This is a genomic window from Simplicispira piscis (genome assembly GCF_054783455.1).
The window spans coordinates 485,310-536,570 of the sequence record NZ_BAAGQN010000007.1 but is presented as its reverse complement, the minus strand read 5'-3'; the positions used below and the strand labels follow the sequence as shown (position 1 = coordinate 536,570).

The following is a 51,261-nucleotide window of genomic DNA, read 5'->3' as shown; positions in this document are numbered from 1 at the left end:
CCAGTCAGACTGCCATGATGGTGGCCTGACTTAAACCAACTGGCCTCCACGAAAGCCGGGGCGATTCAATGTTGGGAGGAGGCTCTGGCGCATCAAGCCGAGCCAATACGTTGAGAACGTGCTCGGTGCTGAGCGCGCCCGATTCGATCACCAACTCCACCGCCACCAGCACCGCTTCCAGTCCGTGGCTGGACACGCAGTTGAGCACCTGCGCCATGGTCTTTTCACCGCCCTCATGGCGCATCAAGCCTTGTCGCAATCGCTGCAAAGGCGTCGGCATGTCTGCAAAGGGCGCGCCATTTCTCAGGGCACCAGACTTGCGCTGAATCAGCGCAATGTAGTGCTGCCAGTCGTAGCAGATGTGGCCCCGGTTGGGCAGCCTCTCGTGCCGTGCCACGATCATTTCGTCGCTGGCGATCTCCACCCGGCCGGGGTACAGCCGGGTGCTCACGCGCTGGCCTGCCAATTCGCACGGCACCGAGTAGCGGTTGCGCGCCACCGCCACCAGGCAAGTGCTCGACACCTTGGCTGAGCGCTCCACATAGCCATCAAAGGCTGTCGGCATGGGCATCAGTTCCGCGCGCTCCTGCTCCAGCATCTCGGCCACGCTGAACGCCTTGTACTCTGGGTGGCGCACCTCCTCCCACAGACTGCGGCAGCGTGCGCCCAGCCAAACATTGAGCTCGGCAAAGCTGCCAAACTTCTGCTGCTGCGCCTCCAGCCAGATGCGCCTGCGGCTGTCCTGCACGTTCTTCTCCACCACGCCTTTCTCCCAGCCGCTGGCTACGTTGCAGAAGTCGGCATCGAATAGGTAATGTGCGCACATCACGGCAAAGCGTGCGTTGACGATGCGGCCCTTGCCACCTTGTCCGCCTTTGCCGCGCGGGACCTTGTCCACGGCCGTCTTCATGTTGTCGTAAATACCCCGGCGAGCCACGCCACCGAGCGCCGCAAAGGAACGGGTGTGGGCGTCAAACAGCATCTCGTGACCCTGGCTGGGGTAGGCCACCAGCCAGAATGCGCGGCTGGCGCACAGCTTCATGTGCGACACCTGCATGCGGTGGTAGATACCGCCCACCACCAAGCCCTCTTCGCTCCAGTCGAACTGGAACGCCTCGCCCATCTCGAACTTCAGTGGCACGAACGCCCGGGCGTCCTTGCCAGCGTCGACGCGCCAGGCCCGGATAAAGTCCGTGACGCGGGTGTACCCACCCTCATATCCGCTGGTCTTGATTTGCGCAAACAAGGCGCGTGCCGTGCGACGGTTCTGCTTGGGTCGATGCGCATCGGCCTTGAGCGACTGCTCCAGTTCGGCCACATACGCATTGAGCTTGTTGAAGCCCGCCGTGCGGCTGTAGACGGGCTCCTTCACCTCCTCTGGCTTCCTCAGCCAGCTTCGCACCGTGTTGCGCGATAGGCCCGTGCGCTTGGCTATCTCATGCAACGACACCTTGTCGCGCATGTACATCCGTCGAATTCTTCCCAACATTTCCATGGTGATCACCTTGCATTTTCCCTGCCCAATATTTAGGCAAGGCAAGTAAAACACCTGGGTCAGTTTTGAAGCGGCACATGCCCTCTAAGTGGGTCAGTTTTCAGTCGGCGGCAACACCGTATGTATTGACCGCTGTCTGACGCATTTGCGCCACTGAAAACTTCCAAATTGGACGTCAGGCTTACAGTCTCGACATGACGGACAGAAGCTCAAGTCAGAAGACCGGTTCACAGGGGCAGAAGTGGCTCCATGCCCACGTCGAGGATCATCCGCATTGGCTGTCGCGAGAGCTCAGCGAAGACTTCGGCATCGACGCCGAGTTTGAGATAACTGACCCCAGCGTTTCCGGTGACATCCTGAAGGTCCAAGTCAAATCATCTGAGCAGGTAGAACGGCGGGACGGGGCGATCAAGTTCACCATCGAGCGAAAGTATCTTGAGTATGCGGATGCGTGTCGATATCCGCTCATCTTGGTTCGCGTTGACACAACTTCCAAAGAGGCTTGGTATCTGTGGCTACAAGACTGGTTGCTTGCCCAACGCGTGACCGGCAGTCCCTTGCTGACAGAACAAGTGTCCTGGACGGCGTGGGTGCCCGAGACTCACACTGTCGCCGCTGGACTTGACGGTGAACTGAAGAAGATTGCGCGCTGGGAGGGTAGCTCGCAGCTAGCGCTCAGCCTACGCGATGCCCTGCATGCCGCAGTCGCGATTGGGGACAGGCACATGGTGCTTGTGCTGGCCGATGCTTTGGCATCATGCGCCGATGGTCTTGGGCGAGCAGGTCTCAACGCCGTGATCGACGAGGCCATCAAGCTCGGTGATCGCATGCGCGGGACCTGCGAAGGAAACGTAGTCGCCGATAAGCTATTCGCAATGGTTCGCCGACGCGGAGCAGTTGTAGATGCTGAGACCATCGATCGGCTTGTCTTGCGAGGCGACTCCTACTCACGTGCAGGCCTCACGTCGCTTGCCATCATGTATGACGACCATTTCCAGCACATCCGTTCGCTGGGTCTTCCACATCGCTACACTGGCATGGAACCTCGGGTCGCCTACTACTGTGCCTTTCGCGAGGCACATCCCGAGCACAATTCCGGGGACGTAACAGTGGATCCGTCTGCATTCACGTTCGCTGGCCTTCGGTATCGTCAGCCAGACATGTTCTGGGACAAGTACGCAAACCGCGGCCCGTCGGCGTTACTGGACTATCTGGAGTTAATCGAGACGGATGCTGGCCCGCCAGACGTGGCCTGAGTGCTTGCGAGCGCGTACGTGCCGAGGACACCTGCGTGTAAGTTATCCGACAACCTGCCGGAGGCACGCCTCGAACTCTTCGGGGCTCGGTGACTCAAGCGACAACAGGGGGACCCGAAGCGAAGCGGCGACTGCCGAGCCGTGATCCAACTCCGCGGCGCTGAACGCTATAACTTCATCCTCTGTCCAGCTGTGATCTCCGCGTCCGCCTAGGCGAGCCAGCACAACAGAGGCCGGCGCTTGAAGAAGGACGACCGCTGCGCACTTCAGGTCTGCGAATACATCAAGAGGAATCTGCTGGTGCCGCCCCGACGCCGTGCGGATGACGAAGTGCCCGTCAAGCACAAGCGTGATTCCTCCTTCATGGATACGTCGGGCCGCGGAGACTAGAGCCTGCTGATTCAAGTTTACGTCCGAGACGACCTTGTCGGTTCCCCATGAAGCGAGGCCGCGCTCAGTACGAATGAGTTGACTTGCGCTCGCATACACAAGCTTCAGCCGTTCCGCCGCCGGCTTTGCGAGATGAGTCTTACCCACGCCATGCATACCGCCAATGAAGATCGTCATCAGGCTTCTTCCTGCAAGCCGAATTTCTTGCCCACGCGACGCAACTCGGCGTTGCTTAGGTATCGGAAAGACTGCGGCGCACGAAAACCTTTGAAGACGGATTTCGGTGCGATCGGTTGTGGCGGCTTGGTGACTTCGCCGAGCAAAATGCCGTGGGCTTCAGACTTGCCTTCGAAGTAGCTCAACAGTTCCTTGCGCGCTAAGCCTGGCCCTCGGCTGGCGCACGCGGCCCAAACTTTTGCCGGAGAACCTATGACCGTGCCATCGACGTCGACAAGGCCGACGAGTCGCTGTATCGGTGAGCTTGAATAGATCAACAATAGTCCAACGGGCTGCTTGGCCCAGGACCGGCGGAACTCCACGCGCTTGGTGCCTGCCATGATCTGGTCGGCGAATCGGGGCTTAACCGACAACAAGACCGCCTTAGCGCCCTGCGGCTCTAAGCACTGTAGAAAACGCGACATCGGAAATTTTGGTTATTGATTGAATGTTGCCAGTGACTACGCCGTCATCCTGGAGACGTTGAAAGGACACAGGGTTCGGCAGATGCTCGACGAGCCGGAAGAGAACGACCTTGGTGGGCTCCACGGCCATCTCTTCGATTTGTTTGATGCTGTACACAGTCCGCCGACGCACAAGGCTCGCAATTTTCGCTGCATCGTCGAGGACCTCGAATCGTTCGACCACGCCGAGAGATGTCACGCACTGTTCGTCACCGGATCTATAGAAAAGCAGCAGGTCCCCGGCGCGAATTTCCTTGGTCGCCGCGTGGCACAGGTAGGCCAGCTTGATCGCGTTGCCTATGTTGCCGCCGGACGGGAACAGGAGCGTCTGGAACCCCTGGTAGTCCGAAAACAGGATTCGATGGAAGCCGCTTTGGATGGGAACCAGGAACTTCCGCACCTCGGAGCCAGACTGGTAGTGCGGAAAGAAACGCTGCACATACTCGAAAGGGGACCAGCCAGATTCCGGCGGAGCCGATCTGGGGTGAACCTTCACGAACATCTGATCACGACCGAATGTGCCGCGATCCTCGAATCCGAAGTCCACAAGGAGGTTGACGAGATAGCCATGCTTCTCAATGTCCGCATGGATGAAGACATGCTCGCACGCATTATCGGTCGCGTACCGAAAGGCGGCCTTCAGAAAGAGCTCGCCGATCTTCCGGCCCCGTACTGCCTCACCGACCTTGAAGGTGCAGAGCTTTAAGGCTCGGCCGGCCAACCGTTGTCCGTCGTCGGTGATCCGTTCCTCCGTCTGTATGGCATACACGCAGATTGCGCTTAGCGAACGGTCGTCGTCGCGGTAAACCCATGCCTTTCTGCCTTCTCGTGCCTTGTCTCGGAACCATTCGTCGAACGGTGGATAGCCTTCTCGAAGGCTCCCGAAGAAGGCGCCCGAAAGGTCGGGCGTCAGGCTGTGCAGAGGGACGTCCTGGATGTTGGGCAAGGAGACGTCGTGCGGCTGATGTAGCCGACGAAGCCAATCCTCTGCGGTCTGGATCGTATATGTTCGATCTGCAAGCCCACGCGCGCGAGCTTTGGCCAAGAGACCTCTGTCTTCGGTAACCAGCGCATGGGCGGCATCGCATTGAAGCGCATACAGTATCTCGTTGTCGCAAACATCATTCTGGCCGGTGGTTGCCGTGTTCCACGGGCATTTCGCTGGGCTTTCCAGCGCAGGATACCGGCGCACGTGCTGCAAGTTCCGGGCGCGCCTGTCGGCGTCCGAATCCCGCTCAAAGTCGGCAAGACTTGCCGGGTGGTAAACCAGTTGGTGACCGCCCACTAAGGCGAGGCGATGAAAGCTAGCCAAGCTGTCGCTCAATGCCAAGAACGAGTCCTGAAGCGGAATAAGGACGTTGGTGTCCAACAAAAGCGTCAGTTGCTTCGTCACTAGTTTCCTCCCCTGCGTTTTGCGAGCGTAGCCACTATTGAGTGGCCCTTGTACCGCGAGCATGGCCGTGCGCGGCCTAATCGCTCAGGACGGGTTCAACGCCCCGATGTTCGTTCAGGCCGAGTAAGGCCACCTGCCGACGACCGTGCGATCTTCAGTCTCGATCACGGTCGGCGGCATACCTTCCCGAGCAGTAGTAGCAGCGGTACTCAACGCCGTGGCCATCGTCGGCCCAGGTTTCAAGGTCGCCGGCTGTCATCCGAGCTCCACAACACGTGCAGCTCGCTGGCAGATCGTCCCCCTCCTCGTTCTCGCAAAAATTGCAGCGGTAGCCCGATGAGGACTTCTCGTTGAGGACCATCGTGAAGTTGCCGCACTTCTCGCAGTCGAGGCGTACGGGATCAGCATCGGGGTCCATCGCCGCGCCAGGGTGTGCTTCCTCAACCGCGTCCGCCGCTTTCAGCGCATCGTGCAGCTTGAACTGGTACTCGTCAGATAGCATCTGAAAGATAGCTTTAGTCCCTTCGGGGATTCGCGCCTCCACGTCTACCGCACCGTACGACTCTAGGAACTCAATGACCGAACGGAACAAGCGGCCGATGGTCACACGTGCGGTCGGCACATCCATCTCGAACTTGTGATGCTCTATGTCGTTACGCAGCCGCTTAAGCCAGTCCAAGTCCTTCTTGAAGTCCCCGGAGACGGCATCCTTGTCCTCGTTGTTGATGAAGTTGACGGCCTCCCAAAGACCAATCGTCTTAGCGGTAGCGGGCTTCAGGTTCTCAACGAACGGGTTGGCGTAGATCAGCAGCGGGTGCTTCTCAGTGATGTGGTGCTTGAAGATCAGCTCGATGAAGTGCGCCATATGCAGGACGCAGAACTTGTAGGCCTTCAGATCGCCCTCGTCGCCCTCCTCGAACTTTTTCAGCGCCTCTTCCAGGCTGTCCATCGCGTTGTCTAGCAGGTCTAGCTTATGGCTCATATCTCGCCCGTTCCAGCCTTAGCCGTAGATTGCAGGATCGAAATGCGGGTGATCTAGGTCAAATCCGTGCTCTTTGCAGATGACCTTCATTTTCTCGCGGTCGTCGTCCAAAAGCGCTAACTCGTCGTAGCTGCGGTAGTAGAGAGCTTTGGCGATGGCCAGCACGATGTCCCTGCGACTGTGCGGGCGTTCATGAACGTAGATCGGGAAAGCGCTGTCGGGGAACGTGGCAGCGTGAAAGACGTTGAACGCGCCACCACCACGGTTATTCACGTACAGCTCACCACGCCCCTGAAGGAATCGCCACTGCGGGTTCTCATACGAGGGATCGACGCCAACCACCGGGCACCCCCGATAGACCACACGGGAAATCTTCTCGGCGATGCTGCTCGCGCCCTCCTTGGTTTGCAGAGCAATGATCCCAGACAGCCCGGGATTCCATCCGTCCAGTTGTGCCTTCGTAATGCCGTGCCAGAGAGGAAAGAGTTTCTTGTCATGCTCGATGTGCTGGCGGTGGAGCACATCAAGCTCGTAGCTGGTCCATTTCTTCTCGATGTAGGCGGGCGACAGGAGCAGCAGCCCGTACTGTGAAGCAGCCAAGCCGGCATTGATCGAGTCCAGCAGCTTGCCGCCGACTTCCAAGGTGACGGGCGCGAACCAAACGGATAGGCCGAGCCACTTCAGTGACTTCGACAACTCGTTGGCGAATTCCTCGTCTTCTGTCGCATACGAAATGAAGACGTGATATGGCTTCTTCATGCTGATCCTCCCCGATCAGCGCAGTTTAGCTAATCGGTTATCAAGGCTAGTTAGCCCGGCGGTGCCACGTCCCCCCAGTTCTCGTTGCGATCGACATAGAGCGGACTCTGCTCGTCGTGTTCCTGCAGCCATGCGAGGTACCCGTCAATCTCCGGGCCTCCGAGGTTGATCGCAAGCTCGACGCCAAAGAGCGCGAAGACGAAGAACCACTCCCGGCTTTTTGTGACCAGGAGGTCGAACTCGTGAACCGTCTGAACTGATCGACCGTCCGGCTCGATGATTAGTCGCTCGCTGTCGTAGATCCGGCGGATGTGGTGCGGCCAATCTCTTGGAACGCCGCGCCTCGCGAAGTTTCGAATCAGATCAAGCTGAGGCTCATCGACAAGGTAGGCGATGCCATCAGGGTAAGCGAGGAGCTTGTAAGCCATGGCCTCAAGGGCCATCTTTGCGAGGAAGCGCGAGGTAACTCGCTGCGGAGGCATCTCCACCCCGCCGGCAAGAATCAGCTCACCGCTCTTGAGGTTGGCAAGGTGGCGCAGCCCGTCTGGCTCGAGATCAACCCTCAGGATGCGTGGATCACGAGGATTGCGGTGCAACACTGCAGGAAATCCGGGCTGCAGAACCGCCTCGCTTGTCGGCACGCGACCGCGTTTGTTCGGTATGACCTGGGTAAATCTGAGACGGGCAATTGCCGGCGAGTCCAGAAACGGCTTCTCGACCTCACGCGCGAAGTAGTTGTTGCATGCGTCACACACGACGCCTCTGGGCAACACATGCTGGGTGTTCCACAAGCTCTCAGGGATGATGTGTTCGACGCTCTTGGAAGAGGTTGAGTCCATCCGGCAAAAAAGGCATCGCATGAGGGAACATTGTTGCGAAGATGCAGCCTCACAGCAACGACCGGTCTGCTCAACAGCGGTCGTTGATGCGGCCAACCGGGAACGACTCAGATCAGCCTGAAGCGGTCAACTGACGAGCTATGACGGAAATGCACTTTCTCTGAGAAGAAAATTTCAGTGCAAGCGCGTTCCAGCATGCAATCGAACTTCTTGACTGCAGGGAGTTTCCTGGAAACACGACCCGACAACCGAACTATTCTGGGTAATTAAAGTCGTAAAAACAACTCTAGCATTCATGCGGGTTTCCAGGCTATCAATTTTTGAGTGGTGCCGACTAAAGTCGTAAACACCCAGAGTTCCCGGATTCCGCTCGACTCGCATTCCGTCAAGCCAGCCGATAACTCCCCTTTTGCCCCTCGCGTACCGTACCCAAAGCGATCACGCGGCGGATTGCCAAACCTACCGAGCCCAGCGGAATCCCTGCTCCTTGTGCAACTGCCGCATGAGAAAAGGCCTTCCAGCTGCGCCGATCCAAGACCGTCTTGAGATAGGCCAACACCTTTTCATCGTTGGCACTCACACGCCGAGGCGGGCTTGCTGGTGAGGTGGCTGTCTTAACCGGCGCCCTGCTCTTGAGCGCCTTTTTCTGCCGCGCAGGTTTCACGACCACATCCTCCGCACTTTGAACGCTTGTAGCGTTTGCACGTCCACGAGAGCGAGAGCTGCGATCAGAGAGCGCCACCAATACCGGCGTGTCGGCTGCAACAAGTTCCGCTGCAGATCCGTACATGGTCTTGAGTTGCTCTTCCAGCGCCTGTAATTCGTGCGCCATCCGGGCAATGGAGCGTAACTGTGCATAGGCGCGATCAGCTTCATTGCTGAAGGGTTCGCTGGCGACGATACCAACTAGACGGTTCGCGTTCAGTTGTGCTTCCTGGGCAAATGCTTGTCGAGCTGCATACAGGCTTTCACCAGCCTGCTGCAGTGCAAGTAACGTCGAAGGGGCGATAGACATAGAGGCTCCAGAGTGCATCACTGCCGACTGAGCAGCCTGCAGTGATTTCGTGAAAAATTCGAGTGTATGGAAACAAGGTCAGTCCTGCTGAGCGCGCCTCAGTCCTGCCCTGCTCCTAGAATCGATTCGTCTGTCTGGACTCCCCAGCCAGAGAACCTCCACCCTTTGACCTCAAGAGATCCAGCATGGCCACTGCAAAGAAAGCTCCCGCCCCCGCCAAGAAGACCGCAAAGCCGACACCCGTTGCCAAAAAGGCCGCTGTGGTCAAGCCCGTGGCAGCCGTCAAGCCCATCAAGACGGTTTTCAACAAGACCACCCTGGTGGCGCATTTGGTCGAGCAATCGGGCGTCGAGCCCAAGGCCGCCAAGGCCGTGCTCGCTGCGCTGGAGTCGGCGATCCTGGGCTCAGTGCACAAAAAGGGCTCCGGTGAATTCACCTTGCCCGGCCTGATGAAGATCGGCCTGCAGCAAGTGCCCGCCAAGAAGAAGCGCTTTGGCAAGGATCCGTTCACCGGCGAAGAGCGCTGGTTCCCCGCCAAGCCCGCATCGGTCAAGATCAAGACGCGCGCACTGAAGAAGCTCAAGGACGCGACGCTCTGAGCCCTGTGCAACTTGGCGCTGCCCATGAGCAGCGCCAATTGCTCACTCCAGCAGATGTAGCGACAGCGCGGTTAACGCGGCGGTCGTGCCCCGCAAGAAATGGCGGCGAGCGATAGGCAGAGTGCTATGAGACTTTCGCTATGACTGGCCTTCATCCGCACACCGGATGGGACTAGCGGTCAGTTCCAGTTGGAATCGTTGGACTTTGCTTCCCGACGTGTCTCGGCTTCCTTGATGAAGGGGCCAGGCCCCGCCTTGGTACTTGGATTCTCAAGCGCGAAGGCGCAATCGAAGTACTTCTCAGCGTCAGCCCAAGAGGCCTTCTCCTGCCACAACGTCAGAAATGCTCGGCTCACATCAACAACGCTCGGGCTGAATTGCAGTGTCTGAATGCCTAACGCGTTGAACGTGTCTTCATGGTCATGCAAGCTGCCTGATTGGCCTGCATAACTGTAGAACTGCCGAATGCTTCCTGGCTGAGCAAACCGTGGAGCGAATTCGCATGTCGCTCCCGTCTCCGCGTTGCGTCCGGCATGCGCTTCGGAAAAGCTGTCCTGCAACATATGCAATAGAACGCCGATCGCCACCTTGTCCAGGTCTTTCCGTACTTCGACAATTCCTGTCGCAAACAGGTTGATTGCGGTCAGGTCGCCTGGGAAGTAGCGTTCCAACTGCTCCACCCCGACAGTTCTGATGAAGCGATCTTTGGGGATGGTGCTGGTCCCGATGCCCCACAAAAACTGCGCCCACATTTTCATGCGGCGCACCGTATCCGAGGCGGCCTCACCATCAAACGCAGCCATGGAATGGAAGAACTGCAGGTCCCCGAAATGTGACCGATACAGCAGATAGTCGCCAGGTCCGAAGGCCGGCTCACCCGGTTTGACTGTGATTCGCTGCTTAGCCGTCTTGTCCGCATCGGAGAACAATGTCTTCCAACATTTCGGCTGAGAGGTCGAACGTAACGTCACCTTGGGATTGCAGTCCACAACGCGCGGAGGCGCGGACTTGCTCAGACCAAATGGCGGATCGTCTGGCCAACGCACCCCATACAGCAGCACCTGGTTCTGACGAATGGCATCTGGCGTGAGGCACTGGGATTCGAAGCCTGCTTGCACTATGCAGTCGAGCGCATTGAGTGTGATGGCTTCATGAACAGGGTTCTTGATCATTGGCAGCGCATTACCGACAACCCATTGCCCAATTCCATCCATCAGTTGACTATCGCCAAGATTGGCCAGCTTGCGATCGACATCCGTGATGCGTGGCAATATTTGGAACGCACACGCAATAGACGGCAACATGCAAACTGTCACGACAGCAGCCGCGAAGCGGCGCACAGCAAGACATTGCTTCATGAATCCTCCCTTTTACCCTCTGCCGCGCAATCTTGGGCGTGTTTTGAAAACTAGACAAGTAAGCAACGCGACTGCTCCAGGCTGCGAGCCGTCGGTTACACACCTGCTGTCTACGACTGCTGCCGTCCATGGCATGGCATCCTTGCCAAGGAGGAAGACACGGTTGTTTGCTCGCGACTTTGATCGCGCAGCCAGCTCGCTCTGTCGTACACAAAGCCCGGGAATTCCTCTGCCAACGTGGTTTTGCGCAAGATGAGGTTGCGGGCCAGGTAGGCCACTTCTGCGACTTCTTGCTCATTGCGCACTTCAAGCGGTGCCACCAGGGTCACGCCCATGGCCCAACTGAGGCGCTCCCATTTCCATGACGTGCGAACTTCCTGGTCGATCCCATCCCGCATCAACCGTTCTTCAATCTGGGATAGCTTGGCGTAGTGTTGGCTCTGCGCCTCCGAAGGCTCGCGACTGGTGTAACTGCTCCGCTTTTTCCGTCGGCCTGATTTGCCAACTTTCTTGTAGTTCTGGGTTCCCCCTTCGGTCAGCCAGCGATCCCGGGGACCGTCACCAGCCTCTTCCCAAGCCATAGAGCAGATGGCTTCTTTGAAGATGTCCCGAGGATGCCGCCACCACACCATGATGCGCCGTCCATTGAGGATGAAGCCCACATCATCCCAGTACGAAAGGCTGTCAGGCCCCATGTTCCAGTACGCATGAGGGATGTACAGGCCACCCTCTGACAGGCGCCACTGGTGCGTGCGGTGGTACTCACGCATGCGCCTGCCCAGATACTCATAATGCGGATTCTTCATGCGGATCCTTACCTAAAGGAACGATGTGAACACTCAGCGCGATTGGTCAGGACACAACCTGCGAGGGATGTATGGCGATGACAAAAGCCCAGGCTACCACCACGAATGATATGGGTGACAGGGAGCTGCAGGATCTGCTGCAGGACTGGGATCGCATTGCACCTGTGGGTCGAGAATTTGGCAGTCCAGACTATGAGCGCCTCGAAGAGCTCGACCAGCTTTGTCGCGAGGTCATCTGTATTAGCGAAGATGGCTCCTGAGTGACGGCCAACTGATAGTGTGTGAATCTATATGAAAACCGTTTTCTTGGACTTCGATGGAGTGCTGCATCCGGAGTTCTGTCATGAATCCAAGCATTTTTGTTGCCTTCCTCTGTTCGAAGAGGTGTTGCGCAAAGTCCCGGATTGCGAAATTGTGATCGCCAGCACGTGGCGCCTTCAGACTCCAATTGATGTATTGCGGGCGCACTTCTCTCACGATTTTTCCCCGCGAATTGTCGGTGTCACAGCGCAGCTTGAGAAACTCAATGACATTCCGGATTCATTGGTCGGATACCCAAGGGAGGCGGAATGCCAAGCATGGCTGCGCGCACATGACCGAGTTGCATTCCCATGGTTGGCTATCGATGATCGCTCCTGGCTTTATCGTCCATTCAATCGGTCGCTTTTTTTGGTGGACGGCAAGACCGGCTTAACCCATTCCATGGCACAAGAACTAGGCGAGCGACTACGCAGGTTGTAGTGCCAAACAATTCCCTCTTCATGACTGCAGTGCATCTGATTCGAGTGGCCGATCAGATCATGGGCATCGTGCGTGAGCGTCGGAACGGGGGGGCATTCAGGGAGAAATCTACCTAGACGCAAGCATTTTCACGGTCTGTGTCAGCGTTGATGTGGCACTTTCTGTCGGCCCGTTTCCATCAGTGATGCCTAAACTGGAAGGGACGGCATCTGGAGCCCGTCCATCGAAGATTTTTCTTTCTGGCGCCCTGCTACATTCGCTCATGCTCCGCCTCATCAAACCCATCCTGCTCGGCCTGCTTATCGGTACCGCCCTGATGATTGCCACTTACGTCTCAGCAGCGATGGGTTCTGCCCCGGCAATCAATCTGCTGATGAAGATGACGCTGCCATCATTCAATGTTGCAGCGATTCTGTCGGAGCCTGTGGCACCAGATGACTTAGAGCGAGGAGGACAGCAACTCGACATCTTGCTCTTGGTGGCATGGCTGCAGATCAGCCTGATCTCAGCCGCGATAGTTGCAGCAGCGCGCGCGGTACTCGCACGCCCAAAATAAACCCCACCCACTCGGGTCCCCCAGCCGACGGCCAAGGCAGTTTTCATATGTCCGCCCAAAGCCAGCGTGCAATTCGCTGAATCGCCCAATGCAGTTCATCGCCTCCAAGTTCGTCGTGCTGGCGGTGGTCGGGCGGGGAACTCCCTTCAATTCAAGACACTTTGCACGAACGAGTGCATTGCATTCATCTGGCGTGCAGATCAGAATAAACCATGGTTCTCGAAGACGATATCGCTACCCTCTCCGAACTTGTTCAGCGTATGGTCGATGAGTCAGGAACGCCAGTAGGTTTTGACGCGCTGTCCTGGCTTGACCAATGGCTGTTGGAATTGGCGCCGGCATTTGGTCATCGTCGTCCGCTGGATGTTCTCAGCGAACCCGGCGGGCTGGATTTGGTGCGTAGCCATCTTCTGCGCGCGCAGTCCGGTGCCTATTCCTGAGGGCAATTGTGGTGCTCCCCATTAGTCATCAACCGATTGGAAACAACCCACCCCTACCGTTCCGCGGGTATCGTTACCCTCAGGCAGTTGCCCGAAACCGCCAAGGGGACGATCTTTGTGTCGCTGGAGGATGAGCATGGGTCCACGCAGGTCATCGTGTGACGGCACATAAAGGAGAAACAACGGGAGGTGCTGCTCGGCTCGCGGTTGCTAGCGGTCAAGGGGCACTGGCAGCGCGAGGGGGATGTGTGCAACCTGATTGCGGACAGGCTGGCGGACCTGTCGCCGATACTGGGGCGGCTCGCTACCGAGAGCCGGGATTTCAAGTGAGGGAAGGGCGATGACGCAGGCACAGTTGTTTGGCGAGACACCCATCGAGTCCTCCATTGAGGGACTGGTGTATCAGTCTGAATTCCTGAGCCAGGAGGAAGAGCTGGAGCTGATCGCCGTGATCAACACGCTGCCGCTGCATGCGGCCAGGTACAAGCAGTATCTGGCGCGGCGGCGCGTGGTGAGTTTTGGTGGATCTTTTGACTTTGATACCAATCGCTTGCTGCCCGGGATTGTGCTGGACCCGAGGCTGCATGGCCTGCGGGACAAGGTGGCTCGGTGGATAGGAGCCGACCCCTGCGACCTTGTCCACGCACTGGTGGCGGAGTACGCGTCGGGTACACCCCTTGGATGGCATCGGGATGTACCTGACTTTGAAACCATTGTGGGGGTGTCGCTGGGTGGGCGTGCCACGCTTAAGTTCAGGCCCTATCCGGACGCGCCAAATACGCGCAAGGTGGTGCAGCTTGACGTCGCTCCGAGGTCGATCTACCGGATGGCTGGTGATGCGAGGTGGCGGTGGCAGCACTGTGTGGCGCCGACTGCGGAGTTGAGGTGGTCGATAACCTTCAGGACAAAACTCGCTGAAGCGTGGTGTGAGGAACGCTTGGCGTGACGGACCGGGTTGGTGCCATTTTCATGTTTTGGCGGTCGAGGAGACGGCAGTACTTCCGAAACGGCCGTGGCAGATGTTTCGCATTGAGCGGGTACATGGCGCAACGCAGGTCAAAGTTAGCGTCCACAAATGCCAACGAGCAGATCGACCTCACCAGATATTTTCGGGGAGTTTCATGAATCCGAGTTGCTCGCACGCCCGTGTTTTTCGCAGTTCAGTAGGTGGTTCAGCGAACCCGATACATAGCGCAGTCTCATTTAGGCATCAATAAGCGTTCTTACGATGTGTGAATGGACGCAGCAACGATGTCACTTTGGACGCAAGGTGTTTTTTAGCCATCTGACAGTTTTAGGCTGAGAGCAGTCTTTCGGAGTCTTCCGCTGGAAGACTGATGCCACCTGAAGCAGGTTGAATTACCGACTCAGGCGTTGGGCTCTGTCTTATCGTTGGTAGGGACAACTCCCTCAATGACCGTCACCCGCAACTGAGTTGCCAAAGCGCGGTATGCGGCAGGAAGTTCTCGCTCAAGGAGCAGCACTACACGAATCTCCAGTTGAGCGTCCGGAAAATCGGCTAGAGCCTGCGCCTCAAGGACGGCTCGGTACTTGACGACCTGGTAAACGCCCCGCTCGTAGTCAGCAGCGTTCCCCTCGGAGATCCTGGACTTCACCTCGACTCCAATCCAGGTCCGATCCGACCTGAACATGACATCCAACTCGTCGGCCGAGCGCAGCGCGTACTCGACCTTGGCCTCCCAATCAGCTCCCGCTCCCACCAGTTCGGGATGGTCGCGCACGTAGTGCTTCAGCGCCAAGTGCGCTTCGGACTCCCCGCCGCCCCAACCACCTGAAAGTTGCTTCCCACCTAGGCCGACCGGTGGCTCGATCGCGGGCAACCCCGCCAGTCGAAGCACTTCGTTCCACCGACTTCCATACGCGATGACACGCTGAAACTCGGCGGCAATCTTGGCTCGCTTCTCGTCTCGGGACATCGCCTCGTAACCGGGCCAGACACCACTCACGCCCTTGTCGGGCAAGCCCACATTGGGGCCACTCGACAGCACGACAATGCTAGTCAGGAAAGGCGGAGACTCTGGCAATCGGTCGCGTGTGCCTTCGATCAACGCGGTGACCCTACCCAATACGAAGCCCAGTCCGCGCGCCCAGGGCGCGCCATGCTTGTTCCGCCTACCAAGCAGTTCAGCGAGACGGCGGTACGTGATCGGCACCATGACACCGTCTTGCTGCTGAAGCACATGGGCCACAAGTATGGGCAGAGCCATGCGGGCGTAGTCGTCAGCCGACAGGTTGCCTTCTAGCGGCTGAATGACTTCGTGCTCTTCGCTTTCCTCCCCGCTCGCAAGACCATCGGCTCCCGGTACTTCAGTGGTGGCCTCCACCAACTCGAACAACGATGAAGAAAGATTCGGATCTTCCGCATCAGCAAGCCCACGCTGTCTGAACGCATCTTCGATGTGGAGCCTTTGCTCGAGCTCGTACAGACTGAGGCCGATTCGCCCCTGCAGCTGATGTGCCCGGTCGAGAAAAAAGTGTTTGACTGACCGCTCACCACGCGCCAAGGCGGCCGTGTTGGGCTCGGCCTCGAAACCGAAGATCGGGAGCTTCTCAGCAACGGCCTTGTTCAGGTTGGCGCGGGCCTGCTGGCCGTGTTGCATGCCAACGCCCTTCCATCGACGGGACCGCCCCCCCATCTTCACGAAACGACGCACCCGGCCCAACTCGGAGTCATGGACATCAACGATCAGATCTACCCAAAGAGTGCAGACCAGCTTGGTACCGTCAGCGGTGAATGCGTTCCATGGCGTATCCAGCCGGGCGTAGTTAGGTCCGCGACGATGGGTGTCGAGACCGCAGGTCTGAAGCCAGAACTCGTGGGGTCCAACGGTTCGTTCTGTCATGTTGGTGTCCGTAAATCGTCAGAGGGCTGAGCCTGCTGCCTGCTTCTCCGTAAACAGGCGAGGCACCAGGTCCAGCACGCGAGCGAGAACCCGCGCATCCCCGCCGAGTCTTCGCTGCGCCTCCTCCGCCTTTGCCTGAAGGAGAGTCTGCAGGCCAAAGCGATCGATGCGTTGGTTTGTCTCGGGGTGCAGCCAGAATTTGCCCGGATCAGCCACCGACACGAGCAAACAGCCGGTACGCGCGTCCCGGTGAGCCATGTACTTTTTGACCAACTGGTCGTCGATCGTGTCGCACAACTCTCGGGCGGATCTTCCCTTTTCACCGATCTTCAGTTCGATAGTCGCTTGGTACCCCGAGACAGCCCTCAGACGAATGTCGGTCTCCTTGCCATCAGCGGTCACAGCCTCCTGGTCTACGGTGTAGGCCTGCCGCGATGCAACTTCCAGTTCGTGCGCGATCATGGGCCGCAGCGTGTTCTCGTCGTTGATAGACGCCCAGCCAGCCCGCGGCGATGTGTCCCTGAGCAACAGTTCCTGAAGGTCGTCCAGCCGATCGACCAGTAACTGCGCCATGTCGGTTGTGGTCTTGGGTGAAAGCTCCTTGCGGGCCAGAAGTGTGGCCACCTCCGTCGGTGTCCAGGCGCTGGAGTCAATCTCTGCAGCAAGGCGCTCCTGAGCCAACGCCGCGATGTGATCTCGCAAGCGCTCGAAGAGCGGATCGGCCGCCAGAGCAAGCTTTGCGCCGAGAGCCTCCGGTCCGCTTACCTTCATCAGAGCATCGAAGATGTGCCGACGCCCGTTCTCAGCAAAATCGCGAGCTCCGGGCGAATAGACGGTGTCGTGGACGAGGTCGTCTTCCGAACTCACGTGCCGATGAAACTCAAGCGTCAGCTGGAGCAACTGGTCAGGCGCCAGCTTGGAGAGCCAATCGGTAAACCCTGGGTCAGTCCGCTCACTGAAAAGTGAACCGATGATACGAACTGCTGTCCCGTTAGGCTCCACGGGAAGTGTTGCCAGAACGGGAAGCGTGCTCTCCACACCGTGCAACGGAGCGAGCGAGAACAAGACCGGCAGCCAGAAAAGCAAGTACGGGCCGGTGCCGGCTGCACGCACCTGAGCTGCAGCCAGTTCCTCCAAAGGACCTTTGATCTCTGGGCCGGCGTGCTCCAGCAGCACGCTCACAACCTGGGACAGCTTCTTTTCGTTCGTCGGCGAATGCGGAAGCTGCATCAATGTCAAGCCAGACCATGCGAGCCAGCCAACGAGACGAGGCAGAAGCAGCTGAGCAACATCCTGCGTGCCGCTCCGCAGGGACTGCAGCACCATCGAGTGCCACCCTGAATCGCCGCCCGCGTCGAGTAGTTCGTCGAGCAGTTCGGCGCCAACTACGGTTTCCACATCGGTGGGGTGCGCCTTCGCGAGGTTGCCCAGCCACCTGGGCAGGCCGTTGAGCTCCAGCATGGCATAGCGAGCAGCGAGTTCCGCTTCGCCGCGCGTCAGCTTGGTCGCCCAGAGAGGATCTTCTGCTTCCGCATAGATGCCGATCAAGCCGATCGACCACACGACGAGATAGGTGTTCTCCTCTCCGAGTCGACGCTCACATCGAACCGTCGGGCGCATGCCGCGCCAGTAGGCCATCAAGGCAAGCCTCAGCTTGTCTGTGATGTTGCCTCCGAACTGGGAGATCAAGAACGCACGATCCCATCGCCCCTCGTCGCCGTTTTGGCCCAGCTTGCGCAAGACCAGCCAGATATGCCAGATCGTGCTGTCTCTGCGACCGGGCCCTAGCGCCAGCGCGGGCTGCTCAGCCAGCTCTCGCCTGATCCGGGCCCAGGCATCCCGCTCGTCGGTACGCTTCTTGGCCTGGCGCTCTTGCCTTTTCCGCTGCTCTTCCTGCATCTTCAGGAACTCAGGGCTTGGCTGGTTCGACGCGACGATCGAGTTCAACTCGTCGGTCAGCGCGTTCGAGTCAGCCACGGCCCCGCGAAGAGCGCCCTCGCCGTCCTTGAGGCTTCCCTCGATCGCGTGGAGGTGCGCGGCCAGGTGCAACAGAACCGCTCGACGCTCATGCGACATCTGTACGTCGGCCAGCGCTGCCCGTACCCACGGGCCGTCCCGCTCTAAGGTGTAATTCAGTGCTCCGTCATAGACGATGCGAACCAGTCGGTACCTGGCACTGCGATCGCCGCCAAGCGATTCCACACAGGCCAGATCTGCCCCGAAGACCCGCGGTCGCCAATCATTCGGCAGCGAGTCGAGCAGCGCACTCAGTTCGGTCTTGCCCTTCCCCAGGCCGGAGGACGCGTCGGTCGACCGCCTTGCAAGAACCGAGGCCGCGATCAGTGTCTCGCTAACGCTTCCAAGTTCGAGCAACCTGAGGCACAGCGAGCGCAGGATGCTCGACATTTCAAGCCGCCCATCGGCCTCTTGAAACTCTTCCTCGACCGCCGTCATCCCCCCGCGTGCAAGCCGAAGCACATCGGGCAACAAGGCTTCAAGGCGGGCTTGGTTCAAGTCGGCCTTCTGGATCACCCGGGCGACACTGTCTGCGTAGCCCCCACGATCCCTCTTTTCGCTGCGCACCCTCGCCAAGAGCTGAACGAGTTGGGCTTCGGTGACGTGTTCCGGATACAGCATCGTCCCGACCCAACGCGCCAGTCGTTCGGACCACCCCGGCGCCAGCATGACGATTGCATCGACCATCGGTGCAAGGCGGGAATCGCCCAGGGCCGCAAGCGCTTGCAATGCCTCGAATCGCTCGCGATCGCTGCAAGATGCGTCCGCTGCAACGTGTGCAACCAGGTCTGCGCACGCCTGCATGTGGCCGGCGCTCACAAGCCGGAGCAGCAGTTCCCTGACCTCAGGCGCCTCGACGCCAGCAGCCCAGGCAGATTGCACCGTGCCGGCGAGGCCAAGCTGCGCCAGCCGCGCCACCTGCAGATTCGGCACTTCGAGGCCACGCCAATGACCCTTGCCGTATCGCGCCACGAAGCCGAGCAACGCGCGCTCCCGCTGCAGATCCGTGAGCGACTCAGGGTCGCCCTGGGTCAGCAGGGCGTCCGGCTCGATCTTGACCACCCGATCGAACATGTCGGGCCGCAGCAAGGCAAGCCACCCGGCCACGGGCCTCATCGACGGCCGGAGGATCGTCTCGTTCGAACCCGTGAGTCCGAACAACATGCGGCAGGCAGCCGACTGGACCAGCAGCCCTGCCTCGATGAGGTCATGGATCTGGCGGGCTGCGAGAAACTCCATCACCGACCGATGGTGGAACCGGACCCTGCCGTATCCGCCCTCGACAAAGATCGGGCGCTCCAAGAGCGTCAACACCTCGTTGGGGCCCCAGTCCGCCAGCAACTCACGCGGATCGATCGGCGCAGCGCCTGACGAGTCGCCGTCCGATCCAGCGCTGTGCCGGATGGTCAAGCGCCGACTCAAGATGACCGCGAGCGCAAGGCGCTGCGAGCCGATCTGCGCCTTCGCAGGTGAAAGCTCCGTCTTTTCACGCCGCTCGGGGCGAGCAGCGAGCCGAGCGCGCACATGGGACTGAATCTGCTCGAAATGCGCACGAAGTCCCCCATGTTCTCTCCAGTCGTCGCAAAGCTCGATCAGGTCTTGCGGCTTGCGAGCGAACTCCCTGGCATGCTTGGCGTCAACGGCTGCCAGCAGAGCCTCTGGATTCTCAACGCCTCGGTATCGCGCAAACTCAATGATCTGCGGTCCGGTCAGCGGCAGCAACTCGACCTCTCGGATGGCGGGCGGGTCGTCATCGATGGTCTTGCTCGGTCCATCCATGGCGATGCGGATGAAATCCTCTTGCGGGTCTTCGCGCCGCACTGGCGCCGGCACGGGCAGGATGTCCCTGAACGCCTGGCGATCGATGGGCACTGGGCGAGCGGTGACGACCACCGTGGCTCGCCCCATTGCTCCCCGAATGTCATGTGCAAATCGACGTAGTGCGTCTTTGAACGAACGATGAACGAGCTGAAGTTCGTCGATAGAGTCGAGGAAGAAGTAGGCAATCTGTGATGAGGATGCCAACCAGTCGGTGAACCGCTGTTGCTCATCTCCGAAAAGGGTGCCGACGACGCCTGCGGATGCAACGCTTTCGAGAGACAGGAAGAACGCTGGCTCGCCCCGGTCGAAGAGTTCCCTCGCCTTCGACTCGCACTCATACGTCTTGCCAGCGCCTGCCTCCGAGACCATGAGAATGCGTTGCGACTTAAGCAACTCGTCCCAGCTGACACCGGATTCGTCGAAGCGTTCACCCCAAGAAAGTTCGAATGCATCGTCTTTGGTGGAGGGTGTTCGCAGGGCCTTGAAAGTGCGATTCATCTTGATTAGGGCTCAGCGGCCAGCGCTTGTTTGACTTTTAACTGTACCCGTCGTCGCCAGTCTGACTGAGAGATCGCTGAGCCCGATCGACACGGCGTCTTCAAGGCTACGAACCGTTGTCTAGCGGACGTTGGCTTTACGTAGGCGAATGGCCGCAACCGCTGCGGAGCCGACTTCAGGCTCAGCTCGGAATTTTGGGCGACATCTAAACGTACGCACCTCCATTATTCGTTCGCACTTGACATCAATCCAAGTGAGCGTGCCATCAAGACGGCCTGTGACCTTTGCTGCACGCCTAGTTTCTCAAAGATGTTTTTCAGATGGCTCTTTACTGTCTCGGTGGAGATGTCCATGGCGCGCGCGATGTCCTTGTTTGAGCTGCCCTGCTCAACGAGTTCAATTACCCGGATTTCGCGTACTGTCAACACGCTGCGCGCTTCGGCAGTAGAACGATAGCCCCTATGGATGGATGCTAGAAGGCCGCGCACGTAGTCGGTCAATTCGCCATCGCATTCTCGGGAGACCAGGAAGCGTGGCAACAGACCATAGAGTTCCTCGCCTTCGTCAAGCACGCTGCGCAGGGCGCCACTACGGTGTGCAATTTGGAGGGCGGTGCGCAGTTGTGTAAAGCATGCCTCTTGTTCTCCCCCTGCCATGTGGGCAATTGCCAGGCAAGTCCCGATCTGCAGTGCACGTAGATCCTGCGATGTAGCCTGCGCTACCTGCAGCAGGCTTGCAAGTGTGGAACGCGCCTCGCTGATCCGCTGGTTGGCTAAGGCAATGCGCGCCGACGCGATGTCCCGCAGCACCAGCAGATCCGAGCGTGCGCATGGTGGATTGGCTTGCGCTTGGCTCGCCAGGCGGTGGATCCGAATGGCGGTGGCATTGGCCTCATCGATTCGCCTTTCGAAGACCAGGAGGCGGATGCGTTCGAGCAACATGGTACCTACCAGCCGATCCCAGCCTCGGTTGTAGCCCATGGCCTCGGCTCGCTCCAGTAACTCAAAGGCTCGGCCATGCTGCCCTTGCAGGTACGCCGTGTTCACCAGCACCTGGTAAGCCTGGGCCAAAGCCTCATGCATAGCAGTGTTGTCGATCAGTGGCAAAAGTGGAGTGAGGAGTCCTTCGGCATCCGAAAATCGGCCCTGCTGGTAGTGCAGCATCGCCATCAGCGGTGCTGCCAATGCCATGGAAACCGAGTGCGCGTCACCATGGCTGTGCGCGCAGCGCAGCGCTTCGCGGACATGGCGTTCAGCCAAACCCAGGCGTGCCTTCTGCAGTTCGATGCAACCCAGCAATGTTTGTCGATACACCGTGGAAAACGCAATCTGCTGTTCGTCGCCGGGCGGGTTGACCACCCAGGGTTGCTCGTACACCCGTACCAGATCACCGCTTTTCCAGTACACGTAGCGCATGACATTGGACATGACGTTGCGTGTGAAGGCGTCGCCCACGTGGCCGCGCGCATGCCACTGCTGTGCGATGGCGTCGGCCTGGAGGGAGTCATCCTGCAGTGCGACATTGACGGCACGGATCGCCAGACATTCCCCCAGCGTGTCGTGCAGGGCCTGGCCTTCAAGCGTCTGGTGCGCAGCATGCTCAATTTCGTCCAGCAATGGGGCAGCCTCCGAGAAGCGCATGGCCAGCGCCAGTCCCCAGGCGACGGCGAGTTGCACTTGAGGTTGTGTGTGCAGAAGCTCTGGCGAAAGTTGTTTGCGCCAGCTGAGCAACGTCAACAGGTCACCTGATTTCACCAGCGCCATGCAGCAATGTGCCAGCCACGTGATGGCTTGATGACTATCGCCCGCGTGCAGGGCGTGGCGTACCGCATCGGTCCACGCGCCTTGCTGTGCGAACCAGTGTGCCGCCCGTTGATGCATCAGGCGCGGATCCACACCCAGGCGCTGGGTTACGCTGGCAAGCAGATGCTCACGCAGCAGCAGGTGGTAGCGAAGCCACCGGCCTTCGCCGTCCATGGGCTCGGTCAGCAGGTGGTACTGCAACAGCACGGAGATCTGAGCGGCGCTGTCCTTGCTGTCACATACGGCGTCGCACAAGTCGGGGTGGATGCGTTCGAGCACCGCAGTCTGCGCCATGAAACGCACGGTGGGCGTCGGCAGGCTCTCCAGCAGATCCTCGAACAGGGTAGCGAACACCGATGAGCTGCTCCGCGTGCCGTCGGTGTCGTAGGCACCAGTGAGACTTTGGCTGAGCGCGGCCAGACGCAGGGCTGCTGCCCAGCCCTCGGTGCCGGCATGGAGCCGCGCGGATTGCTCTGGCGTGGGCGCTTGTGCGCAGGCCGTGGCTAGGAGGCGTGAGGTTTCCTCCTCATCGAAGCGAAGCGCGGTTGCGTCCACGTCGAGCCACTGACCATGCGCGCGCAGCCGGGCCAGCGCTAGCGGCGGCGCCACACGCGAGGTGATCACGAGGTGGAATTGGGGCGGGGCATGGTTGATCAGGAAGGCCATCGCTTCGTGGATGGCTGGATCGTGCAGCCAATGGTAGTCGTCCAACACCAGGACGGCTTCGCCATCGAAGGATTCCAGGTCGTTGAGCAGCAGCGACACCACGGAGCGCGGCGCCGCCAGTGCCCGACCCTGCAGCAGGGCCAGGGCAGCATCGCCCACACCTTGCCCCAGGCGTTGCAGGGCCTGGGTCAGGCCATGCAGGAAGCGAGCAGGTTCGTCGTCGTCCTGTGACAGGCTCAGCCATGTGCAGTGGTGCCCCTGCGCCTGCCAATGCGCTACCCAGGTAGCCGCCAGAGTGCTTTTTCCAAAGCCGCCAGGGGCAGTGAGCGTCACCAGCCGCATTTGCAGTGCTTCGGTGCGTACGCCGTCCAAGCGCTGGCGTGTGATGGTGCCTGGAGGTGGCCGCATAACCCTGATCTTGGTACGGAGAAACATGTCCGATGTGCTGCTGGGCATGACGCGAGTCTAGTCAGCACCACTCAGCGACCGTGAGAGGGCTTGTCCTATCACCTGCCATATCCCCCACGGCATCCCCCATTGGCGTTCCAACACCACGCCAACTGGGGGATGGAGCGGGAAGGGAGCAATTTCTACAGTGGCGGCACAGGATTTTTCACAGACCACAGGAGACACACATGGCCTATGTTCCGTTGACGCCCTTGGGCGCCGAGCCCGATTTTTCCGACACCGCAGCAGCCGTCCAAGCCACCGTGCGGCGTTTTGCTACCGAGGTGCTGCGCCCCGTTGGGCGCAAGCTCGATCGCATGACGCCAGAAGAAGTCATTGCTCCGAACTCCCCCTTATGGGACGTCTACCGCCAGTTCGCGATGCTGGGGTTCGGCGTGGACGACTTGCTGGCGTTGGAACCGTTTGAACGTGCACGCACCATGGCCATCCTGTTCGAGGAATTGGGCTGGGGCGATTCGGGTCTGGCAATCTCGATAGGAGCTGGATTGATTCCCGCCATGATCAGCGTCATCCTGGGCAATGGTTTTTGTCGTGGCATCGCCACGGATGCCAAACTGGGCTGCTGGATGATCACGGAGCCCGACCATGGCAGCGATGCGCTGGATCCGGCGCGCATGATCTTCCACCCCCAGGGTGAGTACGGGCGACCCAATTGCGTGGTGACGGTGAAGGGCGATGAGCTCGTCATTACCGGCCAGAAGTCGGCCTGGGTGTCCAACGGCACTATCGGACAGGTCGGCATCCTGTATGCCGCCTGTGACACTGGCAGCGGGCCGGATACGCGGAACGGCGCGGTGGTCATCGTACCCATGAACACGCCTGGCATCACACGCGGCAAGCCGCTGGACAAAATGGGCCAGCGTGCGCTCAACCAGGGCGAGATTTACTTCGACAACGTGCGCTTGTCGCGTGAGCACCTGCTGGCCGGTCCGGAGCAGTACCAGCAAGCGACCTATCTGGTGCACACACTGGCCAACGGGTTGATGTCAGCCACCTTCACCGGCTGTGCGCGTGCGGCCTACGACCTGGCGCTGACCTATGCACATGAGCGCAAGGCGGGGGGCGTACCCATCATCCGCCACCAGTCGGTGGCGTACCGGCTGTTCCACATGTTCCGCAAGGTCGAGGCCGCGTGTGCGCTTTCGCGCCGGGTGCTGCACTACAACTTCCAGACTCCGGCCATGGCTTTGCAGGCGGCCATGGCAGCCAAGGTCACGGCAACGCAGACAGCATTCGAGGTGGCTAGCGAATCTCTGCAAATGCACGGCGGCAACGGCCTGGCACACGACTACCCGGTGGAAAAGATCCTGCGCGATGCGCGTGCCTCACTCATCGAGGACGGCTGCAACGAGATCCTCGCCATCAAGGGCGGATACCACCTGATAAACCCAGACCTGCTCTGAACCCCATTCAACCCACAAGGAGACACAACCATGGCATCGCAATACCAAGTCGTTCTGTATGGCGCCAGTGGCTACACCGGCAAGCTTGCCGCGTGGAAGCTCGCGCAGCGCGGCATTCCCTTCATCGCCGCCGGACGCAACGCCGCCCGCCTGCAGGCCGAGATGGCCAAGATTCCCGAACTCGAAGGCCATGACTACCAGTGCGTGGGCGTGGCACATGACCGCGCCAGCCTGACGGAACTTCTGCGCGGGAAAAAACTGGTTCTAAACATCGTCGGCCCCTTCATGCAGCTGGGTGAGCCGGTGGTACAGGCGGCCTTGGACGCAGGCTGCCACTACTTCGACACCACGGGTGAAACGGACTGGATGCTGTTCCTGCAAAGAGAATATGGCGCGGCATTCGAGCGCAAGGAACTGGCGCTGTGCCCGGCCAATTCCTATATGTGGACCGAAGGTGCGATCGCCGCCGAAATCGCACTGGAAACACCCGGCATCGACTCGCTGGATTTGATGTACTACGGCGACGCACAAATCAGTGTGGCCTCGACCATGTCGTTCTTGCGCATGTGCACCAAGCCCATGTATTACCTGAAGAACGGCGAATTAGTGCAGTGGCCCTGGGCGCAGGCGTATGACGTGGCTGTGCCTGGTGTTCATCGCGTCTTGAAAGGCATGCCCTGGGGCGGTGCGGGTGAGCCTGTGTGGTACCACGGTGATGCGCAGGTCAAGAACTGCCAGGTGCTGTTTGCCCTCGGAAACCAGGAAATGATGATGTCCGTGCTGGGTATCTTGCAGCAGTTTGAAAAGGACTATCGCCACCTTGATGCTGCCGCGCAGGAGCAGGTGACCAACACCATCGGCCAGCAGGTCACGCAGGTCGAACCCCCGCGCGAGACGCCAGAGCTGCATCGTGGGATGGTGTCGTGTCAGGCACGTGGCAACACGCAGTCGGTCAGCGTCATCCTGCGCGGTAGTTGTGCCTACTCACAGACCGGCGTATTTGCAGCCGAGGCGGCACAACGTGTGCTGGGCAAACAACTCAAGGCGGTGGGCTTTGGCTCGGGTGCGCGAATCCTAGGCGCACGCCAGTTGCTTGCAGCGCAGGCGGACGAAGGCTATCTGTCCTGGGAAGTCAAACACCAGTAACGCTCCTCTATGAATAGCCCCCAGCGTCTCACGGATAGGCGCTGGGGGCTGATTTGAAAAATATTCTGGGAGCATCCCGTGGAATCGATCTATATCGCTGGCGTCGGCATGACGCCTTTTGGCCGGCATCCGCAATGGAGCGTGAAGGACCTCACGCGCCAAGCTGTCACTGCCGCGCTGCAGGATGCGGGCTGTAGCGCCCGGCAACTGCAGGCGGCGTATTTCTCCAACGCCACGCAGGGCCACATGGAAGGCCAGCACATGGTGCGCGGGCAACTCGCGCTGCGCGCCATGGGGGTGGAAGGCATTCCCGTGATCAACGTGGAGAACGCCTGTGCCAGTGCCAGTACGGCTCTGCACTTGGCCGTGCAGCATGTGGGCAGCGGCGCGGCCGACATCGTCCTCGCCGTGGGCGCCGAGAAGATGTGCAGCGATGACAAGGCACGCATGTTCGCTGCCTTTGACGGTGCCTGGGACGTGCATGACACCGAGGCTGGTCGGGCGCGCTTGTTGGCCATGGGCGAGGGCATCACGCCACCGCCGGGCAGCCAGTCGCCGCGACCCTACAGCGTGTTCATGGACATTTATGCAGCCATGGGGCGCCTGCACATGCAGGTGTTCGGCACCACACAACAGCAGTTTGCGGCAGTGGCAGCCAAGAACCATGCGCATTCGGTGCACAACCCCCTGGCGCAGTACCGGGAGGCCCTGAGCGTGCAGCAGGTTTTGGCAGCGCCGCCTATCAGCTATCCGCTCACGCTTCCCATGTGCTCGCCGGTGAGCGACGGTGCGGCGGCGGCTGTTGTCTGCAACGCTGCTGGCCTCAAGCGTTTGCAAGGTGATGCACGCCGAGCGGTACGGGTGCTGGCCTGTGTCTTGCAGACAGGCACTGAGCGCGAGGCGATGGACCTGGAGAACCATTTGGTGCGCAAGGCCTCGCACCGGCTCTACGAACAGGCAGGCGTGGCTCCGCTGGATGTGGGCGTCGCCGAGGTGCATGACGCCACGGCAATTGGCGAAATCCTGCAGTCCGAACTGCTGGGCTTGGTGCCTCCTGGACAAGGTGGCCCGGCGGCCGAGCGGGGTGAAACGAGCCTGGGTGGGCGCATCCCCATCAACCCCTCGGGGGGGCTGGAAAGCAAAGGGCACCCCATCGGTGCAACAGGGCTGGGGCAGGTGTACGAACTGGTAACGCAGTTGCGTGACGAAGCCGGGGCGCGCCAAGTGCCAGGCGTGCGCATGGCGCTGGCAGAAAACGGCGGTGGGCTCGCGGGTGTGGAAGAGGCCGTGGCCTGTCTCACGCTGCTGGGCCGCTGAACAGGAGTGCACGGCATGAATCTTTACCCCGACAACATCTTCGCCGGCATGGTCGCCAACCGCGCGGCCGAGCTGCCCGACTTCGAAGTACTCACCATCGAGGGCGGCAGCACGCGCCCCGACGAGGTGCGCAGCTACCGCCAGCTCTGGGACAACGGCCAGCGCCTGGCGCAGGTCATGCAGGACCTGGGCATTACTCCTGGCGAGCGTGTGGCCTTGCTTATGGCCAACCATGTAGAGTTCGTCGAGGCCATGGTGGCCGCGAGTATCTTGGGTGTGGCCGTCGTGCCCATCGACGCCCGCACCAAGGGCGACAAGCTGCGGTTCCTGCTCACCAGCAGTCAGTGCTGTGCCGTCTTCGCCGCCGACTACGCGTTGCCCCACCTGCAGCCTCTGCGCCCCCGCTTGAACGGCGTACGCTGGGTTTTAGCCTTTGTCACTGATGAGGGCGAGCAACCGCTGGCGGCTTATAGCGGCGTCGTGGACTGGGAGGCCGTTGCGCCCCTGGTCGTGCCCGACCTGCCCATGGCCACCATCGAGCCGGACGCTGCGCTGGAACTGATCTTCACTTCAGGCACCACGGGCGACCCCAAGGGCATCGTCATGACGCACCGGCGCTACTGCGACACGGCCGCCCTGGCCCTGCGCCTGTTTGGCTACCGCGAGGGCGACGTGCTGTACTCCGGCCTCTCGCTCACCCATGCCAACGCCCAACTCCTGACTCTGGGCGCGGCGCTGGCCTGCCGCCTGCTCTGCGTGCTGTCGCGGCGCTTTACAAAGTCGCGCCTGTGGGACATCACGCGTAAATACGGCGCCACCAGCTTCACGCTGCTGGGCGGCATGACGACGGCGGTCTACGCCGAGCCGCCCCGGGCGGATGATGCTGACAACCCCGTGCGCTTTGTCGTCTCGGCAGGCATGCCTGCGGCCATCTGGCGGGATTTTCAGCAGCGTTTTGGCGTGCAGATCTTGGAGTTCTATGGTGCGGCGGAAGGTGGGCTCACCTTCAACCACCCCGGCCAGGGTCCGGTGGGCAGTATCGGCAAGCCGCCCCCCACGTTGGTGCACCGCATCGTCGATGAGGACGGCCACGATGTGGCGCGTGGCGAGCAGGGTGAGCTGCTGTTTCGTCACGCCAGCGGCGATCCGTTTGCCGTCCAGTACTACGGCAACGTCGACGCCTCCGCGCGTAAATGCGCTGGCGGCTGGCTGCACATGGGCGACGTGGTGCACGAGGATGCCGACGGGTGGCTGTATTTCGACTACCGCAAGGGCAGCGGCATCCGGCGCAACGGCGAGTTCATCGCCACGGCTTTTATCGAGAAGGCAATCGCCGAGTCGGGCATGGTCGATGACGTCTATGTCTACGGTATTGCAAGTGCGCAGCTCGCTCCGGGAGAAAAAGAGGTCGTTGCCGCAGTGGTACCCAAGGACGCAGCCGCGTTCGACGCACGACAGCTCTTTGCCGTGTGCCGGCAGCAACTGGAGGCAGGCATGGTGCCTGGCTACATCCAGGTACTGGCACAAATCCCCAAGACGGCGTCAGAGAAGCCGCAGGACCGCTTCTTGATGGAGGCGTTCGAGAGTGAGCCGGCGAGCGTACATCGACGCGATGCGGGTGGTTGATCCCAAGAGGTGCGCTTACTCCGCTGCCGAGAGAACCGGGATAAGCGAGGTATTTCATTCATAACAAAAAGGGAGACGTAGATGAAGCGTTTGCAAGGCAAGACAGCCCTGATTACTGGCGCGGGCAGTGGATTGGGACTCGCTACCGCGCGGTATTTTGCGCGCGAAGGTGCGCGGGTGGTGTTGACAGATATCGATGCTCCCAGCGTGGTAGCCGAGGCTGCGCGCCTTTCCGCAGCGGGCCACCTGGTGACCGCATTGGCGCACGATGTCACACAGTAAGCCGACTGGTATCGGGTGATCGTCGCGACCGGCGCGCTGGATGTGCTGGTCAACAATGCTGGAGTGGGGCGGCTAGGAAGTATTGAACAAGCAAGCCTTGCGGACTGGCGTGCCGTGCTGGAGATCAACCTCGACGGTGTTTTCCTGGGTACACAGAAGGCCATTGCCGCTATGAAGGAGCGAGGCGGATTAGTCATCAATGTGTCCTCGATCGAGGGCATCATTGGCGATCCCAATCTGGTTGCCTACAACGCCAGCAAAGGTGGAGTGCGTCTGCTGACCAAATCTGCAGCGCTGCATTGCGCTGCGCACGGTTACAACATCCGCGTGAACTCGCTCCATCCCGGCTACATCGCCACGCCAATGGTCTCTGGTGCGCTGGCTTTCATGCCGGCCGACATGGCTCAGGCGCTGCAGGCAGACATCGTCAACCGCATACCGCTTGGTCGCCTCGCATTGGCTGAAGAGATCGCTCCGGCGCTGGTGTTCATGGCGTCGGATGAGTCGTGCTACATGACTGGCTCTGAACTGGTCATTGACGGCGGTTACACGGCGCGCTGAAGCCATGCCCACGTCGGTACCACTATGACGCGACGTAAATCCATCTTCATCACCGGTGCCGCATCCGGCATTGGTCGCCACACGGCGCTGCTGTTCGCCTCGCGCGGCTGGTTTGTGGGATTGGCCGATATTGATACAGAGGGGCTGGACCGGCTGGAACGAGAGATCGGCGCGGACAAATGTCGCACGCCGTGGCTGGACGTGACTGACGCCAAGAGATACCGCGCTGTCATCGAGATGTTCACCTCAAGCACTGGAGGACGGCTTGATGTGCTTTTCAATAACGCAGGCATCTTGCGGATGGGGCGCAACGAGGATATTCCTCTGATGCAGCAGTACCTGACGCTGGACATCAACGTCAAGGGCGTGCTCAATGGCATCCACTGTGCTTTGCCTGCGCTACGCACCACGCCTGACGCGCACATCTTGACCATGTGCTCAACCTCGGCGATCTATGGCATGCCCGAGTTAGCGGTTTATTCGGCAAGCAAGCATGCTGTGCATGCGCTGACAGAGGCGCTTGACCTTGAACTGGAGCGCGATGGCATCACCGTGAGTGACATCATGGCGCCCTATGTCAATACACCCATGGTCACGGCTGCATCGACGCAGGCGTGCAGTGTGCGCTCGACGGGCGTCAACGTGCAGCCGGAGCAGGTGGCTGAGGTGGTGTGGAAGGCGGCGCATGGCAGGAAGCGCCACTGGAAAATCCACTACCTTACTCATGTGCTGGTGGCTGTCTTCGCGTTGTTGCCGCCGCTGCGCAGGCCAATCATCAAGGCCCTTTGCATACACACGTCATCGGTACGACCGAATTCGCTGCAAAGGCGCCTTTACCAACCGAAACCCCACCTTCATGCAATCGCCATCTTCGTCTGTTGCTGAGTAGCATTGCAGATCATCGCAGGCGAAGAGACAAAGACATCCCCCACCTCCAACATATCCTCCCAACATGTCGTGTAAGCAGGTGACCTGCGCTCCTGCCGCATGGCCCATCTGGCACGCTCTCCCGTCGCCTGAATCCCGGCGCTGGCCAGCTTCACCGTCCCACGCCCATAGCGCTGGTTGAGTTCATCCAGCACCCCCATCAGCCGCTCCCGAGTGCTGTCTTGCGCTTCCAGCGGTTCCAGATCGAGTTCTCCCTGCTGTAGCTTTGCGCTGTGCAAGTCCAGCAGCATGACGCCCGCCTTGATGAAGGCGTAGCCCGGGCGGTAGATCCGGCGCAGCCCGGTCAATGCAGCATGGACGACGGGCACGGTGTCGCTGGTGGCCCGCAGCAGCGGTACGGTGATGGACCGGGCGTACTGCGGACCTTTGCGGTACGGGCTGGTGTGAATGAACACCAGCACATGGGCCGTGTGGCTGGCCTGCCTGCGCAGCTTCTGCGCTGCCATGCTGGCAAACGTGCTGACCGCCTGCTCCAGGTCCGGGAGCGCACTGACGGGTTGCCCAAACGACCGGGTGCAGGCGATCTCCTTCTTGGGTGGCGGTTGATCGTCCAGTCCTATGCAGGGCATGCCCTGAAGTTCTCGCACCGTGCGTTCCAGCACCACAGACCAGCGCCTACGCACCGTGGCCGGATCCAATCGTGCAAGGTCCAGCACGGTCTCGATGCCTGCTTCCTTGAGCTGGGCTGCGATCTTGCGCCCCACGCCCCAGACTTCACCCACATCGGTCGCATCCAGCACCGCATCCAGTTCTTCACGGGGCAATTGCGCGAGGTTGCAGACCTGGGCCAGTTCTGCTCGGTAGGAGCCGGGTTTGCGCTCAGCCGTCTTGGCCACATAGTTGGCCAGCTTGGCGAGGGTCTTGGTCGGCGCAATGCCGATGCCGCAGGGAATGCCCACCCACTGCAGCACCCGCGCACGAATGGCGTGGGCTCGTTCAGTCATGTCGCCCCGGATGCCGCTGAGGTCCACGAAGCTCTCATCAATCGAATACACCTCATGGCGGTGACCCAGCGCAGCCACCAGGCTGGCCATGCGGTCAGACATGTCGCCATACAGCGCAAAGTTGGCCGAGAGGGCCACAAGACCTGCTTCTTTCTCCAGATGCCGGATCTCATGCCAGGGGTGTCCCATGCGCACCCCCAGGGCCTTGGCCTCGTTCGATCGGGCAATGGCGCAGCCGTCGTTGTTGCTCAGAACGATCACCGGCCGATGTTGCAGGTCTGGCCGGAACACCCGTTCACAGCTGACGTAGAAATTGTTGCCGTCCACCAGCGCGTACACAGTGACCTCCAGCCTGTGCTTCAGAGCGAATGCTCGGGATGCAGGTCGAGCCGTGTCATAGAACCGAGCGCCACCTGGTTCAGGTATTGAACCGCTTGACACTGGCGAGCACGACGCCCCAGACCTCGATGGTCTGACCTTCCTGCGGGACGATGTCTTCGTAGGCTGGGTTGGCAGCCTGCAGCTTGAGCTTGCCGCCGCGCAGCCACAGCTTCTTGCAGGTGAAGGCTCCATCGACCACCGCCACCACGATATGTCCATGGCGCGGCTTGATGGCCCGATCCACCAGGATCACGTCGCCGTCGAAGATGCCTTCGTCTCGCATCGAGTCCCCCCGCACCCGCAAGGTGTAGGTGGCCTGGGGATGCAGAATGATCTGTTTGAGCACATCAATCCGCTCCGCCTGAAAATCCTCTGCGGGTGACGGAAACCCTGCACGCACACACGTATCGATCTCCAGAGCCGTCAGACCGGGGATATAGGGCACAGGAGCGGAGCAGGAAGAATGGAGAGCCGGGGGCATGGATGGGGGAGCACGAACAGCTGAGGAAGCCAGGGAGATAAATACTGTTGTTATATCCAGTATATTCCCTGCTGCGGTTCCCAAGCCATTCCCGACTGCGGCGGTCTGCCCATCTTTTAAGCGCCGTGCTGCAGGCCAGCACTGGCGCAGGATGAGCGGGTTATCCCAGGAACTATCCACAGCATTGACCCCATGGATTGGGGACAACAAGGCAGCCAACAACAACAGGATTCAAGGCATGTGCAGCCACTACCAGGGCATCAAGCGACCCGAGGCGTACCAGGAGGTCTTCAAGGCCGAGCCCCCTGCCATGGAAGGCAAGGAAGACATGTGGCCCTGCTACCAGGGCAGCTTTATCCGCAGGCACCCGCATGCGGATGTAGGCGATGAGGCTGTGCCGCCCCATGAAGCCTTGATCGGGCAGTACGGACTGGTGCCGCACTGGGCTGACGCCCTCAAGCTGGGCCGCCACACGTACAACGCACGGTCCGAGACGGTGGCCATCAAACCGAGTTTTAGGGATGCGTGGCGCCGCGCCCGTCACTGCATCATCCCGGCCATGGCCATCTACGAGCCAGACTGGCGCTCCGGCAAAGCCATTCCCACCCGCATCAGCCGCGCCGATGACCAGCCCATGGGAATCGCCGGGCTCTGGGACCAGTGGAAATCGCCTGGTGGTGAGACCGTATACAGCTTCACCATGCTGACCATCAATGCCGACCAGCATCCGCTGATGAACCTGTTCCACAAGCCCACCGACGAAAAACGTATGGTGGTGATTCTGGAGCCGGAGCAGTTCGAGGACTGGCTGCAGGCACCCGCGAGCCGCAGCATGGAATTCCTGCAGCCCTTCCCTGCCGAGGGCCTGAGGGTGGGATAGAACCCGAGCAGCCTTTCCGCCAGCATGGGGCACTCCGTCCCCATGCATTGACCCAGCAATGAACCAACCGTTTGAAATGAAACAGACCGCGCCGTGGTCGCGCATGCTGCGCCTGACCGCCATCCTTGCACTGACCGTCGCCAGTACAGCCCAAGCCCGCCTTTCCGTCTTTGAAGCCCTGGACAGTGCATCAGGTCATCCGACCCGCTTTGCGCAATGCCCGCAGTTCTTTGCCGACGGCAAGCCACCCGTCATACCGGCACGCCCCAAGTTGCGCGAGCTGTGCTACGAAGCCTTTGCCGTCCTGCACAGTGGAGAGACCAAGACGCCGGTTTATGTGGCGCAGCGCCTTAACAGCAGAATCATCGAGGACGCCGACGAGAAGCGAGCGACCAAGTTCTTTGCCGATGCACGCCTTCCCAGAGGCGAGCGCGCCGAACTGGAGGACTACAAGCGCTCAGGCTACAGCCGAGGGCACATGGCTCCGGCGGGAGACATGCCGACGCCGACAGCCATGGCCCAGAGCTTCAGCCTGGCCAACATGGTGCCGCAGGACATCCAGCACAACGGTGGTGCCTGGGCCAAGATCGAGCAGGACACGCGCCGGTATATCCGGCGGGCCAAGGGCGATGTGTTCGTAATCACCGGGCCGGTGTTCACCCAAGAGAGTCCCCGCATCGGGGACAACGGGGTCAGGGTCCCAAGCCACCTGTTCAAGCTGGTGTACGACCAGCACGACAACCGGGCGTGGGCGCATTGGCAGGAGAACCGCGAAGGGGAGCGCGTTAGCAGACCTATCAGCTACCAGGAGCTGGTGAAGCGGACAGGGGTGGAGTTCTTGCCAAAACTGGCGATTTCACAACTGAATTGATGGACGTTTTGCACATCTGGTGAGGACCGCCCACAATTGGACGACCAGCCTGATCGAACCAGAGCAGCTCCGAAAGAAGCAGTGTTCTGGATCGCATTGATCCCACGACCTGCCAGAACAGTGTCGATCAAAGGAGCAGCATGACCGAGCCACCAACTGACCAGCTTTCGCTCGAATTTCATTCGCAGGATACCCCTTCAGGTATCACGCGGTCGACGTTGCGCTCGCTTGCCAGAGAACTGAAGCTCAGCGAAAGGCAAGTTGTCCACTTGGCTCTTGCCAGGTTGGCAAACGAGAAGCTGCCCGCCTATTCGCAGGATGACGGGCCGCTCACCATGGCACAGATCCACGCCATTCAGTCCGATGCTGAAGTGCACATGCCAAAAGGACGTGTGTTGCAACGTATAACCCTGTTCACATGAGCCGCCCCTCGGACGCAATCTACGTGTGACAAAAACCTTGCGCATAAGCAAACACGCCTGACGTGCCGGTGAAAAAAGATGAACAAGCAGATGGCTCCCGGTATCCGCGCCAATCGCCAGCTAATGTGTAGCGCATGACAAGTAGCAACGCGGCTCCCGTTGATGCATCTGAAAACCTTGACCTTGCCCCCGGTCATCAATGGCTGTAGCCTCCCCCGCATGGAACGCTCGAAGCCTACTTTTCACGGATTGGACGCTGATCAGCTAACCCCGCTCACAAGGGAAGCTGTGGCCAACGCGGTCGCATCGAATGCACGCGCTGGCATCCCCCTCACCGGGTATGTCGATGGCTGCGTGCAGACGATCCAGGCTTCCGACCCCCACATTGCAAAGTTCCTGCAGGAGCAAAGCGCTGGCCTTGGTGTCCCGTCCATCCAGATCGAACGCGATCCAGACACGGGATTGCTGGTGGGCCATGTGCGAGGAGTCCCAGGTGCGCACACCCAAGGTGAAACCATCGAAGAACTCTGCGCAAACTTGACAGAGGTATTGGAGGTGCTGCAGGAACACACCGCAGTCACCCTCAAATAGCCCCTTCCCGAACATGCGCTGGATTCAGGCGCATTGGGTGTGGTGGTTCACGTCCATGGGCAAGGTGCTGCTCATGAGGTGGAGTTCTTGACGCAGGATGGTCATACCGTCTGCGTCGAAACGCACCAACCGGAGGATCTGGCTCCGGCACCGCTTTCCGCCATGCGTGAAGAGGTCCGACAGGACTTGCTTCAGAGCGAAGAAAGTCGCAAGAAGCCTCGGCTACCCTGATCAACTTCTATCCGTTGGGCGTGTCATCGTGCCTTTGTTGACGAGGTCAGCAACTGGCGCACCCGCGCAAAACCCTCTGGAGTTTTTGCCACCTCTTCAGGCGTCATGCCCTCCAGTGCCTTATTGGGGGTATCCAGCCAGCGGCGAGCCGCGAGCAGGCTTCCCTTGGCCAGGATCGCAAGGTGGTCGAGCTGTTCGAGGCGCTCATAGTCTGGACTGCCGAATTCTCGACCCACGGGAGCCATGCAATCCCAGTCCTGCAGCGAATCCCGCCGCGCCCTCTCGCCCATATCATTTGTGGTGGTAGCCTGGGTTTTTGTCATCGCCATACACCTCGCAGGTTGTGTCCTGAGCAATCGCGCTGAGTGTTCAATGTGCAAGGCTATAGGTCTTTTGCCAAGCGAGCAAAAGCATCAAGCAGGGATTCTTTGGATGCAGCCCTTGTAGGTATGCGCCGGACTCTTCCCTCAACAGACATTTCTCTTCGTGAAGGCAATAGTGTTGAAAGCGCTTCACTTTCATCCGGCGTCAGCATGCCTTCTACGTGCCGTTCATTGACACGTCGGTTGAAATCACTGATCGCTGCCTGGGCGATGACCACGTTTTCCGCCTGGCTCTCAACACGCAGTGGATTGAGCAAATCCGCATCGATGTCTTTGGTGCCTTTCGAATGGTGCCCTAGCGCTTCGACGTCGTGACGGAAGGGCAAGTACCCTGGCGATGCATAGGCGGCCTTCACATCGGATTCTGTTACATCCGCACGCGTTCCACGATGAGTTTTTGCGTGTGCCCAGGCAGCTACGAGCAACTCCATCACCGCCCTTTTTATCCCATGTGAGTATCGGTGCAATAGGCCTGCAATCGATGAGATTTCGAACCTAAAGTCCTCCGGGACTATCCGGGTCAATTCTGTAATGTAGTTTAGGAAGTCAGAGCCATCTACCGCATCTGGTTGAAGCTCCAAATGATTGGCCAGTACGCGATGACGATCCTCCTGGCGTCGGTTCATGAGCCGCCGTGCCAGACTGAAATTGGCCACATAGACCACGCGCGGCCCCACGCTGAGCAGTTGTAGCAACAGCGTCATCGCCAGAGTATTCGCGTCCTGGCTGCGAGTGATGAATTGGAACTCATCAAGGAAGATGATGCAGACACCATCCCGCCGGCTGACTCGTCTGGCGAGTTGCAGCAGCTGAGATTGTTTGAGATCCTTTCTCTTCGGAATTTCCACCCCGTCACAGTCCGCCCTCTCGGGAACCACGCAGGGACCAAGCAAGGAGTTGAGAGTGTTTCCGTCTCTCAATGACAGGAACCAAGCAGGCTGAATTTCCAGGTTACGATGACCCGGCAGATCGACTCTTCCTACACGATCCCCAAGAAAGCGTTTCATAGCCTGCATGAGCTGAGTCTTGCCGGTCCCGGCAAGCCCCGTCAGCATCAGCGCAGGCTGTGTGGCATCACCCCATGGTTGCTGGTGATAGATGGAACCACGTATTTCTTGAGACGAACTGTAGTGAGTCAGCGCATGCCCTTCCCCCATCGCTAGCAGCTTGTCCAACAGCGAGGAAGTCTGCTCGCCACAGAGAAAAACTTCGCGCATTTTGGCTTTGAGAACCTCGGCGCGTGCGGCAACGGAATCACCTTTGATACTTTGAGCAACCGCGTGACGTTCCAGAGAAGCATAGCGATCAGGACTCTTCCCAATTAGATAGGAAGCCACCCATGGATTTGGCTTCATGCGCGCCTCCTCACGTTCCCGGTCTGGACACCGCGCAGGGCCTTTGCCTCGGCAGAGGCGGAACCAGTTTTCTTAGGCGAGCCACCACGGCGCTGGCCAGCGTTGAGCGCTAGGCCAGTTTGCTCCTTGACTGTTTTGTGAAGATGGACAATCGATGCTTGGGCCGCTTCACGTGTAGCTGAGTTCACCTCTGCTTTCACCTGCTCGATATCCGCCAACGAGGACAACGGCAACAAGAGATCTTCACCATCCGTTTGAACTCGTAGGTTTGGCTCCAGCTCGAAAATATTGCCATCGATCTCGACCCAAACGCAGCGAGCTACAAGGCTCAGCGTGTAACCTGATACGCTTCTAACGCCCCGCCGCATCAGCTTCTCATGGAGCCCTTCGCGCAGCACTGTGGAGCTGAAAGTAACGCCCTTCCACTCAAGCCCAGCCTTTTCAACCTTGAACAGCGTATGCGTCGCAAACGCCCGAATTGCATCGCGCCAATCCATATTTTGTGCACAGGTGCGAAGCCGGTCGCTCAGATACTTCCAGTAAAAGTGCGGCGTCGCAGGATATGAAAGCGTGTGGAATTCATGGAGAGTGCTAGGGTCCAAGCGCTCAATAATGTTGGAATGATGGTTTTCCGCGAATGTGCGCAGTACCTCGCGTTTCATCATGCTCGCAACGGTATGGCTACTCTGCATGAACGAAGGCGCCCCTTCTAGCGCAGTGCTTCGGGGGTTCGCGGACTCCACCGTCGGCTTTGACTGACCGCTGTAAGACGTGGTAGTTGACTTGACCGGAAACTTCACCTCCAGATCGTCCAAAAGCGACTGCTGCCCTGCCGGACCTCGATCTGAAAGAACCGAGCGGGCCATGACCATCTCGTGTCCACGTAGGGTCTCCACAGGAATGCCATACACCCAGGCAAGCTTTTCAGGAGGCATCGTCATTGAAACCAATGCTGCTCTGTATGCCTCTTGCCTTTCGCCGCCTATGGAAAACCCAATGCCCAGACGCTTACCAGTCACTCCACAAATAGCGCGGGCGACAATCAGTGTCGGCATCGTGCTATTTGACGAAGACGCAATGGGATGGTCGTCGCAATGGTAAGCATCAACCTCTAAGGACTCGAGGGCGTTCGCGAAGTGGGATGAGTAGCTTCCCTCATCTATGACCGCATCATTGCGCATCCGCGCATGTCCATAGACCGACAGTTGAACCTGTTTTAAACCAAACTTGTCGATCACTATTTGTCTGAACTGCCCATACGTGGGAAAAGGCCTGTTCATGGGATGCGTCAGTTGTGGGCGTCCCTGCTCGTCGAAGACTGTGACGCAGCCAAAGTCTTCGGAAAGCGCCGCGTTGCAAATTGATCGCATGGTCTTGCCCAAACCGCACCTGGATAAATAGCTTTCTATCACCTGCTCGTGAAAGTAAGTGGACGACCAGCCACGGCGTTTCCCATTGGCGTGATGCCGCCCAAACTTCGTGCCTGCGTGCTGATCAGATCTCCGCGACCAAGTCCCATTGCGATGCGTATTTGGCTTCAGGGACCATTGGTTGCGACCATGCAGAAGGTAGCAAAAGAACCAATATTGCAGTCGCTGGACGTGTGAAGCCGACCCCAGCCTCTTTTTAATCCGTGCAATTTCCTTCAACGGATTGGGTGCCTGCAAAATTTCCTGCTCGTGTTCGAGCAAGGGATAAATTGATTCGAGCCGATGCTGAACGCCCTCCTGGTGGGATTGCTTTCGGCTGAATGTGTGTTCAGACAGTTCCTCGAAGTTGACTCCTTCAAGGTCAAACAATGCTGGAGGTAGGCTGTATTGCCGCTTGCATGGCCTGATGCCCGGCGACGATCTGGTGAGCTCTTTTTCCACGAGGCTGTCGGCCATGTGCACATAGCCAACCCGCCACTGCTCATGCTTTGCCCGGTAGAACCAGACCAGCAAGATGCCGTGATCAACAGTTCTGCCGCAGTAGTAGTAACGTGTCCCCGCAGCTAGACAGCCAAGCCCTTCTGGCAATTCCAATTGGTGGCCGAACCTCATAGCGCGCCCCTAGCAAACCAGTCCTTATAAACGTCCAATGGATCGTCACGCTGGGGTTTGAGAGGACGATCAAGAAGCAGAGGTTCAAAAAGATCAGCGCGAATCCTGCGATTCCAGATCCCCTGTTCCAGTATGTTCTTCACAACCAACATCTCAACACCAAGGTGCTGCGCCGCTTCACGGACAAGCTTGTAGGCGGGCGTTGACCCTCCGACCGCCTGCTGGAAATACTCGCAGAGCTTCAGACACACCGCAGGAACAATTTGGACGGGCTCTGAGTGGCTGAGGAATAACCGGTGTAGATTGGCTCTCAAGGTGGAGTCAACTTCTCGACCTGCAACCTGCTGTGTACGAATACCGGCGTCTTGATAGTAGGTGGCCTCTACTGCATGACGCTGGAGCGCCGTGAGGTCGACGTCCTTTGTCTGTGGCCGTCCTGAAGTGGGCCCGCGTCGATGAAAATCCTCCCGTTTGTCCTTCACTGTCCAGTTCACAGCATAGGGCCCAACTGCATCGATGATGAACAGAAGCAAGTCCCCGATGTATGGAAACGGTGCCAATTCAAGCGTCTCACCTTGTCGCACTCTGCACTTGGGATGCTTGCTTAAACATCCCATTTCTTCCGCCACAGTTAAGGTTCCGCGTAGGTGCCTAAAGGCTTGTCCAACAGTTAGTCGGTGCCCATCCAGAAAATGCGGTCGGGGTCCTGGATAAAGAATCCTTTGTTCGTGAATGTCCCAAACCCCTGGGTGATACAGAGCCAGAAGCGCCGTCCATGTCTCCGGCCGGCTCAAGGTATGCATCGGCCTCCCACCCAGTTTGGCGGGATGCAAGATGGTGGGAGTGGAAATGCTCGGCGCCTCGGCGGGCGTGGCCCAGATGGAAGCCTGGTAGTCTTTACCCCAGGCGTCGCGCAATTGCCTCTTTTGAATGAGGCGTAGCCGAGCCTCGTTGTTTTTGTTTACTGCCATAGTCAACTCCAACATCGCGCCGCATGGACGCGCAAATGACTTGACTACCTGTGCAGACTGCTTAGAATTAAAGCGCCAACCGTGAATCCGTGCCCTGCACTGATAGCCCTAAGACGCCAGCCCTGTGCTGGCGTTTTTTGTTTGGGACCTGGTGTTAGTTATGTAGGCACTGCCCCTCCTTTTCTGGCTTACCAATTTTTTGAAGAGTCCAGTCAATGAGATCCTGCTGCGCCCAGCGGCGCTGGCTTCCAACCCACAAAAAACGTGGCCCATCGCCCCGAGCAAGCAGGGTTTCCAGGCTTCTTTTTGAAATACCCAGGTAGTGACTGACCTGTGTTGCACTCATGAGCGGCGTCATTTAAGAGGAATGAAAAACGTTGCAATTGAATGCAAGGTTAGGTCATAAAACTAACTTTTGGTGCACGACCGTGAAACAGTGGCTGTCAAGTACATGCACTAAAGCCTTGCGAGGTCTAAAGTGCCCGGCACCATGAACATCAACACCCACATCCACATGCCCCCCCTAGGCTGGTTGCCGCTCTCGGAGGTGGCAAGAAAAAATGGCTTTCACCCAGTGCACAGGAGACTTGCTCGCGACGGGCATGACAGCATTGATAAGTGGGGCTATCTGAATCCAGACATCCAATGGCGACAAGGGCGGGGGAAAGCGGAGCGCGCACTGGAATCTGCCTACACATTGGAACTGCTCAGAAGCAGCGCTGAAACTGCTTTGTCCAATGCCGCCCCCTACGACACGCCACGCTATTCCTGTGAATTCTCACCGGAGCGCCTTTTATCGCAGATACCTGACTTCGAATGTATTGCGCAAGCATGGAAGTGTCGGAACCCTTCTGCAATCAACTTGATATCTCCCACTCTTCCAATATGCAGCGGAACACGCAGTGAATGGCTCGCGACGCTGCCGCAGCTAATACCTTTGCAATATCAGTCCCGGCTTGACTTTTTGATGCGTGATCCCGCACTCCTTTTGAGAGTTGGATACCAGATGCTGTGCCGAGAATGGGCCGCTCATGGGCAAAACCGTCACCAGACCGCCGAGGCCCTCGCCATTATTGGCCTTGGCGCGCTAGGGCTTTTCCCACGCGTTCGTTGCCTTGTGTGCTATCGACTGGCTATGCCAGGGACCACTCGCTGCGCTCTCCACAGCCAGACTCAGAGCACCCGTGTTCATCCAAAGATCCATGCTCATATTTCCTCGGAATCACGATTGGCCAAACGTGTCATGGCTAAGCTTGGCTGGGCTCGAAATGATTTTTCAATGGGTATTGGATACGACGGTTTCAATGAGGAAAAAACTATTGCTGGGCTTTTGTGGGGACTACATGTGGGTAACGGTGGATACACGCTGCAGCAGCTTAAAGAAGGATTCGACGCCGGCTACTTCCCTCGGGTACGAGCGCTCTTGCCAATCAATTTTTGCAAACTCGATGATGTACGTGCCTGCGCATACCTGCGTAAGTTCATCGACCCTGGGGAATGGGTCGTTTCCTATTGGTACACCCGCATAGCCGCGGCTGAAGCCTGGCTCAACGCCGCCGAGACACTGTCGGCAGTACCCGCACATATGAAGCCGACTGATCAAAACAGGGAGCGAGTGGCCAAAGCCCGAGCCTTGCTCGAACAAGGCATGTCCAAGAAGGACATCGCGAGTCAGCTCGGTATATCCCAGAGCCATCTATCACATTTGCTGCGTCGCCATTAGTACGCTCTGAATGAAGTCTTCATGATGGCTTCTGTGCGGCGCCCTTGATATGCCTGCTACGATCTCTTCAAGTCAACTGCTTCCACTTCGTCCGATTCTGGAGTGGCTCCCTGGTGAAACACTTTTCAGCCTTTGCAGCCGATACCACCACATCGCTGGGCATCGTATACCCGCTCAGAGTTGTAGGGCGCTCTTCGGGACACCCCGCGCGGGATCTGCGCATGACATCCCGTCGCATGTACAAACCCTGACTGACCGAACTGACGGTGCGCTTGGAAAAGCCCGAGAAATTATTCTTGACCGCACCCTTCTTCCCTTCTATTTCCCGCTCCATCCAGAACACCAATGCGAGAACTGGCTTGCACAGATGACCACAGGGTCATCTCCAACCCTCAAAGCCCAGATGGGCTTGGTTGCATCCCAGTTCGGCGCATCCCACCCTCTCAAAGCATGCCCAGGATGCATGCAGTCAGATGCCAACGAGCATGGCGTGGCCTACTGGCATGTTGACCATCAAGTACCTGGGGTTCTCGTATGTCCGTTACATCGGACACCGCTACTCACTGCGACAGACAAAGTGTCAGGCCAAGACCGGTTTGGCTGGGTGCTTCCTGAACAAGCCCATCTGGAAAGCGTGCTTGGGAACCATGTTCCACCAAGTGGCGAATATCTTCTAGCGGAAGGTGCATTGGCATTGTGGAGGCTGCCAATTTCCTTCACCTTTGCCCAAGACAGGTTGAGCAGGCTGTACAAGGCCAAATTGGTGGAACAGGATTTCGTGCATGCAATTTCCTCAAGGGTCGATCTCAAGCGGTTTGAGCAGGCCCTTTCCGGCGTTTTGGAAGCCAACTCCATTTCGAATTTCTGGCCCTGGTTGTCCGCAAGGGACACCTTAACCAGCTTGTCGCATCGGCTCCTCAGAATGAGCCACCCCACAAGCCCTCGATTCAGTCGGCATCCACTGAACCATCTGCCTCTGGTCATCTTGCTGTTCGGCTCCTGGAAGCACTTTTGGGCTGCGTACCAAGTTCTGGAAATTGACGATGGGGATGACATAGTTACCGATGTTCGGAAAATGGAACTCGAAGTGCAGGAGGCCGCCGATCCCAAGTCGCCGCTGCGGGCCTCTCTCATCGAAAAATTACGCTCCGGCCAATCGGTTTCCAGTGCAGCCGAGCTGACCGGGGTAGCCGTTGCCACCGCAATGGCGTGGGCTGCAAGCGAGGGCATTCAGAGTCCTCGACGCCCAAAGGTCTTAAAACCCGACGTGCGCTTGCGACTGATACGCCAACTCCAGCTTGGCACAGACAAAACCGTTGCGGCGTCTTTGGCAAGCATCTCGGTGGAAACCGTTACTCGTGTTTTGATGACTGAGCCAGGCCTGCACACCCAATGGAACAACGCAAGGTTCATCAAGGCACAGAAGCGATCACGCGCCTCCTGGCAAAAGATTCGTGGCGCCTTTCCGGCAGCCTCCTCCAATGAATGGAGACAACTGGATCCGGCCGCCTATGCGTGGCTATACCGAAACGACCGTTCGTGGCTGCAGAGCTCCATACGTGACCGGCCCCTACCACCGGCCACTTCGACACAACGCAGAGATTGGCAAACACGTGATGCCACGCTTGCCCAAGCCGTTCGAGTAGCCGCGCTGGACTGGCATATGTCACACCGCGGAAAACGACCGACCATCGGGGTTCTCTGTGCAGCTGTGGCTGGGCTACGGCCAAAAATGTCTGCGCTATCCAAGCTTCCGCTCACCCGCAAAGCCATTCAGGATGCTTGTTCTGACAGTTGCTCGACGGCCTCCACATCGCAAAAATGGCTCTCTGAGGACGACACCGGCTTCTGAGTATTTCGCTTTGCCGGCATCGCGCTTGTTCTCCCCGGCTCAATCAATGCGGAAGCTTGTGATTTCAGGACCTGTCGGGCACCGTTCGCTACGCGGGCACAAGACAGCCTGATGAGTTCCAATACCTCCGCCTCGCTCACGCCCTCCGCCGCACATGCGGCTGGCAGCGATTCCCCAGCTTCGAAACGCAGATAGGCACGCCAACGGGGCGCCGTTCCAACATCATGCAAAGACGGCAGTCCCAATTGATTGAATTTTTCGCGAAGGTGCGTGGGATGCATTCCCAGCCTGGGAGCCATTGCTCTGACTCGGCCCTGCTGTTCAATATATTCACCCCAAAATCCGCCATGCCAGAAGGCAGGATCCCTGGCGATTGGACGTTTAGCTGGCTTTTGATACTCGGGTGCATCTCCGGCGTCGATTTGCATCAGTTTTTGATGCACTTGCAGAGGTGTGTCGAAGAGTGCAGCCAATGCAGTGGCATACGCAAACCCGGTCGAAGGTACCGTGCGAGAGATCAAAGTGTTGTCGAGGCCGAAGTAAAAAGAACCTGGCTTCTTATCTACCAAATCGGGCCAGTGGCGCATCAGCCATTCCTCTGGTGCGCTACGCAAAACAAGATCACTCAAGTTGGGTTTGACGCCATCTTGACTGGTGCGCAATCCAATCTCCCGGGCTCTATCGCACAGGAGACCAGCCAGCCGCCCTAAATGAAGGGGGCGCGGCCGCTCCAGCAAAGCACAGCCGATTTCCGTGAACCTGAGCACAAAATCATTCGACTCAAGATCACTCGCGCCCAAATTGGGCTCCTCGACTTCACCCTTTTCCATCCAGTGCTGAGGGAGCAGCTCCCATGGATTGGATCCTTTCACCTTGACTAACGGTGTTCTATGGCTTGGACACCAATCGACACCCTGAAGTTGGTGGGTTCGACGAAACCAGCTGAATTTCCAATGCTCAAGATCCTCCTGGACACACCGAGGACAGAGAAAGGCCTCCTTTTTTTGCGTCAGCATGCCCAAGCGCTTCGTGAAATTTGTGGCCTCTGGGGCTCCATGCAAAGCCATTTCACTGGGGCGAGCCCCCACACGAAGCACGCCCATCATGCTGTGCTGACGGGCGTAATCAACCAACGACATGCCAGCAACGCCGGCCAGTTGCGCCAATCGCGGACTGCTTGTTGCCGACTTGTCGCTTTGGTTCCATTCACGCTTTAGCCATTGATCGAACTTCTGCGTACTGCTCACCCCAAGAAAAAAAGCAATTCGCCCTGCATGCGCAATCGCAGGCTCACCCGGCATCGGTTCAATTTGAACGCGCCTCATTTTTTGGACTCCGGTTGTTGCACTGCCGTTTGGAGCAGTTCCAGTTCCGCCACTGCATGGCGGGCATGGGTCAACGCTCGTTCGAACGGGCGCAGCGGCTGCTCAGCCGAGGTCAAAAGACTGGCCACGATCTGTAGACACCGATTGATCACATGTGGGGGAGCGCCAAGCGATTCGCTTTCGTAGCGCGAAAGACAGGAGCGATCGCACCCAACCAACAGCGAAAACTCCGCTTGAGAGCGGGAGCCTCGGGCGGACTTGATCAGCTCGGACTGTGATTGTGGAAACGCGAACATTGTGCTTATATTACACAATGTTCGCATAATGCACATTGCTGCAAGACCTAAACCTCTCACATCGAGCACAGAAACTGAGGACTCCTTCGCAGCGATAGCTGACGTCGGTTAAATGCCGTCATACTCGTTGCTTAATGGCATGAAGAGTCGTTGGACTCATTGACCAATATGGCACCTTTGCGGACTGCTGCGGTCGCTAGGCTCGCATTTTCCACCCCTGTATCCATCCGCATGCCAATACCGACCAAGCCTTCCATCTGCATCCGTCGATGCATCAATGTTTCAGAGAAGATTTGAAGCAAGAAATGCTGCCATCTTCTGGGATAGCGACGGCAAATCGGAAACCTCGCATTCCCACACGATCAAAATTTCCCAGCCAAGAGCATCCAGCGCCTTAAGAGCTCGGGCGTCGCGCCCCGTGTTTGCCTCCAGTTTTTCCAGCCAGAACTGCCTATTCGATTTTGGCGTGTAGGCGAACTTGCATCCGGGATGCCGATGCCAGAAACAACCATGCACAAAAATCACTTTTCTCAGACGTGGGAAAACAAGATCCGGAGAGCCCGGTAGATCTTTCCTGTGCAGGCGGTAGCGAAAACCCATTCCGTGCACCAGCCTGCGGACTAGCATTTTTGGTCTGGTGTTCTTCCCCTTGATGCCCGCCATCATCTGTGATCGCTTTTCGGGAGAAACGATGTCCATCAGCCCCTCCGCCGACTCCAGATATTCGCGGATACCCCAGCGCAGTTCCCGGGCCCGATGGAATGCCGCGGCTCGATCAACTCTGTCATTCGCATCATCCTCACAGATTCGATTCCGCGTTCGAGCACCCTGAGCGTCTCCAAGCCGATGTAACCCGGGCAAAATATTGACGCCGCCCATGGCGGTACAAAAGCCGGGCCTCGTCTGGCGTACATCCGGAATCACTCGGCAGCTTCATTACACTCTGTGGCAAAGCAGCATTTGGCGCCCGGGTGACTAATTGTCAAGCCGGGCGTGCTGGTTGGTATCAACTGGCCCGAGATACCCACCAGCTGCGCCCATGCAGGTGGTCCTGGCGCATGTTCCCTATGAGAGATACAGGATGTCTATCCAACACGTTCTGCAGAAATCGCAGACCAGCAAGACCTACGAAAAGCGCAGTACACAGGCTGCCGATCTGCCCTCAGCCCCTGGCAAAACTACACATGTCTCAAACTCCGACGACAAGCTGATCCGAGGCAAGTTACAGCGTATCCAGAAAGGCGGCGAGATCCGCTACATGGACATGTTTGCCGGTTGCGGCGGAATCTCGCTTGGCTTTCTGACCGCAGGATTCACGCCTGTAGCCTCGATCGAAATGGATCCGTGGGCTGCACGATCCCACGGTGCCAATTTCGGCACGCGCTCCGTCGGGGGCGATAGAGAAGCGCACCATGTCCCGCGTGATGCGGTGACCGAAACCGCAGAAACGGTCTTTGGCGATCTCGGATTGCAGGGAGCAGTCGACAACCAGATTGACGTGCTCGTGGGTGGCCCCCCTTGCCAAGCGTTCGCCCGCGTCGGGCGAGCCAAGCTCCGCGAGCAGGCCCGCCTACGCGAGGAGGTGACAGCAGACCAAGCCTTCCTGGTGGACGGACGGGTCAGTCTGTGGGAGCGGTACGTCGCGTTCATCCGGGCCACTAAGCCGGTCGCACTCCTGATGGAGAACGTCCCGGACATCCTCAACCATGGTGGCACAAATGTTGCCGAGCTCGTCTCGAAGAGCCTTGCCGAAGAGGGCTACGACGTTGCCTACACGCTGCTGAACTCGGTCTGGTACGGAGTCCCGCAGATGCGGGAGCGGATGATTTTGGTCGGTTTCCACCGTTCGACCGGCATCAAGCCAAGATTTCCAGTGCCAACGCATCACTTGGTTTTGCCTTCCGGCTATACCAGTTCCAAAAATGCCGCGAGGCGCGTCATCAAAGCCGAAGGCTCGGCGCACCACCGTTGGATTCCCGATCCGACTCCCGACTCTCCAGCGGCCACATCGGCCTCTGACGCGCTCGCAGATCTGCCTCACCTGGACGCCGAAGAAATGCTTCGCACGGGAGCAATTCGCCGCGGAGCAAAAAACCCATCGGAGCCTGTCGACTACACAACAAGAAAGCCAGCGACTGCCTACTCCCGTCTGATGCGGGAGTGGCACGGTTTTGCTACCAAGTCCACGACCGGCCATGTTTTCCGGTACCTGCCGCGCGACTACAAGATCTTTGCCGAGATCGAGCCTGGCTGGGAATACCCGCAGGTGCATGCCTACGTTGAACGGAAGATCGCAACCTGGCTTGCAGGCCGCGCACAGCGAGGCCTGCCTACCAGCACGCGAGACCCGGATGTCAGCGCCTTCATCACATCCTGGCGTATCCCGTACGACCCGACCAAGTTTCCCAACAAGTGGTGGAAGCTCCGACCGGACGCGCCTGTGCGCACGCTGATGGCTCACCTTGGTAAGGATTCGTACTCCCACATCCACTTCGACTCCCAGCAGGCTCGTCCTATCACCGTGCGGGAGGCGGCCCGATTGCAATCGTTCCCGGACGGCTTCGTATTCAAGGGATCGATGAATCCGGCGTTCAAGCAGATCGGCAACGCCGTGCCACCGCTCTTTGCCTATGCCATCGCCCGCGGAATCCGGGAATGCCTGGGCGCCCCGGAAACACAGGACATGCGTGTAGAGCTGTTCGACTTGAAGCAATCAAAGATCAAGACAACTGAGGGAACGAAGTGAAATTCACCATCCTACGACTGCTAACTCATTCCGAACTCGGCATGTTTCATGAGTATCGCCGTCAGGGGAAGGAGCGCGCCAAGCAGCGCTCCATCAACTTCGACTGGGACGTCATCGACAAGGTTTTTCCTTCAGCCGAAAACCCGGACACCATCGCCATCACCTGCCGGCGCCTCGAAGACGAAGACACCGTAGTCGAGATTGCGTCATGGCTCAAGCGACAGCATAAGAATTGGAGATTCGAGGGCGACTGCCCTACAAGCTCCTTCTATAGCTTCGTCGACCCAGGTGTCCTGTTCGCAATGGTGGTTGATGCCTCGACCACTCCGGCAAAGGCATCATGGGTTGTCATTCCCGCCGACCACCCTGCCCGCTCTTCGATCCTCGGTCACGGAGAGAGCGCAAGGCTCGGTAAGTCGGCAATGATCGCGTTGTACGGTGATGAGGGCCATCATTGCCAGGCAGTGCTTTCAGAACACTTCCCACAGCTATTCAAGGAGGCAGAAGCAGTGTCCGTAACGTCACCACAAGAACACAACGACAACCGAAACGACGATGACGTCGCGCCCGATCCGCTCGGGCTTTTCAAGATCCTCGCGAGAGCCGGCCATAGTCTGCCCAGTGCTGTTGCCGACTTAGTAGACAACAGCCTTTCACACGGCGCCCGAGAGATATCCATCACATTCCCGAATCCAAATGTGGGCGGCAGGTGGATGTGCATCCGGGACGATGGCACGGGCATGACTTCGTCTGGTCTTCGCGATGCGATGAAGATCGGGCATCAGCGCGAATACGATGATGGCGATCTGGGCAAGTTCGGCTACGGTCTGAAGGGGGCCGCATGGTCTCAAGCGGACCGTCTGACTGTGGTATCGAAGGCGGCGGGAGCCAAGTCCACGACTCTCACCTGGGACAAGGACCATCTTGCAAAGACACGGCGCTGGGCATTACTGAGCGACCCGGTTGCCCCGGAGCATGCCGCCTCTGTGAAAATTGGCGAGTCGGGCACTGCCGTGCTGCTTACGCAGATGCGCCCGGCAATGGAGCCGGCAAAGGGCAAGGCAGACTCACCCTACGCGCAGGAACTTGCTGCAATCAAGTCCCATCTCGAGTTGGTCTTCCACCGTTATCTCGAAGGCAAGGCCCGCGGGCATGAGAAGGTCATCATCCGGTTGAACGATGACATCCTGCGCGCCAACAATCCCATGGGTCACCCTCTAACTAAGGAGTACGACCAGCACCGCATCGAGCTGCCAAGCCCCACGCCAGACAAGACACCAGTTCTCTATGTGCGTGCGTATGTCACTCCGAATGAAGCAGAGTTCGATGAGTTCATCAAGCCGCTACCTCCGCTGGAGCAGCGCGTCGAACGAGAACGCCACACCCTCAACGGCCGAGCCAACGATGCCCAGGGTCTGTATTTCTATCGCCTTGATCGCCTCATCAAATGGGGCGGCTGGGAAGATCTTTTTGCCAAAGATGAGCACACGAAACTGATTCGCGTCGCGATCGACTTCGACAGACTTGCAGATGAGCAACTACAGGTGGATATCAGTAAGCAACTGATACGACTGCCTTTCGCGCTCATCAAGCCCCTCGAGTACCTAATCAAGACTCCTCGTGCGGCAGCTCGACTCCGGTACAACAAGAAGGAAAAACCCGTCTCGCCCGCTCCGGGCGGCGGCAGGAATAGTCCACCTGCAGACACGCCCACGACAGGTGGCGTTAAGGCGCCGCCAGCACCTGGAGGCAGCACTGTCACGGGAACACCTCCCGCTCCTGCGTCGAAGAAGGACAAGACATCGGTCCGCATCGTCAGTAGTGGCGTCAAGCCATGGCAGCGCAAGACCGGGTTCAAGGGAGAAGAAGTCGAAATCACGCCGCTGGTTCCGACATTGGTTACGCTTGTTCAGCTCATCGATAGGGATGCCGAGGCAAAGACAGCGCTCTCCGAATTTCTCCGTGTCCTGGAGAAGGCGGGCGTCCCCGATCTGCTAGTGGACAAGACCTGATGCAGGTCCGGCTTCCGCCTCTCATCCTGAAGCCCAGGTTGGCCCTGTGGACAGACGGAACTGTTTGGACCAACTGGTCCCGGCACGAAGCCTATCTGCGGTCTCTGCCCAACTGGAAGCAGCATCAGATCGCTTCGGTGGCAGAAGAGTCGCTGCGGATCATCTCCAAGACCATCCCAGTCGGTCGGCCGGAATTTCAATGCCGCGGACTGGTCGTTGGTTACGTCCAGTCCGGAAAGACCGCCAACTTCACGGCAGTGGCAGCTCGCGCTGCAGATGTCGGTTACCGCCTGATCATCGTTCTTTCTGGGATACACGACTCCTTGCGAAATCAGACGCAACGGCGGCTGGATCTGGAGCTCACCGATGTCGGCGTTGACTGGATCACGCTGACCGATGAGACCTCAGACTTTCACGAACCACCGGTTGCCGACGGGTTCGCATCGACCGGCACTGTTCTAATCGTCGCCAAGAAGATTACTCCAATCCTGAGGCGGCTAAATCAATGGTTCGGCAAACTCGAAGGTCGGCTTGCTGATGTACCGGTTCTTGTTATTGACGACGAAGCCGATCAGGCATCTATCAACACTCGGGGGAATCGTCGCGACCCGAGTATCGACAAAGACACTCCGCCCGATGAAGACACGGCACCGTCACTGACCAACGCCCTGATCCGGGACATTCTCAGAAAAATCCCGAGGGCGACCTACATCGCCTACACGGCAACGCCGTTTGCAAACATCCTCATCGACCCCGACGCCAACGACAGCCAAGTCGGAGAAGATCTTTTTCCCAAGGATTTTGTCGTCCAGCTTCCACGGCCGCACGGCTATACGGGGACTGAGGAGCTCTTCGGTACAAGCGCGCAAGGACGCGATGTGCTTCGCCCTGTGGACCCGGCAGATGTGAAGGCACTGAAGCCGAAGCAGCGCAGAAAGAGCGAAGCGATCATTGCCCATGGGCCGCTGGATCTGCCCCAGTCGCTGGCCGACGCCCTTCTGACATTTGCGCTGGCGGGCGCCATTCGA

Annotated in this window: 41 protein-coding genes and 6 pseudogenes; 25 read left to right on the top strand and 22 right to left on the bottom strand. The window is 58.8% G+C overall.

The genetic code is table 11. The features are described from left to right. Positions 1–61: 61 nt before the first annotated feature. Positions 62–1,495 (bottom strand): annotated as a pseudogene (gene istA, locus ACYVOC_RS05820) (IS21 family transposase); the annotation flags it as partial. 194 nt (positions 1,496–1,689) lie between these two features. Between istA and ACYVOC_RS05815 the strand changes: the two are divergent. Then, a complete protein-coding gene (locus ACYVOC_RS05815) occupies positions 1,690–2,751 on the top strand; it encodes a DUF4365 domain-containing protein (protein WP_461161166.1) in 1,062 nt (353 codons plus the stop codon). A gap of 42 nt (positions 2,752–2,793) precedes the next feature. Here ACYVOC_RS05815 and ACYVOC_RS05810 read toward each other — a convergent pair whose 3' ends face one another. From ACYVOC_RS05810 to ACYVOC_RS05780, 7 genes are all read right to left on the bottom strand, one after another. Next, positions 2,794–3,318 carry an ATP-binding protein gene (locus ACYVOC_RS05810; RefSeq protein ID WP_461161165.1) on the bottom strand — a complete coding sequence of 175 codons (525 nt, stop codon included), beginning with the start codon at positions 3,316–3,318 and terminating at the stop codon, positions 2,794–2,796. Continuing rightward, the gene (locus ACYVOC_RS05805; RefSeq protein ID WP_461161164.1) at positions 3,318–3,782 is read right to left on the bottom strand and encodes an ASCH domain-containing protein; all 465 of its coding nucleotides are present in this window, start codon (positions 3,780–3,782) and stop codon (positions 3,318–3,320) included. The genes ACYVOC_RS05810 and ACYVOC_RS05805 overlap by 1 nt, the downstream gene beginning before the upstream one ends. Then, positions 3,742–5,214 carry a PIN domain-containing protein gene (locus ACYVOC_RS05800; RefSeq protein WP_461161163.1) on the bottom strand — a complete coding sequence of 491 codons (1,473 nt, stop codon included), beginning with the start codon at positions 5,212–5,214 and terminating at the stop codon, positions 3,742–3,744. Before ACYVOC_RS05800 ends, ACYVOC_RS05805 begins: the two co-directional genes overlap by 41 nt. Before the next feature lie 154 nt (positions 5,215–5,368). Further along, a complete protein-coding gene (locus ACYVOC_RS05795; RefSeq protein ID WP_461161162.1) occupies positions 5,369–6,163 on the bottom strand; it encodes a hypothetical protein in 795 nt (264 codons plus the stop codon). Between the two features lie 51 nt (positions 6,164–6,214). Beyond that, complete coding sequence (locus tag ACYVOC_RS05790; RefSeq protein WP_461161161.1) at positions 6,215–6,955, bottom strand: toll/interleukin-1 receptor domain-containing protein; 741 nt, start codon at positions 6,953–6,955, stop codon at positions 6,215–6,217. Positions 6,956–7,005: 50 nt separating this feature from the next. Then, positions 7,006–7,815, bottom strand: a complete 810-nt coding sequence (locus ACYVOC_RS05785; RefSeq protein ID WP_461161160.1) for an HNH endonuclease — start codon at positions 7,813–7,815, stop codon at positions 7,006–7,008. 364 nt (positions 7,816–8,179) lie between these two features. Continuing rightward, a complete protein-coding gene (locus tag ACYVOC_RS05780; RefSeq protein ID WP_461161159.1) occupies positions 8,180–8,809 on the bottom strand; it encodes a hypothetical protein in 630 nt (209 codons plus the stop codon). Between the two features lie 185 nt (positions 8,810–8,994). Here ACYVOC_RS05780 and ACYVOC_RS05775 point away from each other — a divergent pair, with 185 nt between their 5' ends. Further along, the gene (locus ACYVOC_RS05775) at positions 8,995–9,408 is read left to right on the top strand and encodes an HU family DNA-binding protein (protein ID WP_461161158.1); all 414 of its coding nucleotides are present in this window, start codon (positions 8,995–8,997) and stop codon (positions 9,406–9,408) included. 179 nt (positions 9,409–9,587) lie between these two features. Here ACYVOC_RS05775 and ACYVOC_RS05770 read toward each other — a convergent pair whose 3' ends face one another. Together ACYVOC_RS05770 and ACYVOC_RS05765 are read right to left on the bottom strand one after the other, a co-directional pair. Next, the gene (locus tag ACYVOC_RS05770) at positions 9,588–10,766 is read right to left on the bottom strand and encodes a hypothetical protein (RefSeq protein WP_461161157.1); all 1,179 of its coding nucleotides are present in this window, start codon (positions 10,764–10,766) and stop codon (positions 9,588–9,590) included. Positions 10,767–10,876: 110 nt separating this feature from the next. Beyond that, positions 10,877–11,572: a hypothetical protein gene (locus ACYVOC_RS05765; RefSeq protein ID WP_461161156.1), complete on the bottom strand. Its 696-nt coding sequence runs from the start codon at positions 11,570–11,572 to the stop codon at positions 10,877–10,879. A gap of 77 nt (positions 11,573–11,649) precedes the next feature. Between ACYVOC_RS05765 and ACYVOC_RS05760 the strand changes: the two genes are divergently transcribed. From ACYVOC_RS05760 to ACYVOC_RS05735, 6 genes and pseudogenes are all read left to right on the top strand, one after another. Then, the gene (locus tag ACYVOC_RS05760; protein ID WP_461161155.1) at positions 11,650–11,832 is read left to right on the top strand and encodes a hypothetical protein; all 183 of its coding nucleotides are present in this window, start codon (positions 11,650–11,652) and stop codon (positions 11,830–11,832) included. A gap of 31 nt (positions 11,833–11,863) precedes the next feature. After that, positions 11,864–12,313, top strand: coding sequence for an HAD domain-containing protein (locus tag ACYVOC_RS05755; RefSeq protein ID WP_461161154.1), 450 nt, complete (start codon positions 11,864–11,866; stop codon positions 12,311–12,313). A 262-nt stretch (positions 12,314–12,575) separates the two neighbouring features. After that, positions 12,576–12,869, top strand: coding sequence for a hypothetical protein (locus ACYVOC_RS05750; protein WP_461161153.1), 294 nt, complete (start codon positions 12,576–12,578; stop codon positions 12,867–12,869). Between the two features lie 212 nt (positions 12,870–13,081). Beyond that, positions 13,082–13,309 (top strand): antitoxin Xre/MbcA/ParS toxin-binding domain-containing protein, encoded by a 228-nt coding sequence (locus ACYVOC_RS05745; RefSeq protein ID WP_461161152.1) that lies wholly within the window; start codon positions 13,082–13,084, stop codon positions 13,307–13,309. A gap of 57 nt (positions 13,310–13,366) precedes the next feature. Beyond that, positions 13,367–13,639 (top strand): annotated as a pseudogene (locus ACYVOC_RS05740) (hypothetical protein); the annotation flags it as partial. Between the two features lie 10 nt (positions 13,640–13,649). After that, positions 13,650–14,255 (top strand): alpha-ketoglutarate-dependent dioxygenase AlkB, encoded by a 606-nt coding sequence (locus ACYVOC_RS05735; protein WP_461161151.1) that lies wholly within the window; start codon positions 13,650–13,652, stop codon positions 14,253–14,255. Positions 14,256–14,676: 421 nt separating this feature from the next. On the opposite strand, the gene ACYVOC_RS05730 is transcribed toward ACYVOC_RS05735, so the two are convergent. The 3 genes from ACYVOC_RS05730 to ACYVOC_RS05720 form a co-directional block, all read right to left on the bottom strand. Next, on the bottom strand, positions 14,677–16,173 hold the full coding sequence (locus ACYVOC_RS05730; protein ID WP_461161150.1) for a hypothetical protein: 1,497 nt from the start codon (positions 16,171–16,173) through the stop codon (positions 14,677–14,679). An 18-nt stretch (positions 16,174–16,191) separates the two neighbouring features. Further along, a complete protein-coding gene (locus tag ACYVOC_RS05725) occupies positions 16,192–20,508 on the bottom strand; it encodes an NACHT domain-containing protein (protein ID WP_461161149.1) in 4,317 nt (1,438 codons plus the stop codon). 224 nt (positions 20,509–20,732) lie between these two features. Then, complete coding sequence (locus tag ACYVOC_RS05720) at positions 20,733–23,384, bottom strand: LuxR C-terminal-related transcriptional regulator (RefSeq protein WP_461161148.1); 2,652 nt, start codon at positions 23,382–23,384, stop codon at positions 20,733–20,735. A gap of 227 nt (positions 23,385–23,611) precedes the next feature. Here ACYVOC_RS05720 and ACYVOC_RS05715 point away from each other — a divergent pair, with 227 nt between their 5' ends. From ACYVOC_RS05715 to ACYVOC_RS05690, 6 genes and pseudogenes are all read left to right on the top strand, one after another. Further along, complete coding sequence (locus ACYVOC_RS05715; RefSeq protein WP_461161147.1) at positions 23,612–24,847, top strand: acyl-CoA dehydrogenase family protein; 1,236 nt, start codon at positions 23,612–23,614, stop codon at positions 24,845–24,847. A gap of 30 nt (positions 24,848–24,877) precedes the next feature. Beyond that, positions 24,878–25,993, top strand: coding sequence for a saccharopine dehydrogenase family protein (locus ACYVOC_RS05710; RefSeq protein WP_461161146.1), 1,116 nt, complete (start codon positions 24,878–24,880; stop codon positions 25,991–25,993). Positions 25,994–26,071: 78 nt separating this feature from the next. Then, the gene (locus tag ACYVOC_RS05705; protein WP_461161145.1) at positions 26,072–27,310 is read left to right on the top strand and encodes a thiolase family protein; all 1,239 of its coding nucleotides are present in this window, start codon (positions 26,072–26,074) and stop codon (positions 27,308–27,310) included. A 15-nt stretch (positions 27,311–27,325) separates the two neighbouring features. Beyond that, positions 27,326–28,936, top strand: coding sequence for an AMP-binding protein (locus ACYVOC_RS05700; RefSeq protein WP_461161144.1), 1,611 nt, complete (start codon positions 27,326–27,328; stop codon positions 28,934–28,936). 81 nt (positions 28,937–29,017) lie between these two features. Next, positions 29,018–29,779: pseudogene (locus tag ACYVOC_RS05695) on the top strand (SDR family oxidoreductase). A gap of 24 nt (positions 29,780–29,803) precedes the next feature. Further along, positions 29,804–30,664: an SDR family oxidoreductase gene (locus ACYVOC_RS05690; protein WP_461161143.1), complete on the top strand. Its 861-nt coding sequence runs from the start codon at positions 29,804–29,806 to the stop codon at positions 30,662–30,664. Here the strand turns inward: ACYVOC_RS05690 and ACYVOC_RS05685 are convergent. Next, positions 30,634–32,010: a Y-family DNA polymerase gene (locus ACYVOC_RS05685; protein WP_461161142.1), complete on the bottom strand. Its 1,377-nt coding sequence runs from the start codon at positions 32,008–32,010 to the stop codon at positions 30,634–30,636. The two genes, ACYVOC_RS05690 and ACYVOC_RS05685, sit on opposite strands and share 31 nt — an antisense overlap. Before the next feature lie 79 nt (positions 32,011–32,089). Continuing rightward, a complete protein-coding gene (locus tag ACYVOC_RS05680; RefSeq protein ID WP_461161141.1) occupies positions 32,090–32,533 on the bottom strand; it encodes a LexA family protein in 444 nt (147 codons plus the stop codon). Between the two features lie 238 nt (positions 32,534–32,771). On the opposite strand from ACYVOC_RS05680, the gene ACYVOC_RS05675 reads away from it, so the two are divergent. The 5 genes and pseudogenes from ACYVOC_RS05675 to ACYVOC_RS05655 form a co-directional block, all read left to right on the top strand. After that, on the top strand, positions 32,772–33,413 hold the full coding sequence (locus ACYVOC_RS05675; protein WP_461161140.1) for an SOS response-associated peptidase: 642 nt from the start codon (positions 32,772–32,774) through the stop codon (positions 33,411–33,413). A gap of 76 nt (positions 33,414–33,489) precedes the next feature. Next, entirely contained in the window at positions 33,490–34,284 is a 795-nt protein-coding gene (locus ACYVOC_RS05670; RefSeq protein WP_461161139.1) for a DNA/RNA non-specific endonuclease, read from the top strand. A 140-nt stretch (positions 34,285–34,424) separates the two neighbouring features. Beyond that, the gene (locus ACYVOC_RS05665) at positions 34,425–34,706 is read left to right on the top strand and encodes a hypothetical protein (protein ID WP_461161138.1); all 282 of its coding nucleotides are present in this window, start codon (positions 34,425–34,427) and stop codon (positions 34,704–34,706) included. 288 nt (positions 34,707–34,994) lie between these two features. Then, positions 34,995–35,297, top strand: a complete 303-nt coding sequence (locus tag ACYVOC_RS05660) for a type II toxin-antitoxin system HicB family antitoxin (RefSeq protein ID WP_461161137.1) — start codon at positions 34,995–34,997, stop codon at positions 35,295–35,297. Positions 35,298–35,312: 15 nt separating this feature from the next. Then, positions 35,313–35,528 (top strand): annotated as a pseudogene (locus ACYVOC_RS05655) (DUF4926 domain-containing protein); the annotation flags it as partial. 23 nt (positions 35,529–35,551) lie between these two features. Here ACYVOC_RS05655 and ACYVOC_RS05650 read toward each other — a convergent pair. From ACYVOC_RS05650 to ACYVOC_RS05630, 5 genes are all read right to left on the bottom strand, one after another. After that, positions 35,552–35,851: an antitoxin Xre/MbcA/ParS toxin-binding domain-containing protein gene (locus ACYVOC_RS05650; protein WP_461161136.1), complete on the bottom strand. Its 300-nt coding sequence runs from the start codon at positions 35,849–35,851 to the stop codon at positions 35,552–35,554. Positions 35,852–35,910: 59 nt separating this feature from the next. Beyond that, on the bottom strand, positions 35,911–37,266 hold the full coding sequence (locus tag ACYVOC_RS05645) for an ATP-binding protein (protein WP_461161135.1): 1,356 nt from the start codon (positions 37,264–37,266) through the stop codon (positions 35,911–35,913). Continuing rightward, entirely contained in the window at positions 37,263–39,290 is a 2,028-nt protein-coding gene (locus tag ACYVOC_RS05640; RefSeq protein ID WP_461161134.1) for a hypothetical protein, read from the bottom strand. The genes ACYVOC_RS05645 and ACYVOC_RS05640 overlap by 4 nt, the downstream gene beginning before the upstream one ends. A 14-nt stretch (positions 39,291–39,304) precedes the next feature. Further along, positions 39,305–40,279, bottom strand: coding sequence for a PDDEXK family nuclease (locus ACYVOC_RS05635; RefSeq protein ID WP_461161133.1), 975 nt, complete (start codon positions 40,277–40,279; stop codon positions 39,305–39,307). A gap of 154 nt (positions 40,280–40,433) precedes the next feature. Then, positions 40,434–40,637, bottom strand: a complete 204-nt coding sequence (locus ACYVOC_RS05630) for a helix-turn-helix transcriptional regulator (RefSeq protein WP_461161132.1) — start codon at positions 40,635–40,637, stop codon at positions 40,434–40,436. A 132-nt stretch (positions 40,638–40,769) separates the two neighbouring features. Here ACYVOC_RS05630 and ACYVOC_RS05625 point away from each other — a divergent pair, with 132 nt between their 5' ends. The 3 genes and pseudogenes from ACYVOC_RS05625 to ACYVOC_RS05615 all read left to right on the top strand — a co-directional run bounded on the left by ACYVOC_RS05625 (position 40,770) and on the right by ACYVOC_RS05615 (position 43,854). Beyond that, positions 40,770–42,002, top strand: coding sequence for a hypothetical protein (locus ACYVOC_RS05625; RefSeq protein ID WP_461161131.1), 1,233 nt, complete (start codon positions 40,770–40,772; stop codon positions 42,000–42,002). Between the two features lie 49 nt (positions 42,003–42,051). Then, positions 42,052–42,549: pseudogene (locus ACYVOC_RS05620) on the top strand (TniQ family protein); the annotation flags it as partial. 57 nt (positions 42,550–42,606) lie between these two features. Then, complete coding sequence (locus ACYVOC_RS05615; protein WP_461161180.1) at positions 42,607–43,854, top strand: TnsD family Tn7-like transposition protein; 1,248 nt, start codon at positions 42,607–42,609, stop codon at positions 43,852–43,854. Here the strand turns inward: ACYVOC_RS05615 and ACYVOC_RS05610 are convergent. Beyond that, positions 43,776–45,179 (bottom strand): TniQ family protein, encoded by a 1,404-nt coding sequence (locus tag ACYVOC_RS05610; protein WP_461161130.1) that lies wholly within the window; start codon positions 45,177–45,179, stop codon positions 43,776–43,778. The two genes, ACYVOC_RS05615 and ACYVOC_RS05610, sit on opposite strands and share 79 nt — an antisense overlap. A 578-nt stretch (positions 45,180–45,757) precedes the next feature. Next, a complete protein-coding gene (locus ACYVOC_RS05605; RefSeq protein WP_461161129.1) occupies positions 45,758–46,174 on the bottom strand; it encodes a very short patch repair endonuclease in 417 nt (138 codons plus the stop codon). A gap of 382 nt (positions 46,175–46,556) precedes the next feature. Here ACYVOC_RS05605 and ACYVOC_RS05600 point away from each other — a divergent pair, with 382 nt between their 5' ends. From ACYVOC_RS05600 to ACYVOC_RS05590, 3 genes and pseudogenes are all read left to right on the top strand, one after another. Next, a complete protein-coding gene (locus ACYVOC_RS05600; RefSeq protein WP_461161128.1) occupies positions 46,557–48,221 on the top strand; it encodes a DNA cytosine methyltransferase in 1,665 nt (554 codons plus the stop codon). After that, on the top strand, positions 48,218–50,233 hold the full coding sequence (locus ACYVOC_RS05595) for an ATP-binding protein (RefSeq protein WP_461161127.1): 2,016 nt from the start codon (positions 48,218–48,220) through the stop codon (positions 50,231–50,233). Before ACYVOC_RS05600 ends, ACYVOC_RS05595 begins: the two co-directional genes overlap by 4 nt. Continuing rightward, a pseudogene (locus tag ACYVOC_RS05590) lies at positions 50,233–51,261 on the top strand (Z1 domain-containing protein); the annotation flags it as partial. The gene ACYVOC_RS05595 and the pseudogene ACYVOC_RS05590, both read left to right, overlap by 1 nt.

Coding starts and splice junctions, on each gene's coding strand:
- ACYVOC_RS05815 (WP_461161166.1), top strand. CDS start 1,690: ATGACGGACAGAAGCTCAAGTCAGAAGACCGGTTCACAGGGGCAGAAG.
- ACYVOC_RS05810 (WP_461161165.1), bottom strand. CDS start 3,318: ATGACGATCTTCATTGGCGGTATGCATGGCGTGGGTAAGACTCATCTC.
- ACYVOC_RS05805 (WP_461161164.1), bottom strand. CDS start 3,782: ATGTCGCGTTTTCTACAGTGCTTAGAGCCGCAGGGCGCTAAGGCGGTC.
- ACYVOC_RS05795 (WP_461161162.1), bottom strand. CDS start 6,163: ATGGACAGCCTGGAAGAGGCGCTGAAAAAGTTCGAGGAGGGCGACGAG.
- ACYVOC_RS05790 (WP_461161161.1), bottom strand. CDS start 6,955: ATGAAGAAGCCATATCACGTCTTCATTTCGTATGCGACAGAAGACGAG.
- ACYVOC_RS05785 (WP_461161160.1), bottom strand. CDS start 7,815: ATGCGATGCCTTTTTTGCCGGATGGACTCAACCTCTTCCAAGAGCGTC.
- ACYVOC_RS05780 (WP_461161159.1), bottom strand. CDS start 8,809: ATGTCTATCGCCCCTTCGACGTTACTTGCACTGCAGCAGGCTGGTGAA.
- ACYVOC_RS05775 (WP_461161158.1), top strand. CDS start 8,995: ATGGCCACTGCAAAGAAAGCTCCCGCCCCCGCCAAGAAGACCGCAAAG.
- ACYVOC_RS05770 (WP_461161157.1), bottom strand. CDS start 10,766: ATGAAGCAATGTCTTGCTGTGCGCCGCTTCGCGGCTGCTGTCGTGACA.
- ACYVOC_RS05765 (WP_461161156.1), bottom strand. CDS start 11,572: ATGAAGAATCCGCATTATGAGTATCTGGGCAGGCGCATGCGTGAGTAC.
- ACYVOC_RS05760 (WP_461161155.1), top strand. CDS start 11,650: ATGACAAAAGCCCAGGCTACCACCACGAATGATATGGGTGACAGGGAG.
- ACYVOC_RS05755 (WP_461161154.1), top strand. CDS start 11,864: ATGAAAACCGTTTTCTTGGACTTCGATGGAGTGCTGCATCCGGAGTTC.
- ACYVOC_RS05750 (WP_461161153.1), top strand. CDS start 12,576: ATGCTCCGCCTCATCAAACCCATCCTGCTCGGCCTGCTTATCGGTACC.
- ACYVOC_RS05745 (WP_461161152.1), top strand. CDS start 13,082: ATGGTTCTCGAAGACGATATCGCTACCCTCTCCGAACTTGTTCAGCGT.
- ACYVOC_RS05735 (WP_461161151.1), top strand. CDS start 13,650: ATGACGCAGGCACAGTTGTTTGGCGAGACACCCATCGAGTCCTCCATT.
- ACYVOC_RS05730 (WP_461161150.1), bottom strand. CDS start 16,173: ATGACAGAACGAACCGTTGGACCCCACGAGTTCTGGCTTCAGACCTGC.
- ACYVOC_RS05725 (WP_461161149.1), bottom strand. CDS start 20,508: ATGAATCGCACTTTCAAGGCCCTGCGAACACCCTCCACCAAAGACGAT.
- ACYVOC_RS05720 (WP_461161148.1), bottom strand. CDS start 23,384: ATGCGGCCACCTCCAGGCACCATCACACGCCAGCGCTTGGACGGCGTA.
- ACYVOC_RS05715 (WP_461161147.1), top strand. CDS start 23,612: ATGGCCTATGTTCCGTTGACGCCCTTGGGCGCCGAGCCCGATTTTTCC.
- ACYVOC_RS05710 (WP_461161146.1), top strand. CDS start 24,878: ATGGCATCGCAATACCAAGTCGTTCTGTATGGCGCCAGTGGCTACACC.
- ACYVOC_RS05700 (WP_461161144.1), top strand. CDS start 27,326: ATGAATCTTTACCCCGACAACATCTTCGCCGGCATGGTCGCCAACCGC.
- ACYVOC_RS05690 (WP_461161143.1), top strand. CDS start 29,804: ATGACGCGACGTAAATCCATCTTCATCACCGGTGCCGCATCCGGCATT.
- ACYVOC_RS05680 (WP_461161141.1), bottom strand. CDS start 32,533: ATGCCCCCGGCTCTCCATTCTTCCTGCTCCGCTCCTGTGCCCTATATC.
- ACYVOC_RS05675 (WP_461161140.1), top strand. CDS start 32,772: ATGTGCAGCCACTACCAGGGCATCAAGCGACCCGAGGCGTACCAGGAG.
- ACYVOC_RS05670 (WP_461161139.1), top strand. CDS start 33,490: ATGAAACAGACCGCGCCGTGGTCGCGCATGCTGCGCCTGACCGCCATC.
- ACYVOC_RS05665 (WP_461161138.1), top strand. CDS start 34,425: ATGACCGAGCCACCAACTGACCAGCTTTCGCTCGAATTTCATTCGCAG.
- ACYVOC_RS05650 (WP_461161136.1), bottom strand. CDS start 35,851: ATGACAAAAACCCAGGCTACCACCACAAATGATATGGGCGAGAGGGCG.
- ACYVOC_RS05645 (WP_461161135.1), bottom strand. CDS start 37,266: ATGAAGCCAAATCCATGGGTGGCTTCCTATCTAATTGGGAAGAGTCCT.
- ACYVOC_RS05635 (WP_461161133.1), bottom strand. CDS start 40,279: ATGGCAGTAAACAAAAACAACGAGGCTCGGCTACGCCTCATTCAAAAG.
- ACYVOC_RS05630 (WP_461161132.1), bottom strand. CDS start 40,637: ATGACGCCGCTCATGAGTGCAACACAGGTCAGTCACTACCTGGGTATT.
- ACYVOC_RS05625 (WP_461161131.1), top strand. CDS start 40,770: ATGAACATCAACACCCACATCCACATGCCCCCCCTAGGCTGGTTGCCG.
- ACYVOC_RS05610 (WP_461161130.1), bottom strand. CDS start 45,179: ATGAGGCGCGTTCAAATTGAACCGATGCCGGGTGAGCCTGCGATTGCG.
- ACYVOC_RS05605 (WP_461161129.1), bottom strand. CDS start 46,174: ATGGACATCGTTTCTCCCGAAAAGCGATCACAGATGATGGCGGGCATC.
- ACYVOC_RS05600 (WP_461161128.1), top strand. CDS start 46,557: ATGTCTATCCAACACGTTCTGCAGAAATCGCAGACCAGCAAGACCTAC.